The sequence below is a fragment of the Erwinia sp. PME.40.26/001 genome, assembly GCF_055556675.1.
The window spans coordinates 1-57,671 of sequence record NZ_JBVHNP010000007.1 but is presented as its reverse complement, the minus strand read 5'-3'; the positions used below and the strand labels follow the sequence as shown (position 1 = coordinate 57,671).

Here is a 57,671-nt window from a genome sequence, read left to right as displayed (position 1 = left end):
TTCAGGAGCCGTACCAATGACCAAGCAGCCCGACGACTGGCTCGATGATGTACCCGATAACGAAGAAGAAGAAGATGATGAGATTATCTGGGTCAGTAAAAGTGAAATAAAACGTGATGCCGAGGAGCTTAAGCGCCTTGGGGGTGAACTGGTGGAACTGGGGAAAAACTCCCTGGACAAGATCCCACTGGATGAAGATCTGCGTGCCGCGATTGAGCTGGCGCAGAAGATTAAGAAAGAAGGCCGCCGTCGCCAGATGCAGCTGATCGGTAAAATGCTGCGTTCGCGTGATGAAGAGCCGATCCGTACGGCACTGGATAAGCTGAAAAACCGTCACAACCAGCAGGTTGCGCTGTTCCACAAGCTGGAAGTGTTGCGTGACCGCCTGGTTGAACAGGGTGATGACGCGATCCCTGAGGTGCTGAACCTCTATCCGGATGCCGACCGCCAGCAGCTGCGTGCCATGATCCGTAACGCACAGAAAGAGAAAGCCACCAACAAGCCACCGAAAGCGTACCGCCAGATTTTCCAGTATCTGCGTGAGCTGGCCACCGCGTTGTAATGACGCACGATCAGGGCAGCCCGAAAAAACGGGTCTGCCCCTGCGCTCAGGGGCCAGTCGTTTTCCGGTCGGCCCTTTCAATCACGCTACAACACGTCTTACGCCAGGCGATCTAACAGCTTCTGATGTATCCCACCAAAACCGCCGTTGCTCATCACCAGGATAGAATCCCCCGGCTGGGCTTTTTTGGCGATCATTTCTACCAGCGTATCAATATCCGCACTCCACTGTGCTGGCTGGATGCAGGCATCAGCCACTTCGGCAACCTGCCAGGGAATATGATGCGGCTGATAGAGGAACACTTCATCTGCACGTCCCAGTGCCGGTGCCAGATCGTCCTTACTGACCCCCATTTTCATGGTGTTCGAGCGAGGCTCCAGCACGGCAAGAATACGTGCCGTACCGCCGACTTTTCCGCGAAGCGCCGCAAGCGTGGCAAGAATAGCCGTCGGGTGATGGGCAAAGTCATCGTACACCTTGATGCCATTGCTCTCCCCACGCAGTTCCAGGCGACGCCGGGCATTAATAAAGTCGTTCAGCGCCCGGCCCGCGTCCTCAGGCTTCACGCCCACGTGACGCGCCGCGGCAATCGCCATCATGCCGTTATGCATGTTGTGTTCACCGACCAGCGACCAGTTCACTTCGGCCACACGCTCACCGTCCAGTAAAACTTCCCAGTGGGAGGCATCCGGTGACAGTTTCTTTGCCAGCCAGTGACCGTTCTCGCCGACGGTTTCCTGCTCGCTCCAGCAGCCCATCGCCATCACCTGCTTAATGTTCGCGTCGTGCTCAGGCAGGATAATTTTGCCCTGCCCCGGTACGATGCGCACCAGATGGTGGAACTGCTTCTGCACGGCGCGCAGATCATCAAAAATATCCGCGTGATCAAATTCGAGATTGTTGAGGATCAGTGTGCGCGGGCAGTAATGTACAAACTTGGAACGTTTGTCGAAGAACGCACAGTCATACTCATCGGCCTCAATAACGAAGAATGGGCTTTTTCCTAAAGTTGCCGATACCTCGAAATTTCCCGGTACGCCACCGATCACATAGCCCGGCTCATAGCCGCAGGCCTGTAAAATCCACGCTGCCATGCCTGCCGTCGTGGTTTTTCCGTGGGTGCCCGCCACCGCCAGCACCCAACGGTCGCGCAGCACAAAATCGTGCAGCCACTGGGGGCCGGACAGATAGGGAATGTTGCGCTCCAGCACGGCTTCCACGCACGGGTTACCCCGGGTCATCGCATTGCCAATGATCACCAAATCCGGGGCGGGGTCGAGCTGTGAAGCGTCATAACCCTGAATTAAATCAATACCCTGCTTTTCAAGCAGCGTACTCATTGGCGGATAAACGTTAGCATCTGAGCCGGTCACTTCATGGCCAAGCTCACGGGCCAGCATCGCCAGTCCACCCATAAAGGTGCCGCAGATACCGAGGATATGAATACGCATAAAAGGTCCGTTTCGTAAAAGTTCTGCCCTAGTGTACCGCCCCCAACGTGCGGAAGAAACGGATTTGCCCTATGTTCTTTCGCGTTCAATCGGCTAAACTGCGTACGCATACGTTGGCAGTTTGTGAATCAAGCTGCTGCTCAACCGCAGATTCAGGGATTGTGTTATGAAAACGTTAGGCGAATTTATCGTCGAGAAACAGCACGACTTTCCGCACGCCACAGGTGAACTGACCGCATTGATCTCCGCGATCAAGCTGGGTGCCAAGATCATCCACCGCGATATCAACAAGGCTGGCCTGGTCGATATTCTGGGTGCCAGCGGCGCTGAGAACATTCAGGGCGAAGAGCAGATGAAGCTCGATCTCTTCGCCAATGAAAAGCTGAAAGCCGCACTGAAGGCACGTGGCATTGTCGCGGGTATCGCGTCTGAAGAAGAAGATGAGATCGTCATCTTCGAAGGCGTAGAAAACGGCAAGTACGTGGTGCTGATGGACCCTCTCGACGGCTCCTCAAACATTGATGTAAACGTTTCTGTCGGAACTATTTTCTCTATCTACCGCCGTATTACCCCACCAGGTACGCCGGTCACGGAAGAAGACTTCCTGCAGCCAGGCAGCCAGCAGGTTGCTGCGGGTTATGTGGTGTATGGTTCATCGACCATGCTGGTTTATACCACCGGCTGTGGCGTACATGCCTTCACCTATGATCCGTCGCTGGGCGTTTTCTGCCTGAGTGCGGAACGTATGACCTTCCCGGAAAAGGGTTACACCTACTCCATCAACGAAGGTAACTACATTCGCTTCCCACAGGGGGTGAAAAAGTACCTGAAATTCTGTCAGGAAGAGGATGCCGCCACGCGCCGTCCTTATACCTCACGCTATATCGGATCGCTGGTGGCTGACTTCCACCGCAACCTGCTGAAAGGCGGGATCTACCTCTATCCAAGCACGGCCAGCCACCCTAAGGGCAAACTGCGCCTGCTGTATGAGTGCAACCCGATGGCATTCCTGGCGGAGCAGGCAGGCGGTAAAGCCTCTGACGGTAAAAACCGTATTCTGGACCTGGTGCCGCAAAGCCTGCATGAGCGCTCGCCGTTCTTTGTCGGCAACGACCACATGGTGGAAGATACCGAACGCTTCCTGCGTGAGTTCCCGGATAACTGATAGCCACGCGCGCGGAGGCCCATCGGCTGTTCAGATGGGCCTTTGAGCAGAACTCGCTGAAAAAAGACGTCATTCCGCAGAACGGGGAGTGACATTTATCACTTTCAGCGCCGCACCCATGGCGAAATTGCTCAACCGCTTAAAATCGTCCTGCTGGTAGCCGAAGATCTTGCCGTCGGTCCGTGCGGCTTGCAGATCAATCAGCACCACGCCCAGCGTGGGTACCACCTTTTCCTGCCAGATAAACAGATACAGACGGTCGTCTATTTTCACGGTCTGACAGCGATCAACATCGGCCAGTCCTTGTTCCCCCCCCTGCAGACAGTGCCAGGCGTAACAGTCAGCGTTCAGATAAAGATGCTCGTAACACTCGTTCGGACTGTAACGATACTGGTTGCGCATCCCGGTCAGTTCATCGCTAAAGGTGTGGCGCACGTTCATATCGCTCCCTCCCTTAAACCAGCCAAAACGCACCTCCGCCTTGACTCCGGTTAGCGGCAAACCCAGTTTGATGCGCTGGAGTGCAGACAGGTGCGCCTGCTGCTGCGTGGGTAACTGACCGCGAACTTCGGTAAAACAGCCGCGATGATGGTCGCAGATCAGCGTCAGCGTCGATGCCGCCCGGCGGTGGTCGATAAAGTCGATAAACTCAATACCGTCACGTAATGAAGTCAGCCGGAACGCGACCGCTGGCTGACTTCCCCACGTCAGCGTTCCGTCCGGATAAAACTGGCACAGCACTTCTTCATCATGATGAAAACAGAACGTCAGTTTGCTCTGCCCGGGCGATGCCGCTGGCAACGTATCGCCGTCCGGGGCGAAGCAGGTGGCCAACTCGCCTACCGGAATATATTTCGCGTTATGACTCATGGGGTACTCCCTGTGCGTGATCAGATCCCCTGAGTGTTAACCGCAGCCGTTGCTGACGCCATCGTTCTTCCGGACGAGGCCATCGGCCGCCCGGAGGAATACAGTAGTCGGATGATCTGCGGTGAGGATGAGGGAGAGAACACAATGAACACTACGGGCTTTTTTTATGATGAACGCTGCTTCTGGCACAGCACCGGGCTTCACGCCACCACGTTACCGGTGGGCGGATGGGTTCAGCCCCCTGCGGGCAGCGGCCACGCGGAGTCACCGGAAAGTAAACGACGCCTGAAGAACCTGCTGGATGTCTCCGGGCTGTCAGCACAGCTGCTGCTGCGTTCAGCGCCGGCAGCCAGTGAAGAGGATTTACTGCGTATCCATCCGGCGCACTACCTGCAACATTTCAGGCAGGTCAGCGACAGCGGCGGCGGGATGCTCGGATTCGATGCGCCAATGGGACCGGGTAGCTATGACTATGCCGCCCTCTCTGCGGGTCTGGTCTGTGCCGCAGTCGGGGCCGTACTGACCGGAGAAATGGACAATGCCTACGCCCTGTCGCGTCCGCCGGGGCATCACTGTCTGCCGGATCAGTCGATGGGCTTCTGCTTTCTGGCCAACATCCCGATTGCCATTGAACACGCCAGAACCCGTTTTGGCTTGCAGCGCGTGGCGGTGGTTGACTGGGATGTGCACCACGGCAACGGTACGCAGCATATCTACTGGCAGCGTAATGATGTTCTGACCTTCTCCCTGCATCAGGACCGCTGTTTTCCGCCGGGGTATTCCGGTGAGAGCGATCGCGGTGCAGGGGCCGGTCTGGGTTATAACATCAATATTCCGCTGCTGGCGGGCAGCGGTCATGATGCGTATCTGTATGCCCTGGATCGGATTGTTATCCCCCAGCTTGAGCAGTTCCAGCCTGAGCTGATCATTATCGCCTGCGGATATGACGCCAATGCGCTGGATCCGCTGGCCCGCATGCAGCTTCACAGCGACAGTTTTCGCGCCATGACGGAGCGCATGATGGCTGCTGCCGCGCAGCTGTGCGGCGGCAGGCTGGTGATGGTCCATGAGGGCGGCTATGCGGAAGCTTACGTGCCCTTCTGCGGGCTGGCAGTTATGGAAACATTAAGCGGGATCCGCACGGCGGTAGAAGACCCGCTGCTGTCGTTTATCTGCCAGCAGCAGCCGCGCGAAGCGTTTATACAGTTCCAGCGCGACGCCCTTGACCAGCTGAGCGCCGAGTGCAGCAGCAGCAGGCGGCCCGGATAAAGCGGGTCCGCCCTCGGCTTTATGCGGTCTGTGCCACCTTAAACACGGCCATGGTGTGAACCAGCTGCTGAGACTGCTCTTCCAGCGACTGAGTCGCCGCAGCGGCCTCTTCCACCAGGGCCGCATTCTGCTGAGCGACTTCGTCCATCTGGGTCACGGCCTGATTTACCTGTTCAATACCGTGGCTCTGTTCCTGGGATGCGCTGGAAATCTCCTTCATCAACGTGGTCACCCGCATCACTTCCGTTGAGATTTCGTCCATGGTTTCACCGGCTTTGGTGGCCATATCTGAACCTTCACTGACGCGGATTTGTGACTCGCTGATCAGGGTTCGGATTTCTTTCGCCGCTGTTGCGCTTCGCTGGGCAAGGTTGCGCACTTCGGTCGCGACGACGGCAAAGCCACGCCCCTGCTCTCCGGCGCGTGCCGCTTCGACTGACGCATTCAGGGCCAAAATATTGGTCTGGAAGGCAATACCATCAATCACACCGAGAATGTCGCCAATACGCTGCGAACTGTTGGAAATCTCTGTCATCTTCTCCATGACATAGCAGACCACTTCCGCACCACGATCGGCCGTATCCGATACGGCCCTGGCCAGTAAATGCGCCTGCTGGGCGTTATCGGCGTTCTGCTTAACCGTGGCGGTGAGCTGTTCCATGCTGGCCGCCGTCTGTTCCAGAGAGGCAGCAGACTCTTCGGTACGCTGTGAGAGGTTGAGATTGCCGGAGGCCAGTTCACGGCTGCCAATGTCGATCTGAATGCTGGCATCCCGCACCAGGCCCACCGAATGCTGAAGAGACGTTTGCATTGCTCCCAGCGCCGCATTCAGACGCCCCAGTTCATTATCACCGCTTTCCGGCACAGGCTGAGTCAGATCCCCACCGGCAACATGTTCAAGGTGTTTAATCGCACTATCAAGAGGCTTCAGCAGCATGACGCGCAGGATCATCCATGCCAGCGCCACCAGCAACAACGTCAGTACCCCGCTGACGAGGATCAGCACTGTCATCAGCGTTTGGTTATGAGCTGCCTGGGCCATCTGCTGTTCGCTGACCTCATCGGCATACTGGCCGAATGCGCCTACCGCCGTAGAGAATTGCCCCGCGAGATGAGAAAGATCCCCTTCCAGAACGGTGTAGTAATCGTCAGCATTCTGTTTTTTCAGTGCGTCCATGAGAGGGGTAATCCCCCTGGCAACGTAGTCCCGGTGAGTCGTTACTACCGCTTCGGCCAGTACCCTCCCATGCTCTGTCACCGTACCGGCATCAATGAATCGTTTCAGCTCGTTTTCGGACAATGCCACGTAGCTGGCAGAGCGCGTGGCAATGCTACCTGCTTCATCGGGCAGACCCACTTCGAGTTTACGTATCGCCAGCGCCGCGGTAGCACGGGCACGCAGCAGATTGCCGTTACTCATATATAACGCATTTAATTCAATGCCCTGAATGCGATTGATAACATCCAGTGAGCGATTTCCTTTCTGAATGGCGATAATCCCCATCACGCTGACAACCAACAGCAGCATGGTCATCAGGGCGAGTAACGCCAGCAAACCCGTACGTATTGAGATTCTTTTCAACATGATTATTTCCCGATAATGTGAAGTCCGGTCATTTCCTGTGCCTGAAACGACAAGGTTATCGGCAATAACATTACCCAGCTTTAACCATAACAATGATTAAATTGATCCAAAACAGGAAACCCGTAAGCGTGAATTAGGGGCATTTCAACGCTTTTGTTGTGGACAAACGTCAGAAGGGAAATGCACCTGAAGGAAAATACAGACGATGAGGAATTAGAACCCTGTAAAAAAAGAGAAATGATTTAACAATGATCAATAAACCAAATTAATCTCCTGACAGCCCTCGTCTTGTTCGGTGGCGAAAAGAGACTCCTGACAAGTGTCATGTCATCGCACTAAGAAAATCACAGATTGTAGAATTTTTAGCAAAACAGACATTTGCTATGCTGCACGAGAAATAACCACAAATACACCAGGGGATTTGTATGTTTGATCATGATACTAAGAGCGGCAGTCTGCCGCCTGATGACATTGGGCGAGATTGAGATGGCGAAGGAAATTTTTCGCGACACGATCATCTCCCCGTAAGTGTGGATCCATAAAGGCAGTGACTTGCCTTTTGGTCTGCAACTCAAGGGGGTGTCTATGTCACCCAATGGAGAAATGTACTTTCGGGTTGAATACAGCCCTGATTTTTCTATAGCCGATATAAGAAGGCAGAACTCAGGTGCCAGGCGGGTTGATATCGCTTTACGCTCACCCACTAAGAAGATGAGACGCCGTTATATTGTCTCTGAATTCAACATGGTCAACGGTGAGCCACCCCCCTTTGCACCGAGTGAATATTCCATACCCCAGCCCGACGTGGAGGATTAGCCATCATCGTGAGCCGGGCATCGCATAGCGCAGCATTTCACTGTCATTGATGCCCCGGCACGGAGCAATCTGAAAGGCGGAAAAAGGAAGGTACTTTGAAGATGACCTGGCTATAATACCCGGCACTCAACCTAAGATGATTGAAGGAATTCATAATGAGCTTGAACCTGGTACCAGCGGGTAAAGACCTGCCAGACGATATCTATGTCGTCATCGAGATCCCGGCAAATGCCTCTCCAATCAAATACGAAGTCGACAAAGAGACTGGCGCACTGTTCGTTGACCGTTTCATGGCGACAGCGATGTTCTATCCGTGCAACTACGGCTACATCAACCACACCCTGTCTCTGGATGGTGACCCGGTTGACGTCCTGGTGCCAACACCGTACCCGTTACAGCCTGGCTCTGTGATCCGCTGCCGTCCGGTTGGCGTGCTGAAAATGACCGACGAATCTGGCGAAGATGCCAAAGTTGTTGCGGTTCCACACAGCAAACTGAGCAAAGAGTACGAGCACATCCAGGATGTGAACGACCTGCCAGAACTGCTGCGCGGCCAGATCACCCACTTCTTCGAGCAGTACAAGGCGCTGGAAAAAGGCAAATGGGTTAAGGTTGATGGCTGGGAAGGCGTTGAAGCCGCGAAAGCAGAGATCGTCTCTTCCTTCGAGCGCGCAGCGAAGAAGTAATTCTTCAGCACGGCCGATGAGACAACGCTTTACAGCCTCTGGCCGTGATTGCGCTATTAAAAAACACCGCAGTGCGGTGTTTTTTTTCGCCTGTACCTGCCGCTAGTCGACGAGGGATACCGTAATGTCATTGCCGGGCTGATAATCATCCTGGATGGCAAAAAGCCGGTCTGTAAACACAGGCCTGACCGACAGAACAAAGTTTAAATGCTGTCCAGTGCCTGTCGTCTCGATCTCACTGCCCGGCAGCAGCGCCCCCGACGTCAGTTCACCCTCCCGCGTCTGCTTCCCCCCTGCGGAAATCTCACGGTAAGCAGTGACGTTATTGTCCAGTACCAGCGCGGAGAGGTTTATTTCCAGGTCTCCGTCACGGCCAAAGGCGAACTTTCGCTGAGGGCCACTGTGGCCGTTAAAAGCCAGGCGGATTTGACGGGGCTCATCGCACTCCACACGAAATGCGGCGGAACGCGACGCCAGCTGATTTTTACCCCCCTCCCCGCCCGATATCTGGGAGTTTATCCTGCCATAATCCAGCATTCCGGTTCCCGAACTAATACGGCACCCGGCCTGAGCCAGCCCGGAACACAGCAGCACACTGGCGACCAGCAGCCACAGCGGCCGTTGGCCGCGCAGTCGCGAACATTTTTTACCGTCCATTTTCCGTTCCTTCATTTTTCCCGTGTCATACCAGCAGTGCCGTGAAGAAATTAGCCATGATGACCGAGGGGTTGTGTAAACAGACCTGCGACATAGCCGTACTTAGACAGGCTCTGGATCTGAATCTGATTGCTGTTTTTCAGCGTAGCGGCATCCGGTGCCTTAACGGTCAGCGTTTCACCAGGAAGAATGTAGCTCTTACTCAGAGTGATATTTTTCATTGAGGGCAGCAGCGCGAGGGTCTGTGACAGCCGTACGACATAAAGGCTCGGGTTAACGATGGTTAAAATGCCATGATTTTCCGTAAACGTCAGCGCCTGCCAGGGATCAGACTTCACCGGCAGACTGGCCGGATGAATAATGATCGGCAGATCCTGACGGAGGCTTAAGCCCACGGAATGAGAACCCGCCAGTACCTGCGTGGGGATCCCTTCCAGAATCACCCGCTTCATGTGTTCCGTTTTCAGCGGGCCACGAGTATGCAGCAGGAAGCGCAGCCGCTGGGTCTGTCCTGCCGCGAGGCGCGTCACCGGCTGGGTCACCAGCAGCTGCGGCTGTGGGTCATCCGGCAGGTTATAAACCTTCACATACAGCAGCGCCTCGTGATCGGCTGTGTTGGTGACATTCAGGCTGCCGCCCTCTGCCGCCTCATTGATCATCAGCATCGAGGTTTCAGGCTTCATCACCGCAGATGCAGGCAGTGTGATAAGCAGAATCACCCCCCCATACAGCACACAGTAACGGCGGAAGAGATCGGTAAAACGCTCTGACAACCGGGCCATCAGAGGTACACAATATCAAAGGTGGCGCTGCCTGCAATCGTCACTTCATCTGCCGTCCCCAGGGCATCGCGCGCCACGATCCAGGGGGTGACCTTCATATCAAAAACCACGTTTTTTGCCGGGATGGGTACGCGCAGCATATCCGAAGTAAAGGAGACCAGCTCTTCGCCCTTATACTTCCACAGCACACTGCTTTTTGCCTCTGACCAGTTTTTTCCTTCGTCGGCGGAGACCGTAAGCCTCTGCATCGGATGCCCGTCCACCATGGATCTGTCGGCCAGCGTCATAATGCTGTAAGCACCAATATTTTTTCCGGCGGTGGTGGCTCCCAGGCTAAAACTGGTCTCAGCGGTTTTTCCGTCTATTCTCGCGTCCCCGGCTTTTTCTGCAATATCTCTGGCACGCACCGCAAACAGCGTTGGCGTTTCACAGCTGATATTCAGCTTAATACCCTTCGGCGGCAGTGACGTTGATTTGGACGATGAGAGGCTGGCGGCGCTGATCATCTGCCAGTCCAGCACGCCTCCGCCATCAAAGCGAATATCACAGGAAGCGGGCTGAATGGCACCCCGCACCTGCAAAGTCACCTGATTGCTGGCATGGGCTGTCGCACTGAGCCCCCCTGCCGCCAGCAGCGTGATGCCGTAAAAGCTATTTTTAAGTTCCATGGCCCAATTCCTTTCTGTGGCACAGGTTATGCCTTATGGCGGCACAGGTTAAATGCAGACACCGCTAATTTTCTGATAAGGGCTGTCGCTATCAGGCTGTTCTTTCAGTTGGTAGGTGAAGCTGCAACGTTTATCGCCCCCTGCCACATCAATCAACAGCGTGGCGCTTACTGCTGAATTATTCAAATAAATCAGTCCATTATCTATAGCGATTGTCAGCATCTCCCCCCTTTCATCCATTACCTTACTGCCGCGGGGTAATGCCGTACCATCACTCAGGGTAAGATCGAGCAGTACGCGTCGGCTGGTCAGCACCGTGTAGTTAATACGCTTAACGCTTCCCCGCGCCAGCGTGACGCTATAGTGACCGTTATTCACGTCCGCTTTTTTCGGCAGTGTTTCCGTATCCAGGTCCAGGTTAGCGGGCTTCCATGCGGGCAGCTGAGGGGCGAGCGCCAGGCCGCGCCAGTCCGTCCAGGTGGTGCCCCCCGGCGTACTGATCGCCACGTTTGCCAGCCTTTCATTCATGGCGATCATGCCAAACGTCTGGCCAACGGGAATGGTGGAGAAAAGCACATTTTTACCGACGACGCCGATACCACCGCTGCCACTAACGGAGTAGTTGCTGGAATGATCATTACTGCTGCCTGCCGCGAGAGACAAATTGGTATAATGCAGATTGGCGCTAAGGCCCCCCTGAACCGACTGGTTATGATGCTTAACATCCCGCTCCGCAGACAGGTTATAACCCACGTCAGGGGTGACCGGTCCGCTGATTTGCGCCCCCAGATGGCTCCGCTCGCGTGAAGTCCGGTAATAGCTGTTCACGTACTGTTGGCCTAATGGAAGACTGGCGTTAACTGCCAGCTGTTTATTGCTTTTATTCAAGCCCGTGCTGTGGGAATAACTGACCGTCAGCATCATCTTTTTAATGTTGGTGCCCCAGCTCACCATATTGTAACGGTTTGTCGACTGGCTTCGGTCAAAGCTGGTGCTTTCCGCGTGGCTAAGGGAAAACGTGCCCAGCCAGGGGGTCGCCCAGCTGGCTGATAGCGTATATTGCGTATTATCTTTATCGTAATAGTCCTGGGTTGGCATACTGGCCTGATTAAGTGAGGCATAAGAAGGCGTGCTTTTACTGACACTGCCCCCAATCGATAACCCTTCGGCGATCAGATAATCTGCAGACATTGACAGCTGCGCACTGCGTGTACCGTGATAGCGGTCATAGGCCGCCGTGATCTGCGCGGCAAGTTGTAACCCCTGGGACACCTGTCGCCCCAGCGACAGCGCTAACGCCTGATATTTCTCTGACAGCAGAAGCCCGCTCTGCGCCAGTAACCGCTCCATGGGTCGCCAGTTCTGATTCATGGTAAGCAACAGCGGAGCCCCCGATCCCCCGCCGCCAATTGAGCGAAGCGTACCGGTTGCCAGAGAGAAACCCTGTCTGCCGCGAGGATTAACGTTGACCATTCGGTTGGCGGGCACGGTAAACTGCTGGCGCTGACCGTTGGTTTCCAGCACGGTAACATCCAGATCGCTGTTCAGATTTTTCAAAGGAATGTGGTTCAGGCGAAAAGGCCCGGCGGGCACCAGCGTGTTGTAAATCAGCACGCCGTACTGGCGTACCTCGACCCGCGCCTGCGGGGTGCCAGCGATCCCCTCCACCACGCCCTCAGCGTCACCATTTTGCTGAAATCCCTCATCAGGTATCAGCTGGATTCCGTTAATATCGCCCAGAGCAAACAGCGTATTACTGACGCCTATTTGCCCAACCTGAAAACGTTTCTGCCAGCGTTCAAAGGCACGTTCAGCGTACAGTGAGTTCATATCAGTACTGAGACTTCCCTCCTGCAGGCTTAGCTGCTGCAAGCTGCGCACCATCCAGTTGGAGACATTGAAACCGTCTTCCAGCGTGAGAAAACTGTAACGATTATTGCTACCTTTGCTTCGGTTTACCGAACTGAAATAGTTATAGTTCAGCAACGCCCCCACCCCCCCAGGTTCACCGGTGATCGCCTCATCCTTCGGGAGTAAGCGTTCCTCCGGTACAACGAGACTGGCGGAAAGGTTTTGCGTATCAAAACGGATGCTGATGGCAGGGTCCTGCGCCACCCAGTCGAAGCATTCCGTATCGGATAACGGTTTACTTGTGGGTAGCCTTAAACCCAACTGGTTTAGCAGTACAGGAGTAAAGCACAGCCCGCCTTTTTGATTAAATATCACATCAAAAGCGCCACGAAACTCGCCGTTGACGCTCATATCGACCAGCGCGGGCCCGGGGGGGAAATGAGTCTGGTTGTCGAGTTGGGTCAGTAAAGCAGGATCAATCCCCCTCGCCTTGAAGATCCTTTCAGTGAGAGACTCCCGGGTAGCAGCGGATACTGGGGCATCAGAGGACAGCGATATTTTCTGTATTCGAAGGGGATCTTCGGTTTTTTCCTGTGCGCAGAGATAGGCGGGCGTCAATGCACCTGCCGTGAGCAGCACACAGTGGCATAATTTGTGTGAGTTATTGCGGTATGCGCAGAACACAATTCACTCCCCGTGACTTACGGGTAGCTCGACATCACCAATCTTGTAACCGTACTGCGAAACCGTATCAATGCGTACATTCGTGGTTTGCGCCAGTGCGTGTTTATCCGGGGACGCGACAAAGACCGTCTCTCCCGGCAGAATATAGTTTTTAGCCAGCACGAGGTTTTTTCTGCCGGGTATCAGGGTAATATTGGGTGCCATTCTGACCACCCATTCACCGGTATTGCTTACCGTCAGCGTTCCCTGTTTAACCGACCATTGTAACTTTTTCCAGGGTTCATTATTTTTTGCCAGTCTGGCTGGATGAATGATCACTGGCAAATTCTGTCGCAAGCTGATTTCTACACTGTTGTTTTCTCTCGTCTTGAGCGGAATGCCTTCAAATGTTACCCGTTTGATATGTTCAGTGGTGAGCGGACGGTCACTGGTCAGGACAAAACGCACCCGCTGAGTCTGGCCTGCCGGCACACGCACTACCGGTTGGGTCACGATCAGCTGCGGATGTTTGTCATCGGGCAGATCAATCACCTTAACGTACAGTAACGCATCCTCATTATCGGTATTCGTGACGTTAATACTGCCGCCTCCGGCCTCTTCTTTGATTAACACTAACGATGATTTCGGCTGCATCACTGCACTGGCAGGAAGGATAGCGAGCAAAGAGAGCAATGACAGAGATAAGCGCAGAAGCTTAAAGAACATAGTATTCATCCATGAATCTATTATATAAAAAAGCCACCGGCAAAGCGTGCTATTACGGGTGGACGCAAGCAGCGCTGCCGGCAGCAACTTCAATTAAATATAAATGACTTCAAATGTAGTACTGCCGCTGTACTCAATAGCGCTTCCCAGCGTTCCTTCAGGAGACGGGGCAATCCACGGCTGAACTTCGATGGCATAGGTTTTATTCGTTGCGCTGCTACGCAGATACTTATTTTCACCTTCGCTGGTCGTCATATCCAGCGCATAATCTTTACCAATGATTGATGTATGAAAGTACGCGTAGTCCGCATTGTCAGGTTGTTCACTCCAGATACCATTTGTGAAGGTAACCATACCCGATGCTTTGGCTTGATCAGCAGAGCTTCCCGCCGTCAGCGCTTTGATGCTATAGCCAGCAGTCGGGGAAATTCCCTCAGAAAGAGACTTCATTCTAAAGTAGTTGCCTGTCATTGACGGTAATGGGCCGGCCAACGCTAGCCCCGTGGTGTTATTATCAACGGCTTTGACGGCGAACATCATTTTTCCCGGACAATTCACATTAATGGTTAACAGCTGAGCGGGTAAATCTGTGTACAGGTGGTTTTTAATTGAATCAGGGTCCACATCCCAGCCCAGTGAGGCAGTAGGAAGGGTGACATCACAGCTACCAGGCGCGATGGTGGCTTTCAGTTCCATCTTTGCGCTTCCGCTCGCCAGTGCCTGACCGGAGGCCATTACACCGACGATAAGAGCTGCAAGCGTGGTTATCTTTTTCATTTCAATAATCCTTTATTTACTATAAATTTAAGTCAATAACCAAGCCAATATTGGCAGGCATGACCTCCTTTATAAACATTGGCAAATATTCTTTACCACGTTTATTTCTGGGTGCTCCTTTCCTGAAAAAGGACAATGGAACAACTCAATTAATAATGGATAAATGAGGCATACTCTGAGAATATAAAAACCCAAGAGAACCCAAACCATAAACCATTCAACTAACGCGACCAGATAAAATTAAAAAAACTAAACTCAAAAATCTGAGGTGGGAGTTTTAAACAAAAAGAAATAAATGACAATAATAAAAACCACAAAAAAACCACAAAAAAAACCCAAACAACATTTCATTTCATGCACCGGCAGTAATTCAGTAAAAAGAATCGCAGAAAACGACTGAGGCCTCAGACATTAAGAAAACCCATAAAATAAGAAATAACTTAGATTAACACGGAGGTATTCTTTAATAACGCGATGACCCCATCATGCTGAGGGCTCAGCCTGCCCACGCTATTCATTTAGCTATGGCAGCCTGAATAAAGAGAAAAGCCGCCTTCAGAGAAGGCGGCTTGCTTGAAAAATAAACAACGGCAGGATTGACGACTACTCTGCGTCTCTCAACAACCAGTCGCCGCTGGAGATGCGCTTTTTACCGGTGACCGAACGCTGATACACGTACAGCCAGGCACTACCGTAAGGGGTGGATAACAGCTCACGCTTATACTCACCGCCTTTGGTCCTGAGCGCATCCAGTTCGCCCAGCGTGGAGGCATCAATTCGGTACACTTCACAATAAACCTGGCCCTCACCCGCTACAACGCCCGGGTAATGACCAAGATTGTAGAGCACGTAGCCGTCGATCTGATGATCGCCCAACCACTGCCCGTTCGTCATCCAGTGACTGTTACCTTGCTTACGCCGCAGGCTACCATAGACAATTATTCGCATTGCTAAAACTCAAACTGATAGAGCACATCCAGTGCCTGATCGATACCAGACACGGCTTCCAAATAGAGTTTGGGCATCAGGCGGTAACGCAGCGTTAACGTCGCCAGTGAATCAAATATGCCAACACCGTATTTTACCTGTAGACCCGGCAGTACATAGCCACTGACCTGCACCTGCTGACTATCGCCAACCCCTGCAGTATCCAGCGCCAGATTACTGACCCCGAAGGTCTCACCGATTTTACCCACAACCTGACCACTTTGTGCAACCCCCAATCCTACCAGAGCGGAAGTTAATGCATCACTATCGCTACCAGAAGCGCCTAATCCCTGTCCGCGAAGCAGATAGGATAGCGCTTCCTGTTGCGATTTCGCCGGGTCAGAGAAGATCTCCACCTTGGGTTCATCCGCCAGTCCAGTCACGCGCACACCTGCGGTGACATCATCTTCAGTGGCTTCCGGGTTTCGTATCGCTTCGATATTAACGTAGGGTTGATCGGGCGGGCCGGAGAATTGCAGCTCACCTTTACGCACAATCAGGTCCTGACCGTAAGCGTGGAAACGACCCGACGGGATATTAATCTGGCCATTCAGTCCCAACCCTCGTTTATCCTGAGCCAGCTTCAGGTCGCCGTTCAGCTTCGCTTTCAGACCGAAGGCGCTCAGACGGACATCATTACCGACGTGAATAATCAGGTTGCTGTTAATGGGAATACCGCTGGTTTTGGGTGCCACCGGCTTCAGATCTTTATCAAGCATCACCTCGTCAGAAGAGACACCCACCGCACTTTCCGGGACCTCCTGCACCGTAATACGGGCCCACGGGATATCCACACGTCCGTCCAGATTAAACAGCTCTGGCGTCGCTTCAAATACCAGGTCTGGCGAAACATCCATCCTGACCATCGGTGGTACCGTGACGCGGACCCTGCTCCCTTTCGCCGCAATACGGGCACGCCATGCTTCCAGCTGGTTCCAGTCTGCATCGCCGTTTAAGGCAATCTGCCCCTGTGATGTCTGGATGGCGCCCTCCAGGGTAGAACTCATACCGTTAAACACCATCGACAGGTTAGCGGCTGTCAGGTCCACCGGCATGAAGCTACCGTCAACGTCAACATTGCGCAACCCAAGCTGACCGTACACCTGCGGCCGTTGCAGATCGCCCCCCAGACGCAGATTGCTGTTGAGCATCCCGGTGATTTTCTCTCCTTTCATCAGCGCAGGGTTCAGCATTGCCAGCGACAGGCTGGTGATGTTGACGTTACCGGACAATGTCCGCCGCCCTTCGGGATCGGCAATCTGCACGTTACCATCAAGCTGACCGTTGTTGGCAATGCGGATCAGCCAGTCAAGTTGCGCCCGGCCATTTTTCAGGGCAGCGTTCAGGTTGAGCGTGCTGAACGCGATCGGCAGGGTATTGCCCTGCACATCCTGCTCCACTTTTACACCGTTGCCTTTCAGGGAAACCCGTCCGGTCGGCAGCGCGCCATCGGCAGTCCAGCTGACGTCCGCATCGCCGCTGAACACGCCGGTCAGTTGGGTAGCTTCCGGCATAAACGGCTTGATCATCGCCAGATTGAAGCGGCTGAGGACGACGCGCGCACGGCCCGATGGCCCGGCTTCGATGGTCTGCGGCACGCAAAGTTCTGCGTCAGGATTCTGCCAGCAGTGAGGTCCGATGCTGACCGTCTGTTTCGCATTCAGGTAGTCCAGCGCGATGGCGCGGGTTAAGCGCCACTCCCCCACCGGCGTATCAAAGCGGGTGTTGTTAAGATTACCCTGCCAGCGCTGTGTCGCACGATCAAAGCTGCCGTTTAGCGCTAACTGCCCTGAGACCGGTTCCCCCTGGACGACGAGCTTCATCTGATGCTGCTTTTCAGTGCCGCTGGCATCCAGCGTCAGCAGATTGACCGCCAGTGCGTCCTGCTTAAGCTGTTCAACGCGCAGTTTAAGCTTGCCCTGGATCTGCTCGCCCGAGCTGACGTCACCATCGAGTTTAATACGCCCAATGCGCATTGCCTGCCAGCGCAGTCCGGTCGCCGTCAGGTCGGCCAGCAGCTGCGGGGTTGTCAGGTCGCCACGGGCGCGGATGGTGCCTTTCGCTACACCGCCGAGGCCCGGCAGTGCATTGTCCAGGTGCTGAGCATCAATATCAGCATCCAGGTTCAGCTTATCACCCAGCGATCCTTTCAGATTGACGTTGTTACGCCCCAGCACCAGCTTAATCCCGGGGATATCCCACTGATTGTAACTGTTACCGTACAGCGTACCGTCAGCGCTGACCGCATTATTCCGCACGTTACCCTTAAGTTTCAGCTCCGGGACGCGCATCTGCCAGCTACCGCCGTACAGGCTGCCACGCGTGGAGATTTTGCCATCCAGCTTCGCCGGCCAGTCAGGATACTGTTTCGCGGTGTTAATGCCCGACAGCGTAAGCTCGCTGCGCCAACTTATCGCTTTCCGCCAGTCCACCAGCGCCGTCAGATCGGTATTGCCCTGCAGGGCCGCCAGCCGCAGTTTATCCAGCGAAAACTGTTCAACGTTGCCTTTACCGTCCAGTGTCAGCGTCGCTGGTGGCAGATCCTGTCCTTTCAGCGCGGCTTTCAGGGACATCACGTAGTCTGTCGCCTGACCTTTGAACGTAAAGTTAACATTGTCGGCCTGATACTGTGCCTGCCCATCTAACGGCCAGCGCAACTGAGGGCTTTGTAAGGTCATATTCAGCGGTAAGCCCACTTCAGCCAGCCTCGTATCCGCATCAAGCTGTGCGCGCACCGGACCGGAAAGGTTCAGTCCCAGCGTCAGCGTATCGCGCAGCCCACCGCCCAGCGTCATTTTGATCTTCTCACCTTTGATCGGATCAACGTTGATCTGGCTGTAAAGCGTGAAACTCACCGGCCAGTCACCGCTGAGTGTCGCCTGCCCCTGAGCGTTAAGCTGTCCCTGCGGTGAGTCGACATCCAGCGTCTGCAACTGCAGCTGATTATTTTCGGTTTTGGCCTTCACCAGCAGTCGCTGTACAGCGATATCGGTATCCCCCGTAATCCGCAGCTGCTCGCCGAGGATCTCCTGCACGTCGACATCCAGCGGCAGGGTAAACGCCGGCAGATCCGGCAGCACAGGTTTAGCAAACATCGCCGTGAGTGTTTCACCCAGCGAGGGTTCACCAGCAGCAGGCCGCTGCACTTTCGGCTGAACAACCTGCTCATCGGCGACTTTCGCCGCCTTCGGCAGCGCAATCAGTAAACCCTGAATATGCGTCGGCGTCAGCGTCATAGAACGCCCCTGCCAGTGCAGCCCGCTGGTGAAGTCGGCCAGCGAAATGGCCGTATCATCAATTTTTATATTGATGTTATGCAGCGCCAGCCGGCTGAGGGTGAGGGGATAAGGGGTGCTGATGTCACCGCCGCTGCTCTCTTCCTCTACCGGCGGGTTGGCGGGTGGCGGCATCTTTTTGCTGTCCACAACCACGTTGACGTCTTTCAGCGCCAGGTCATTGACGCAGAACGCGCTCTGCTTCAGGCAGCCGAGCTTCAGGGAAAGATGAAGCTCACCCGCATTGACGGTAACGCCCGGCATTTCATACTTCACGCCAGCGATCGTCAGGTCACGCCAGCCGCCTTTGACCTGCTGGATATCCAGCCCCGGAACCCAGCGGGCCGCTCCGTTCAGTACCATATGCAGGCCGCTGGTCGTGCCAATGAGAAATGCGATGCCGCCAAACAACAGCACAATAAAAATCAAAATGCCAATCAGGCCCTTTTTCCACCACTTCATAGTTCAGGCCCCAGTCCAATGTAAAACTGAATATCGCGATCGTCCCGATCGCCAATCGGCCGGGCTATGTCCAGCTTGATCGGCCCGACGGGGGACTGCCAGCGCACGCCAAAACCGGCACCGGTTTTAAAATTACTCTGCTTGATATCATTGACCGCCTCACCGGAATCAACAAACACCGCCCCCCACCACTTTCCGGTGACGTTATATTGATACTCCAGCGATCCGGTGGCCAGCTTGGAGGCACCGGTCAGCTTTCCTTCGTCATCCCGGGGGGAAATACCTTTGTACTTATAGCCGCGGATGCTGCGGTCCCCCCCGGCAAAGAAACGCAGATCGGGTGGCACTTTTTCAAAATTATTGGTTTCAATCCAGCCGAGGTTGCCCCGCACCACAAACCGGTGTTTGTCTTCCAGCGTGCGGATCCAGACGTTTTGTGCCTGCATCACCGCAAAGTCGATATCTGAGCCCCAGGTGGTGTCAGAAACATCGACTGAGTAGCGCTGCGAGTCACCCCACGTCGGCATCAGACCGCCGCGCGAGCGCGTACGGTTAACGCTGACACCCGGGTAGATCAGCATCGTGGTGTTGGTGACACTGCCCTGAGTAAAGTGGTCAAGACTCCAGCGCAGATTGACGGCGCGTTGCCAGCCGCTGGAGCTGTCCCAGTAGCGTGACGCGGCCAGCGTGGTGGAGTCGGCCTTGGTGTCATTAAGATCGGTACGTTTGAGTCCCCCCTGCAGCAGGTAATACTGCTCCAGCGGGCTTTTGCGCAATGGCATCTTATAGCTGAAATCTAACTGCTGTTCCGGTGCCGAAATATTGGCACTGGTACTGAAGCTGTGCCCACGGTCATTGACCCAGGGCTTCTTCCAGGTGGCCTTGACGCGCGGGCCGACGTCCGTCGAGTAACCGACACCGGTTTCAATCGTGTTCTCGGTGCGCGGCGAAACGACGCCATGCAGCGGCAGCACCTTGCTGTCACGTCCTTTATCAAATTCGGGGGCAATCACCACCGAATTAAACCAGCCGGTTGCGGATAAGCGGCGGTTAAGCTCTGCCAGATCGCGGGAAGTGTAGTAATCCCCCTTTTTGAAGGGCACCAGATTTTGCAGATAATCATCACGGATTTGTGAACCTTCGAAGCTGACATCGCCAAAGCGATAGCGCTGGCCGCTGTCATAATCGAGATCCCAGAACGCCTCACGACGTTCCACCGACACGCCCAGCTGACTTTTGCGGTAGTCACCGTCAAAGTAGCCTTTACGTAACGCCATATTGCTCAGCGAACTTTTGAACTTCTCGTAATCACCGTGGTTAAGTATCGTACCCAGCTTGGGTTTTCCGTTACGCACCAGTGCCTGATAATCTTCATCCGTGCGGGCTCCGCCGCGCAGGATCACCGTTTCTCCGGCGATTTTCACCGGCTTCCCCGGCGTGACCCGGGCCAGCAGCACCTGGCGTTTGCCGCCCTCAGGCGGTGGCAGCAGCTCGAAATCGATCTGCGGTTCATAGTAACCGAGCGCTTTAAGCCCTTCTTTTACGGCATCGCTGACGCGCGAACGAAACCGCCCGTCGGAGGTGACTTCATCATTGGTGATGGTGGATAAACGTGCCCTGACGTTCTTTTGTAATTCCCCGGATAACCCTGTTACCTGCAAACGAACATTCGCAGCCTGGGCGACAGGCGCGACGATCAGCAGGCAAGACATGCAGTACACATGAATTCGTGGCACGCTTACTCCCGTTTTTATTGCCAGCCCGCAATCCAAAGGGCTTAATCTGGTAAAAAATAATTTGCCTGGCGTTTAAAAAACGTGCAATGAGTATCACCCTACCCACTCTTCCGCTTCGGTCAATCGGAACCTAAGGCAAATTTTGTGCTTATTCTCTGCAAAGTCACGCCACGTTACAACCCGACATCGCAATTAGGTTTAAATGGAGTGTAACGTGCTATCAGTATGAGACAAGTCACAAACCCTCACACTGGCATAAACGCCCCCCTTTTGGTCAGACATGCAGGCTGTCAGGCGGCGTCGGGTAATAAAAAAGAGCAGTCAGTGCCCCCGTCGATAAACCCGATGTTTTTTGTGCCTTTATAATGAATCCACGTCTGATCACTGCCGCAATTGTAAGCGCCCGACACCACAGCTATAATCACCCCACAGGACGCACCGCGACCTGATTACCCTTCTGCCCCGGCACACGGCCGAACCGCAGACATTTTTGGCACGGATAGCCCTGAATCGCTGAACTCCCTGATGTGATGTACGCAGAACCAAAACGCTGCGCGCTGCCCAGGCCAAAAATGACAAGTGATTAACCCGGCCTTCTCTTTTCGCGCGATTGCTTTCCTGATTGCCCACTGAGCCGAGCCAAATAATGGATGTTTTATGTTAGACAGCTTCCTTGTCATCGTACTGCTGATCGCCATCAGCTCATTTTTTTCTCTTTCAGAAATCTCGCTGGCGGCCGCTCGCAAAATAAAACTTAAGCTGCTGGCCGACGAAGGCAATATCAACGCACAACGCGTACTGAAGATGCAGGAAACGCCTGGCATGTTCTTTACTGTGGTGCAGATTGGCCTGAATGCCGTGGCGATCCTCGGGGGTATTGTCGGTGATTCCGCGTTTTCCCCCGCCTTCCGAACGCTATTCGAACGTGTGACAACACCGGAAATGGCGGAGAGCATCAGCTTTGTCTGTTCTTTCACGCTGGTCACCAGCTTGTTTATCCTGTTTGCCGATCTGTTCCCCAAGCGTCTGGGCATGATCGCGCCGGAAACCATGGCGCTCAAAATCATCAACCCGATGCGCTTCTGTCTGTTCCTGTTCCGCCCGCTGGTGTGGTTCTTTAACGGTGGGGCCAACATCCTTTTCCGCCTGTTTAAAATCCCGCTGGTGCGTAAAGACGACATCACCTCTGACGATATCTATGCGGTAGTCGAAGCCGGTGCGCTGGCCGGGGTACTGCGTAAGCAAGAGCATGAGTTGATTGAAAACGTCTTTGAGCTGGAATCACGAACCGTGCCCTCTTCCATGACCTCCCGTGAGAACGTGGTGTGGTTCGATCTGCACGAAGATGAGAGCAGCCTGAAAGAAAAGATTGCCCGCCATCCGCACTCGAAGTTCCTGGTCTGTAATGAAGATATTGACCATATCGTGGGCTACGTCGACTCTAAAGAGCTGCTGCTGCGCGTGCTGGGTAACCAGAGCATGACGCTGAACAGCGGCCTGCAGATCCGTTCGGCGCTGATCGTTCCCGATACGCTGACGCTGTCCGAAGCGCTGGAGAGCTTTAAAGCCGCCGGAGAAGACTTCGCGGTGATCATGAACGAATATGCCCTGGTGGTCGGTATCATTACCCTTAACGACGTGATGACGACGCTGATGGGCGATCTGGTCGGTCAGGGAATGGAAGAGCAGATTGTGGCCCGTGATGAAAACTCATGGCTGGTGGAGGGCGGCACGCCAATTGATGATGTCATGCGCGTACTGCATATCGATGAATTCCCGCAGTCCGGTAACTACGAAACGATTGGCGGCTTTATGATGTTTATGCTGCGCAAGATCCCGAAACGTACCGACTTCGTAAAATTCCACGGCTTTAAGTTTGAAGTGGTGGATATCGACAGTTACCGCATCGACCAGCTGCTGGTGACCCGCATTGATGCGCGTCCGACCACGCCGGTATTGCCGAAAGATCCTGAAGAACAGCCGTAAGGTCTCTGGCGTCCCGGCTGGCTAATCTCACCCACAAAAAAGGCGCTAAAAGCGCCTTTTTTTTCAGTTAAATTCGGTCTGTAACCGCAGAACCTGCCGGTTCACTTCCGACATTACACTGTAATGCTGCTTATCTTTAACGCGCGGGATGAGGATTTTACCCTTATCAAACTCAAACGCGCCGACATCCTTGATATACAACCTCCCGCGAAACAACGTCTTAACGTATTTCGCAACCTGCAACGGGTTATATTTTTGGAAGATTTTCATTCTGAATCCACTCCTGAAACATTAACTACGCCTCGTCGTGGCCAAGCCGGACACGAACCGGTGAAACGCAAAGTGCCATAACTATAGAACATCGTTTGCTTCCAATGTTCCTAAAATTGAATTTTTTTACTGTGTTTACACATCATGACAGAACTCTCTGTTACCTGACCGTACTCACGCAGTATAAACCTTCAATATGCAGGGATTTGTGCGATGTGTTGCAAAGATGTTATTTCGATGCGACAGCAGCATCATCCGCGCTTATTATTTCAGTAGCATGACTAACTGATCAGACCACTTACACTACTGGAGCCACCATGAAACTCGCCCGTCATCTCGCGATAATGATTTCCCTGCTGCTGCCCTTCAGCGTCGCCGCCAGTAACATCCGGGTTGACCAGCGCCTGGCCCCCGTCGGCGTGGAAGATAAGGGAGAACTTGTCTATCAGAAGGATCAGTTTAGCTATAAAAACTGGAACAGTGCCCGGCTGAGCGGAAAAGTGCGGGTCATCCAGCACATTGCCGGCCGCTCATCCGCGAAAGAGCAAAATGCCGCGTTGATTGAAGTGATTAAAGCGGCGAAGCTGCCGCACGATCGCTATCAGACCACCACTATTGTGAACACCGACGATGCGATCCCGGGCACCGGCATGTTTGTGCGCAGCAGTATCGAAACGAATAAACAGCAGTTCCCATGGTCGCAGTTTATTGTCGACAGTCAGGGGGCAGTGCATCGGGCATGGCAGCTGGAAAGCGGCGGCTCGGCGATTATTGTGCTGGATAAAGAGGGGCGGGTGCGCTTTATCAAAGAAGGTGCATTGACGCAGGATGAGGTGAAGAAGGTGATGGCGCTGTTAACGACATTACTTCAGCGGTAAGCGTTAGCGGCCGACCCGTGCTTCGATCGGCCCTGCGGTCGCTATGTTTAACCTATCCGGGCCGATCCGCTTTTCCGGCCGGCCCCTGAAGATCAATAAATGGACACGCGGAAGCCCGGGTTAAGGAAGGACTCACGCGGCGTATAGTCAAGGGTTTTACCCTGCCAGTCATGCACATGAGCGCCAGCCGCCAGGGCTACCGCATGACCTGCGCCGGTATCCCAGATATTGGTTGGCCCAAAGCGTGGATAGAGCTGCGCCTTTCCTTCCGCCACGAGGCAGAACTTCAGCGATGAGCCTATTGCGGTCGTCTGGTGCTCACCCATCTGCGCCAGATACTCTTTCAGTTCTTCATCTGAGCTGGCATGCGAACGGCTGATCACCACCAACGGCGGACGCGCGTCCTGCACCTGGATCGGCACCTTATGTCCGCCCTCGTCCTTCCAGGCTTTGCCTCCGGCCGCAGAGTACATGACGGCCAGCACCGGGGCATAAACCACCCCCAGCACGGGTTTTCCCTCACGGATCAGCGCAATATTCACGGTGAATTCACCGTTACGCTTAATAAACTCTTTTGTGCCGTCCAGCGGGTCAACCAGCCAGTACTCCTGCCAGTGCTGGCGGACGTTCCAGTCAGCCGGATCTTCTTCGGACAGCACCGGGATATCGGGAGTGAGCGCCGTCAGACCGGCAACAATCACCTTATGTGCGGCAATATCAGCCGCAGTGACGGGAGAATCATCTGCTTTATGCGCCACATCCAGCGGTGCCTGGCCGTCGTATACCTGCATAATGGCATCACCGGCTTCACGGGCTATCTGGCAAATTTGATCTAACACTGTCCACCTCCTGAAAGTCGGGCGTAATTATGGCCCCAGCCTGTATCCTGAAGTCTCTGTAATGAGGATAGCAGCTTGCCGCGTGGGGCGATTTATCCTGATCGATGCGCCAGGCAGCTATTACATTTCAACAGCATAACGTACCCGCCGCTGACGGACACGGTTTCCTGTTATTTTCTGCCTTTTTCCCCTCGTTCCTTACCCCGGAGTAGCACTCAGGCAACGGACAGGGTTAAATCCGCGACTTTCATCACAATTTCCTGTAATGACACGACACAATTTCACACTATTCTGAGATGGTGACGAAAGTTTAAACCGGAACATAAAGGGAGCACGCATGTTCAAGTCTTGCCTTACGCTGACCGCACTGCTGGTCAGCCATTCACTGGCCGCCGCCACGGTGGATTTCCGTCTGCTGGAAACCACCGACCTGCACAGTAATATGATGGATTTTGATTACTACAAAGATCAGCCCACCGAAAAGTATGGGCTGGTGCGTACCGCCTCGCTGATCGCCAGCGCCCGTCAGCAGGCGACGAACAGCGTACTGGTCGACAACGGGGATGTGATACAGGGCAGCCCGCTGGGTGACTACATGGCGGCGAAAGGACTCAGCGAGGGCGATATTCATCCGGTCTACAAAGCGATGAACACCCTTGATTACACCGTGGGCAATCTGGGTAATCACGAGTTCAACTATGGCCTGGATTATCTGAAAAAAGCCCTTCACGGAGCGCGCTTCCCCTATATTAATGCCAATGTCATTGACGCAGGTACCGGCAAACCGCTGTTTACGCCCTATCTGATTAAAGCCGTTGAGGTACGTGACCGTGACGGCAAAACGCACAGCCTGAAGGTCGGCTACATCGGCTTTGTCCCACCGCAGATTATGACCTGGGATAAAACTAATCTGACCGGCAAAGTGACCGTTGACGATATCACTGCCACCGCGAAAAAGTGGGTTCCTCAGATGCGAAAAGAGGGGGCTGACCTGATTGTGGCTATTCCTCACTCCGGGCTCTCCAGTGAGCCTTACCACGCGATGGCCGAGAACTCCGTGTATTACTTAAGCCAGGTACCGGGCATTGATGCGATTATGTTCGGCCATGCTCACGCGGTCTTCCCCAGTGCCGATTTTGCTGACATCCCGGGCGCGGATATTAAACAGGGTACGTTGAACGGTATTCCGGCGGTCATGCCGGGCATGTGGGGCGACCATCTGGGGGTGATTGATCTGGTGCTGAATAATGACAGCGGAGGCTGGCAGGTAGGCAGCGCCCGTGCGGAAGCCCGTCCGGTGTATGACAAAGCAGGCAAAAAATCGCTGGCGGCAGAGGACCCAGCTCTGGTGAAGGTGCTGGCGGACGATCATGCCGCCACGCGTGAGTTTGTCAGCCAGCCGATTGGCAAATCAGCGGATGTGATGGCCAGCTATCTGTCGCTGGTGCAGGATGACCCGACGGTACAAATCGTTAATAACGCCCAGCGTGCCTACACCAGGCACTTTATTCAGGGCGATCCTGATCTTTCCCGCCTGCCCGTGCTGGCAGCCGCGGCCCCGTTTAAAGCCGGTGGCCGTAAAAACGATCCGGCAAGCTATGTCGAAGTGGAGAAAGGACAGCTGACCTTCCGCAATGCAGCCGATCTTTATCTCTATCCTAATACCCTGGTGGTGGTCAAAGCCAGCGGTGAGCAGGTTAAACAGTGGCTGGAGTGTTCCGCCGGGCAGTTTAATCAGATTGATGTCCACAGCAGCAAACCGCAGTCGCTGATCAACTGGGATTTCCGTACCTATAACTTTGACGTGATTGATGGCGTTGACTATCAGATCGACGTCACTCAGCCTGCCCGCTATGACGCGGAGTGCGGACTGATCAATGAAAAGGCCTCGCGCATCCGCCATCTGACCTTTAACGGCAAGCCGATTGACCCGAACGCCCTTTTCCTGGTCGCCACCAATAACTATCGCGCCTATGGCGGTAAATTTGCCGGAACCGGGGATAAGCAGATTGCCTTTGCTTCACCGGACGAAAACCGGTCAGTGCTGGCCGCCTATATTGGCGCGCAGACAAAGGAACAAGGCGAGGTGAAACCGCAGGCAGATAATAACTGGCGGCTGGCACCAATCCACAGCAGCACGCCGCTGGATATTCGCTTCGAAACTGCACCGGGAGAAAAGGCCGCCGCATTTATTCGCAGCCACGCGCAGTACCCGATGAAACAGGTGGGAACGGATGAGATTGGATTTGCTATCTATCAGTTAAAACCGTAACGGTAAAAGACGCCCGGCCGCATTAAGCACCGGGCGTGTGCAGGGCGTTACAGGATTTCCAGCAGTTCCACTTCAAACACCAGAGTGCTGAAAGGAGGAATGGATGCACCGGCACCACGCTCGCCGTAAGCGAGGTTGTGAGGGATCACCAGTTCCCATTTGGAACCCACCGGCATCAGGGTCAGGGCTTCGATCCAGCCAGGGATCACACCGCTGACCGGGAACTCGGCCGGTTCGCCGCGCTGTACGGAGCTGTCGAACACGCTGCCGTCAATCAGCTTACCGGTATAGTGGACGCGTACGCGATCCTGACGGGACGGGATAGCCCCTTCACCCTGCGTCAGGACGCTGAACTGCAGACCGGTCTCGGTGCTGCTGACGCCTTCACGCTGTGCGTAATCTTCCAGGAACTTCTGACCTTCAACTGCCATGGCCTTCTGACGCTCCTGACGCACCGCTTCAGCACGCTCGTGAACTTCACGCAGGGCGCGATGAACGACATCAACAGGAACGGACGGGGCATTCCCTTCCAGCGCATCGCGCAGACCTGACAGCAGTGCTTCCGGCAGCAGACCCTGCAAGCCAGATTCCTGCAACTGTTGACCGACCTGTAAACCGATACCGTAACTTGCTTGCGCTTCAACGCTGTCAAAAGAAGGGGTTGTCATGGATTTTCCTTTCATCATTGATAAAACCGAAGACGAAGCATAACAGCGCAGACAACGGGCGTAAAATCCCATCTTCCCCTGGTGACTTTTCCCCGGGAAACGGAAACAATAACGCCACTCACTATTAGCACCTGACAGGGTGCTTAAGCCTATACTGGGTAACATTCGGGCACAAAGACAGCCCGGAGGGATAACCCGTATTGGCTCAGCCAGATGTATTCAGAGGTTTAAATGGGCCAGATTGCCCGCAGGCGAAGGAATAAGCCGCTTTTTGTTGCCAGAATCAAACAGTGGTTGATGAAAAGCTCACCGTTCGCGCGAGTATCGCGCCAGGAGGAAGAGACCATGCCAAACGCATCGCTCACATCACGCTTATCGCCGTGGTTCAGCCGCCTCTGGCACCTGCCAGATGAGGTTCGCTGGATGGACCCGCTTCCCCCGCGCCACCGTCGTGGGATTATCGCTGCAGTACTGGTGATTCTGCTGGCCTTCCTGTGGCCCGCCCCCCAGCGCAGCGTGGCCCCGGTAACGCCAATCCAAAGTGGTTCCGGTACTGAGGTACCGCTCCAGGCGGAGATCAGCGAAACTCCCGCACCGACGCCTGCTCCGGTCGAAACCACACCGCAGCCGGACGCCCAGGGCGAGTGGCGTGATTTCACCATTGCATCCGGGCAGACGCTGGCCCAGCTGTTCCGCGATAATAATCTGCCGGTCAATGATGTCTTTGCCATGGCGCAGGTAGAGGGCGACGATAAACCGCTCAGCACCTTACATGCGGGGCAGGCGGTGAAAATCCGACAGAATGCACAGGGCGTGGTGACGGGATTAACGCTGGAAGGGACGAACGGAGAGATTCTGTTTACCCGACAGGCGGACGGGACATTCTTAAAAGCACAGTAAAATCGATTGCCGGATATCCGGCGACGAAAACAGTAACATTTCAGGCTATAAACAAAAACGCCGCCCCGAGGGGCGGCGTTCTTTCATCTGAAACGTCAGCGATTAAGCTTCAGCAACGATGTTTACAGTCAGTTTAGCGAAGACTTCGCTGTGAACCTGGAAGTCCACTTCGTGCTCACCGGTAGTGCGCAGAACGCCGTTCGGCAGACGAACTTCGCTCTTAGACACTTCAACGCCAGCTGCAGTAACTGCATCAGCGATGTCGCGGGTACCGATGGAACCGAACAGTTTACCTTCGTCGCCTGATTTAGACGCGATGGTAACGGTGCCCAGTGCATTGATTTTCTCAGCACGTGCATTAGCTGCAGACAGAACGTCAGCCAGTTTGGCTTCCAGTTCTGCACGGCGCGCTTCGAAGAATTCAACGTTTTTCTTGGTAGCAGGAACAGCTTTGCCCTGTGGTACCAGGAAGTTACGAGCGTAGCCCGCTTTAACGTTGACCTGATCACCCAGGCTGCCCAGGTTTGCTACTTTATCAAGCAGAATAACTTGCATTACCTTATCCTCTTAAAGTCGTTAATGGACAGTTGCCGTTACTGATGACGATCAGTGTACGGCAGCAGGGACAGGTAACGCGCGCGCTTGATAGCACGAGCCAGCTGACGCTGGTATTTTGCGCGAGTACCGGTGATACGGCTCGGTACGATCTTACCGCTTTCAGTGACATAATTTTTCAGCGTTGCGATATCTTTATAATCGATCTCTTGAACGCCTTCCGCTGTGAAACGGCAGAACTTGCGACGACGGAAATAACGTGCCATTTGGCTAGTCTCCAGAATCTATCAATTCAATCTGCTCGGCATGCAGTACGAGTTTGTTCAGACCGTTGCGCCCTTGATGGCTGCAAATAAAACCCTGAACAGTAAGCTGCGTGCCGACCGTTATACTTTGAGTAATGGCCTGATGGGCTTTGCCGCTGATAATCACCGGCATCCGACACCAGGCTTGCCGGTTAAAACCGGCTTCCACCTGCTCTGAACGATGCTCAAGCACGAACTGGCAGTGTGGAATTCCTGACGGGCTGACTTTTCGCGTTGGTGCCTTGCACACAGTGCCAGACAGCGTCAGTCGGTTAGCCGTCACGGAAATTACTCTTCAGAATCCCCAGCATCTGCATCATCAGAGGTTTCGTTAGCAAAATCTTCACGACGCTCACGGCGCTCGTCTTTCGCTTTAACCATCGGAGATGCTTCAGTTACCGCGTGCTTAACGCGCATAACCATGCTGCGGATAACGGCGTCGTTGAAGCGGAAGTTAGTTTCCAGCTCATCGATCGCTTCCTGCGGAGCTTCAACGTTCAGCAGAACGTAGTGGGCTTTGTGCAGTTTGTTGATCGGGTAAGCCAGCTGACGGCGGCCCCAGTCTTCCAGGCGGTGGATCGTACCTTCTGCACCAGTGATGGTCGCAGAGTAGCGCTCGATCATGCCAGGAACCTGTTCGCTCTGGTCAGGGTGAACCATAAATACGATTTCGTAATGACGCATCGAATTTGCTCCTTACGGATTATTCAGCCTCCTGTCGGGGTCAACCGCGGCCCATGGAAGCAAGGAACGTTATAAGCCATGACCTGATAACTATCGGGTCACAACCTGAGAATGCGGCTGAAAAATTGACGCGTAATCATACTTGCGAGGGGTGACGAACACAAGGTAAAGATCGGTCTTTAGCCCACTATTTTGGGCAGCACGAAAAATGACCGACCTCCCGGGCCGATCGTCTTTCCCACCGATTACAGATGCTGTTTAAAAAACGTCGTCATCGCCGTTAATGCCGGGGGGGTGATACGGTGCCCGACACCTTTTTCAGTCAGAAAGGTCAGGTTACTATCCTGACCGCTGTCACGCAGCGCTTTTTCCAGCCGCACGCTTTCTGCTGCCGGAACCACCTCATCGGCTTCCCCGTGCCACACCAGCAGCGGCCGGCTGGCGAGCTTGTCTAACTGATGGCTGACTTCGTACTCCGCCAGCGGTGCCAGCCGGGCGGCCAGCGCGTGACGCTCGTCAGGCGTCTGTGCCACCAGCGGCGGAAACAGCGTCTGCGCCAGCTGGCTGAAATAACCGGAACCCATCATGCAGGCGGCACTGTGTAGCTGGGGATAGCGTGCCAGCGAGCCCAGCGCCGTCATCCCCCCCATGGATGCCCCGGCCACCGCCAGCCGCGAACCGTCTACCCACTGCCGTTCACGCAGCGCCTGTTCAATCGCCGGCAGTTCATCGATATTGCTGCGCAGGATCTCCCAGAAGTGGGTTAACCGCCGTTCAGCGTCACCATCATAACGGGCACCGTGCATAGCGGCGTCGGGCAGTATGGCCCGTAATCCCGCCTGTGCCAGCGCGACCGCAAAATACGCGTAGACCTCTTTTGAAGAGGTATAGCCATGCCAGAACAGCACGGTGGGTAACGGCGTGTCCCGCAGTCCCGCCGGGGACGCATGTAAGCATTCAATGCCGGCGAAACACTCTGTGTTCACTTCAATCATTCCCTCTCCTTGCCATTGTCAGTGGGCGTACGCTCCATAACGAGCGACAGTTAAGCGGGTGAAGGTCAATTTATCCCCTAAGTTTATGGGGTAAATTTTCCCGATGTGCTGCCGTTAACCCGTACCAGACCCTAACGATTAAAGGCACAACAATGAAACGTCTCTCTCTCAAGACATGGAGTCTGGGCGTAAAACTTTCGGTACTGACCTCGGCGAGCGTCGCGGTACTGTTTATCATTTTAACTCTGACACTGAGCCACAATGCAGCAAAACAGGTGCATACACTGACGCAGGCAGATATGGAAAACCAGGTGAACGGCATTGGCGATATGGCCAGCATGTTTAACACCACCCTCAGTGAAGAAGTCAGCAATTACACGGCTCTCTTCCAGAGCTTCCTGCCGAAGCGCTTCACACTGGATTCATCCCAGCAGATTACCGTGGGCGATCAGCAGACGCCAACGCTGCGTGCCGGACTGCGCACGCTAAACCTCGACCAGGTGCTGGTCGATGATTTTAAAGATCGCACCGGGGCCATTGCCACGATTTTTGTCCGTACCCAGGGCGATAAGTTTGTCCGTGTTTCCACCTCGCTGCGTAAAGAGGATGGCGAACGGGCCATCGGCACCCAGCTTGACCCTCACAGCCCCGCCTGGCAGCCGGTACAGAAAGGTGAGATTTATCGCGGCGTTGCGCTGCTGTTTGGCAAACGTTACATCACCCAGTATCAACCGGTGCGTGATGAGACAGGACAGGTCATTGCCATTCTGTTTGTTGGGGTGGATATCAGTAAACAGTATGCGGTGATCCGGGAAAAAGTGCTGGCGAAGCATCTGGGCGACAGCGGGGACTTCTACGTCCTGAACCGTACAGCGGGCAAGCAGCACGGCCACTACCTGTTCCATCGCAATCTGGAGGGCAAGCTCCCCGGGTTGCCCCAGGCGGTGCTACAGCAGCTGCTGACGCAGCCACAGGGCAAGCTGGAGGTCACTGACGATAAAGGGACGGAGAAAATCCTCGCCTGGCAGTACCTGCCGGAGTGGAACTGGGTAGTGGTCGGTGACGTCGACAAAGCCAGCCTGCTGGCCCCGGTACAGCAAACCCGCAACCTGTTCCTGCTGATTGGCGCGGCCCTGGTCGCTGTTTTCGCCGTGATGTTCGTCTGGATCACCCGTCGCTGGCTGAGTCAGCCCCTGCAGCAGGTCATTACCCTGGCGCGGCAGTATGCGGCGGGCAACCTGCTGGCAACGCTGGAGACACGGCGTCAGGATGAAGTGGGCCAGCTGATTGTGGCGATTAACGGCATCGGCGACGGGCTGGAGCGCGTCGTTGCCCAAGTGCGTCACGCCGCCGATGAGATTGCCAGCGGCACGGAGGCGATTGTCACCAGCAGCGGTAATATCAGCGAGCAGATTACCCGTCAGGCCAGCAGCGTGGAAGAGACATCGGCCAGTATGGAGCAACTGGGGGCAACGGTAGAGCAGAACGCTGGCAACGTCACGCAGGCGCTGCGGCTGGTGAGTGAAGCGGCAGACGCGGTCAGTCACGGCGCAACGACCGTGGGCCAGTCGGTGCTGACCATGTCCGATATCAGGACCGCCTCAAAAGCGATTGCCGATATCACCCAGGTGATCGAATCCATCGCCTTCCAGACCAATATTCTGGCTCTGAATGCCGCGGTGGAAGCTGCACGTGCTGGTGAAAACGGTAAAGGCTTTGCGGTGGTCGCCGCCGAAGTGCGGGCGCTGGCGCAGCGCAGTGCACACGCCGCGAAAGAGATCGACCACCTGATTGCCGACTCGCTGCAGAAAGTGGTGCAAGGACACGATCTCTCAGAGCAGACCCGCCAGGCAATGGATAACATCACCGGGCGCATAGACCAGGTTAAGGCGCTAATGAGTGAAATTAACGTGGCATCACACGAGCAGTCGACCGGCATCAGCCACGTCAACCTTGCCATGGCGCAAATTGGCCAGGCCACGCATCAGAACAGTGAACTGGTCGTGCATTCTGAGCAGACCGCTCAGGAACTGAGCCGTAAAGGGCATCACCTCAGCGAGCTGGTACAGGTGTTTAGCGTCAAGTCATAAACTGGCTTACACTGGATATCAGCGTTTTTTGAGGTGATGACCATGCGCCCACTGATTGCCCTGCTGACCGTCCTGCTGTTGAGCAGCTGTGGTGTGCTGAACAGCACGCCACAGCCTCCCCCACCACCCGCCTCTCAGGCGGTGGAAATTAACCGCGCACAGAGCGCGAATCTGCCGCGTCTGGGAACCGCCAGCGTTACCGTGCGTGGTTCCCCGGACGATGCCGGGCGCGCACTGGCAGCGAAAGCCAATGCTGCCGGGGCCCGCTACTATCAAATTGTGATGATCAGTGAGACTGTCGCCCCGGGCCTGTGGTATGCCTCAGCGATCTTCTACGGCGCTTCAGCCACTGGCGCGCAGTAGCCTTCGCTGATCTGTATTTCCAGAGGGGATAAAGCCCGCATCCGACGCCAGCAACACCAGACATCGTGGGGGTGGGGAATGACGGGGCGCAGGTCACGCCCCGGGAGATTTACTTCGCGCTGCGCTGGCGTACCGCTTCAAACAGACAGACACCGGTCGCCACCGAGACGTTAAGCGAAGAAACGCTTCCTGCCATCGGAATGCTGATCAGCTCATCACAGTGCTCACGGGTCAGGCGACGCATCCCCTCCCCTTCAGCCCCCATCACCAGCGCCATCGGGCCGGTCATTTTGCTCTGGTACAGAGTATGGTCAGCTTCACCAGCCGTGCCGACAATCCATACGTTAGCCTCCTGCAGTACGCGCATGGTGCGTGCCAGGTTAGTGACGCGGATCAGCGGGATATGCTCGGCCGCCCCGCTGGCCACTTTTTTGGCCGTCGCATTCAGCTGGGCTGAACGGTCTTTAGGCAAGATAATCGCGTGGACCCCGGCGGCATCGGCGCTGCGCATGCAGGCACCAAGATTGTGCGGGTCGGTCACGCCGTCCAGAATCAGCAGGAACGGACTGTCCAGGCTGGCCAGCAGGTCCGGCAGGTCGCCTTCCTGATACTGACGGCCCGGTTTCACCCGGGCGATAATGCCCTGATGCACAGCACCTTCTGATTTGCTATCCAGCACCTGCTTGCTCGCCACCTGAATGACAATGCCCTGCGCTTCCAGCGCTTTAACCAGCGTTTGCAGACGACGATCGTCACGCCCTTTCAGGATAAACACTTCCTGGAAACGCTGGGGATCGCTGTCAAGCAGCGCCTGCACGGCGTGGATACCAAAAACAATTTCACTCATGATTCAGTTACTCAACTTTCATATTCAGTAAGCGGGCTGACCGGAAAAGAAGGTCAGCCCCTAAGCTAATGATGACGAATATTACAGGCTGACCGAAGGCCAGCCTCTACGAGAAACAGGTTGCCCTGAACCGCAGGAGTCGACCCTTTTTCGGGTCGACCCGTATCGACAATGTGCTGTTGCCGTTATTGTGCGGCGTCGGTTTTTTTCGCCCGCTTCGCGCGGGTGGCAGCCCCGATTTTACGGGTCTTGTCCGACGGTTTGCGGGGTTTTTTCTCTTTCGCTGCAGCAGGCGCCGCGCCGTCAGCGGCTTTCGCCGGGCGGAAAGCACTGTCCGGCTCAAAGTTGGCGCCTTTGCGCGGAGCTCGACGGCGGCTGCCGCTGTTCTTCGGCGCTGCACGCTTTTCGCGTTCGCGTTCGGTTTTCCCTTCACCACGCGGCTTACGGCTGCTTGAGATCAGCGCGAAGTCTATCTTGCGCTCGTCCATATGCACTGCGTCAACGCGTACTTCCACCGTATCGCCAAGGCGATAGGTGCGGCCACCGGATTCACCAATCAGGCGCTGACCCACGGCATCAAAGCGGTAGTAGTCATTATCCAGCGTCGACACGTGTACCAGCCCGTCGATAAACAGATCGGTCAGACGCACGAAGAAGCCAAAGCCGGTGACGCTGGAGATCACGCCGGTAAAGGTTTCGCCAACCTGATCCTGCATGAAGTCACACTTCAGCCAGTCGGCCACATCTCGTGTGGCTTCGTCCGCACGGCGTTCCGTCAGGGAACAGTGCTGACCCAGCTGCAGCATCTGCGGCATCTCATAATGGTAACCACCGTTTGGCGTGGTGTTACCCTGCAACGTCCCCGCCTCCTTCGCCAGCAGGTACTTAATTGCACGATGCAGTAACAGGTCAGGGTAACGACGGATCGGCGAGGTAAAGTGTGCGTATGACGCCAGCGCCAGGCCGAAGTGGCCCCGGTTTTCCGGGTCGTAAACCGCCTGCTTCATGGAACGCAGCAGCATGGTTTGCAGCATTTCGTGATCCTGACGGCCCGCGATCTGACTCAGCAGTGCTGAATAATCCACCGGCTGCGGCTTATCACCACCCGGAAGGGTCAGGCCCAGCTCGTTCAGCACCGAGCGGAAGCTCTTAATGCTCTCATCACCCGGACGGTCATGATCGCGGAACAGCGCAGGCTCGTTGTTTTTCTCAACGTAGCGCGCTGAAGCGATGTTCGCGAGGATCATGCACTCTTCGATCAGCTTGTGGGCATCGTTACGGGAAACCTGCTCCACGCGCTCAATGCGGCGATCGGCGTTGAAGATAAACTTCGCTTCATCCGTTTCAAACGAAATGCCACCGCGCTGCTCACGCGCTTTTTCCAGCGCCAGATACATGCGGTGCAGCTCTTCCAGATCCTTCACCAGCGGCTCGTACTGCTGACGCAGTTCCTGATGCCCCTGCAGAATGTTCCACACTTTGTTGTAAGTCAGACGCGCGAAGGAGTTCATCACCGCTTCGTAGTGCTTGTAACCTGTCAGTTTACCGGTCGAGGAGATGGTCATCTCACACACCATACACAGGCGGTCCACTTCCGGGTTCAGGGAACACAGACCGTTAGACAGCACTTCCGGCAGCATCGGGATCACCTGGGACGGGAAGTAAACCGATGTACCACGGTTAACCGCCTCATCATCCAGCGGCGTGCCCGGGCGCACGTAATAGCTTACGTCAGCAATGGCTACCCACAGGCGCCAGCCGCCGCCGCGTTTGCGTTCACAGAACACGGCGTCATCGAAGTCACGGGCATCTTCGCCATCAATGGTGACCAGCGGCAGATCGCGCAGGTCGACGCGGCCCTGTTTCGCCTCTTCCGGAACTTCTTCGCTCAGATGGGCAATCTGTTTTTCCAGCGCTTCTGGCCACTCGTGCGGAATATCATGCGTACGCAGCGCCATATCAACGGCCATGCTGGTCCCCATGTTATCGCCCAGCACTTCAACGACTTTACCCACGGCCTTGCTGCGGCGGGTCGGACGCTGAGTCAGCTCCACCACCACCACATAGCCCATACGCGCGCCCATCAGCTCGTCAGCCGGGATAAGAATGTCAAAGCTCAGACGGCTGTCATCCGGCACCACAAAGCCGACGCCGGAGTCGGTGAAATAGCGGCCAACGATCTGGGCATTACGTGGCTCAACCACGCGTACCACGCGTGCCTCACGGCGGCCTTTACGATCGGCACCCATTGCCTGCGCGAGGATCATGTCCCCGTGCATGCACATTTTCATCTGTTCCGCAGAAAGATAGAGATCGTCCTTGCTGCCTTCAATGCGCAGGAAGCCAAAGCCGTCGCGATGGCCGATCACTTTGCCTTTCAGCAGGTCCAGACGCTCCGGCAGCGCATAGCACTGGCGGCGGGTGAACACTAACTGCCCGTCACGCTCCATGGCGCGCAGACGGCGGCGCAGCGCTTCAGTCTGCTCTTCTCCACTGATGGAGAGTTCTTCTGCCAGCTCTTCACGGCTGGCCGGTTTTTCACGTTTATCCAGGTGGGCAAGAATGAACTCGCGGCTGGGAATAGGGTTTTCGTACTTTTCAGCTTCTCGTTCCTGAAAGGGATCGTGTGACATCGAGGTTCCTCCGTTGTCAGCTGCTCAGTGAAGGTCGTTCACTCAGCAAAATTTGGTAGAGCGGATTGTTGTCTTCAACCAGGTCGGCCAGGGTGTATTGGTCAAGCTCATGCAGAAAACTCTGCAGAGCATCATGCAGCGCTTTCTTCAGGCGGCAGGCTGAGGTGATGTGACAAAAGTCACTGTGGCAGTTCACCAACTGCAGCGGTTCCAGCGCGCGAACCACCTGACCAATCACAATGTCTCCGGCGGGTTGCCCCAGACGGATGCCACCATTTTTACCTCGTACGGCAGCAATGTACCCGGCACGACTAAGGTGATTGATAATTTTGACCATATGATTACGTGACACACCATAAGTGTCTGTCACTTCACTGATACTGGTCATCTGGCCTGCCGGTAGCGAAGCGAGATAGATCAGCGCGCGTAAGCCGTAATCGGTAAAACTGGTTAGCTGCACGATAACCTCAAAGATACAACCGCAGGTGAAGTTGTGATCCGCTCAAGAATTTGTATGGTTAACAATGATAATAAACCAGCCGGGGCTAGCCGGGCCATTTTATTTAAGGTGAGAACGGCAGAAGGGAACGGCAGGAAACCGGTACTGACTAAGAGCTGGCCGGGCAACGCCCGGCCTGAAACGACATTATGCGTCAAACGGGTCGCGCAGAATCATGGTTTCACTACGGTCCGGGCCGGTAGAAATAATATCAATCGGCACACCGGTTACGTCTTCAACGCGCTTGATATAGTCAAGCGCTGCCTGCGGCAGACCGTCCAGCGTTTTCACACCAAACGTGGTCTCAGACCAGCCTGGCATGGTTTCATAAATCGGTTCAATACCTTCCCAGCCTTCTGCTGCCAGCGGGGTAGTGGTCACTTCGCGGCCGTCTGGCATGCGGTAAGCAACGCAGATTTTCACCTCTTTCAGGCCATCCAGCACGTCCAGTTTGGTCATGCAGAAGCCGGAAAGGGAGTTAATCTGAACGGCACGGCGCACGGCAACCGCATCCAGCCAGCCGGTACGACGACGACGACCCGTGGTGGCTCCGAACTCGTTCCCCTGCTTGCACAGGAATTCACCGGTTTCATCAAACAGTTCGGTCGGGAACGGACCTGCACCCACACGAGTGGAGTACGCTTTGACGATCCCCAGCACGTAGTCAACATAACGGGGACCAATGCCTGACCCCGTTGCTACGCCACCGGCGGTGGTGTTGGACGAGGTGACATACGGATAAGTACCGTGGTCGATATCCAGCAGTGTGCCCTGTGCGCCTTCGAACATAATCAGGTCGCCACGCTTGCGCGCGCCGTCCAGCAGTTCGGAAACGTCAACCACCATCCCGGTGAGGATGTCGGCAATCGCCAGAGTATCCGCCAGCACTTTGTCGTAGTCTACTGCGTCAACTTTGTAATAATTCACCAGCTGGAAGTTATGGAATTCCATCACTTCTTTCAGCTTCGCCGCGAAGGTTTCTTTGTTGAACAGATCGCCCACACGCAGGCCACGACGGGCTACTTTATCTTCATAAGCCGGCCCGATACCACGACCGGTGGTGCCGATGGCTTTTGCGCCGCGCGCTTTTTCACGTGCCACGTCCAGCGCGACATGATACTCAAGGATCAGCGGGCAGGCTTCGGAAATGAACAGACGCTCGCGTACCGGGAAGCCGCGATCTTCCAGACCCTTCATCTCTTTCATCAGCGCAGCAGGAGACAGCACAACACCGTTGCCGATGATGCTGGTCACGTTCTCACGCAGGATGCCAGAGGGAATTAAGTGGAGGACGGTTTTCTCACCGTTGATGACTAGCGTATGGCCAGCGTTATGGCCTCCCTGGTAGCGCACTACGTATTTAGCACGTTCAGTCAGGAGGTCAACTATCTTACCTTTACCTTCGTCACCCCATTGGGTGCCCAGTACGACGACGTTCTTACCCATTTTTCAAAATCACCGATTGCTTAAAAAAGGATTCTACCATCGTCATTTCCCTCTTTCAGCAGTTTTAGCATACGATTGCGTACTTTTTTGCCAGCGAGGGAGATGTACACCCCGGTTTGCCGGGTATTTTTGATTCAACCCGCGCCACCACGATTAAGCATGTAGTAGATCACCGCACCGGCAACGACCAGCCCACCCCCTACCCGGCGCAGCAGGCCATCCGGCATCTGCGCCATCGAAAGAATCATCCGCCGCCAGAGCTTCGGATAGAGCATCGGGCCTAGCCCTTCGAATACCAGCACTAAGCCCAACGCCATCCACACCGTTCCATTCATCTCTTTCACTCACTGTCTGGTTTTAACAGAAACATAAAAAAAGGGCCGGAAGCAATCCGGCCCTTTCGATCTTTTTACAACGGGTTAGCGCGTCGTGGTTGACGGACTCTTCATAAAGCGGAAGAAGTCGCTGTCCGGACTTAACACCATGACATCCTGATTGCTCTTGAAGCTGTTTTCATAAGCACGCAGGCTACGGATAAAGGCATAGAAGTCGGGATCCTGGCTGAAGGCATTCGCAAACAGTTTTGCCACTTCCGCATCACCTTCACCCTGAGTAATCAGCGCCTGACGGCGCGCTTCTGCCAGGGTACGTTCCACTTCATAATCGGCCTGAGCTCTGACTTTTGCTGCTTCTTCCGCACCCTGAGCACGCTGGCTACGGGCAACGGATTCACGCTCTGCACGCATACGTGCATAGATAGCGTCAGACACTTCTGTTGGCAGGTTAATCTGCTTAATACGCACATCCACTACCTGGATACCCAGCGCCGCCATACTGTTCGGGTTGATAGGCGGTTCATTACTGTTGGTCTCGCTCTCTACGCGCTTGGCAACAGAGGCAATGGCATCATCGGCAGCTGGCGTAGCAACTTCATCATCCTGGCCTGCACTACCGGTGTTCAGGGCATCGCGGACGTCTGTGGTCAGACGACCACGCGAGTCTGTCACGATATCTTTCACATCCAGGCGGCCAATCTCAGAACGCAGACGGTCACTGAACTTACGTTTCAGCAGCACTTCCGCCTGAGAAATATCCCCCCCGCCAGTGGCAAGGTAGTAACGGCTGAAGTCGCTTACACGCCATTTGATATAGGAATCAACGATCAGGTCTTTCTTCTCTTTGGTGACGAAGCGGTCGGCCTGGTTGTCCATGGTCTGGATACGCGCATCAAGTGACTTTACCGACTCCAGGAACGGGATCTTAAAGTGCAGACCTGGCGCATAGACCAGCGGTTTATTATCTGAATCACGCAGAACCTTGCCAAAGCGCATCACAATGCCACGCTGGCCTTCCTGCACAACAAACAGTGACGCGTACAGCACCACCAGCACAACAATCAATACTACGATTAATGGCTTACGCATCGCTTATTCTCTCCCTTCGCGCTGGGTATCGTTACGCTGAGCATTCACCCGGCGCTGATCCATAATGTCGTCCGGACTGAACGACGAACTGCCGCTGGCGCGTTCGTTACTGCCTGATGCCGGTGGCAGACGCAGCAGCCCACCGCTGGCATCCTGGCTGTTGGCAGAAGCCCCCTGGCCACGCATCAGCTGGTCCAGTGGCAGTACCATCAGGTTGCTGCCTTTATCGTTAACCAGCACCTTGCGGGTATGACCCAGCACGCGCTCCATGGTTTCGATATACAGACGCTCACGGGTGATCTGCGGTGCTGCTTTGTATTCCGGCAGGATACGCGCAAAGCTATCCACTTCACCCTGTGCTTCCAGGGTCACGCGGGACTTGTAGGCACGCGCTTTTTCCAGAATGCCCTGCGCATCACCACGGGCACGTGGCAGTTTGTCATTGGCATAGGCTTCAGCTTCACGCACTGCCTGCTCACGGTTTTCACGCGCGGCGATCGCATCATCGAAGGAGGCTTTCACATCTTCCGGTGGGCGTGCCGTCTGGAAGTTGACGTCAAGCAGGGTGATGCCCATGTCGTACGGACGAATGGTTTCTTCCAGCTCACGCTGCGTTTCGCTACGCACGACGGTACGGCCTTCGGTCAGGATACGATCCATGGTCGAACGGCCAATAACGCCACGCAGCGCGCTGTCGGTTGCCTGACGCAGGCTGTCATCAGCACTGGTCACCGCAAACAGATAGCGCTCTGGGTTTGTCACGCGGTACTGCACGTTCATTTCAACACGCACAACGTTCTCATCCGAGGTCAGCATGGTGCCTGAAGCAGACAGCTCACGAACGGCCTCCACGTTCACCGCGCGAACCTGATCAACGAAAGTCGGCTTCCAGTTCAGACCCGGTTCAACCAGATGGCTGAATTTACCGAAGCGTGTTACCACGCCGCGTTCGGCCTCTTTGATGGTGTAGAAGCCGCTGGCCGCCCAGATCACGACCGCAGCCACGGCCACGATACCTACCAGACGCCCGGCATTGCCCGGCTTACGCTGCGCGCCGCCGTTGCCGCTACCTGACCCGTCACCGCCGCTTTTTTTACCACCGCCCAGTCCGCCGAGCTTATTGCTCAGTTTACGGAAGATATCATCTAAATCAGGAGGCCCTTTATCGCGCCCTCCTTTATTTCCCCCAGAGTTGCCGCCTTGATTATTGCTGCTTCCCCACGGGTCGCGGTCCTGTCCGTTATTCCCGGGCTGATTCCACGCCATGTTTATACTCCATTAATTGTGTGTGCGGTGGTATCCCAGGCCGGGATACACGTGTCAGGCAACTATGTAATCGACCAGCGAAGGTTCCTGCTTGCACAGGCGTCGCCAGTCAACGATCGGCATACGCACCTGTAACCCTACGCTGCCATCGTCTTCATTCCACTCTTTCTCTATCGCCTGCAATTGGTAAAAGCGGCTGCGTAGCCGCCCGGCTGCTGCTGGCAAACGCAGATCGTACTGAGCAATTTCACCAGCCAGACGCTCGGTCAGCGCCTGAAACAGCAGCGGAATCCCCTCACCGGTCTGCGCTGAAAGCCAGACGCGGATGGGCAGATTCTCTTCATCACGATCGATACGCGGAACGAAATCGTCCAGCATATCGATTTTATTCATCACCAGCAGGCTGGGAATATCATCGGACTCAATTTCTTCCAGCACGACATTGACAGCATTGATGTTGTCCTCGATGCGCGCATCGGCAGCATCAATCACATGCAGCAGCAGTGCGGCCTCGCGGGTTTCCTGCAGCGTCGCTTTAAACGCCGCCACCAGGTCATGAGGCAGGTGGCGGATAAAACCGACGGTATCGGCCAGTACCACCTCCCCCACATCCACCACGTCGACACGACGTAACGTCGGGTCAAGAGTGGCGAACAGCTGGTCAGCCACATAGACCTCAGAAGTGGTAAGGCGGTTAAACAGCGTAGACTTGCCGGCGTTGGTATACCCCACCAGCGACACGGTAGGCACATCGGCCTTGTTACGCGCCTGCCTGCCCTGTTCACGCTGTTTCGACACGCGCTCCAGGCGCGAGAGGATCAGCGTGATACGGTTACGCAGAAGACGACGGTCCGTCTCCAGCTGGGTTTCACCCGGGCCGCGCAGGCCGATCCCGCCTTTCTGGCGCTCAAGGTGCGTCCAGCCGCGAACGAGGCGCGTGGCAAGGTGGCGGAGCTGGGCCAGCTCAACCTGCAGTTTACCTTCATGGGTACGGGCGCGTTGGGCGAAGATATCCAGAATCAGTCCGGTGCGGTCAATGACCCGGCACTCGCAGAGCGCTTCAAGATTGCGCTCCTGCGCCGGACTGAGGGCATGATCGAACAGTACCACGCTGGCACCGCTCTCTTTTACCGCTTCGGCTATTTCAACAGCTTTTCCTTCACCGACAAAATATTTGGGGTGTGGCGATTTGCGGCTGCCAGTAACAACACGCAGCGCTTCTACGCCAGCAGAAGACACCAGGGTTTCAAACTCCTGTAAGTCTTCAGTATCTCTGTCTTGCGAGAAATAGATGTGCACCAGTACGGCCTGCTCACCGGCATCATAACGGTCAAACAAACTTTAGACCTCTCAATACTTTGTTAAACCTGCTGCGCGTTGGCCATACTGCGTCAAAACCAGATTCAAAATGCGCGTTCAGCTCACTAAACGGCGTTTTTTGCATGGATTCTCTTAATGACTTAAGCGCAATAAGGAAGCCAGGCGATAAATTCGTTGCCATAAAAACATTGCCAGGACGGGGAACCGGTAACAAAAGACCCCCGTCCAGGAGGGACAGTCACGCTACTTATTCTGCGTCATCACTGTCTTGCTGAGGCTGAGAAGACGCCCCCTGGTTACTGCCGCTATGATGATAGTTGCTGCTTCCGCCACCCGCATTGTTGCTGTGGTGGGAGACCGGACGGGACGGAACAACGGTAGAGATCGCGTGCTTATACACCATCTGGCTAACCGTGTTCTTTAAAAGAATAACAAATTGATCAAACGACTCGATCTGGCCCTGAAGTTTGATGCCGTTTACCAAATAAATCGAAACCGGAACACGTTCGCGACGCAGTGCGTTCAAGAACGGATCTTGCAATGATTGCCCCTTAGCCATTCTATCTTTTCCTTATATGCTTGTTGTTTGTAACTTAAGAACCATACGGTTCGAAATATGACGTAAAAAATTTGCGCAAGATAACGCACCAATTGTACACAATCACCCAGGCTTCGCACTAAGAACCTGTAACACGCGGGCATAGGCCGCATCAGGCTGTTCACTGTCAAGCCAGTGAACATCTTTCCAGCCACGTAACCATGTTATCTGGCGTTTAGCCAACTGCCGGGTTGCGCAAATTCCCCGATAAACCATGTCATCGTAATCAATTTCACCGGATAAAAATGACCACATCTGGCGATAACCAACACAACGAATGGAAGGCATATCCGTATGCAAATCACCTCGTGCAAAGAGCGCCCGAGCCTCCGCTTCAAACCCTGACGTTAACATCTGATGAAACCGCTGCTCAATACGCTGATGAATTAATTCGCGATTCGCGGGTGCGATGGCGAACTGTGCAACATCGTACGGCAGTGGGTCGCCCGAGGTTTTAGTCAGTTCCGTTAAAGTTTTACCCGAAATGAAAAAAACTTCCAGTGCTCGCGAGAGTCTCTGGGGATCATTCGGATGAATACGACGTCCAGCAACGGGATCAACATCACATAACTGACGGTGAAGCGCTTCCCAGCCCTCTTCACGCGCCATCTGCTCTATACGCTGACGTACCTCTGGATCCGCCGAGGGCAACGGCGATAATCCTTCCAGTAATGCCTTGTAATAAAGCATGGTGCCACCAACAAGCAACGGAATTTTACCCTGTCGGGTAATTTCCGCCATTTCAGCCAGTGCATCGCGCCGAAACTCCGCGGCCGAATAGGCCTCAGCAGGATCGCGAATGTCCAGCAAACGATGGGGCGCAAGACGCCTTTCTTCCGCGGTAGGTTTGGCAGTACCAATATCCATTCCGCGATAGATCAGCGCCGAATCAACACTGATCAGCTCTACCGGTAACGCCTGGCGCAGGGCAATTGCCAGGGCGGTTTTACCGGAGGCCGTCGGCCCCATCAAAAATATTGCCTTAGGCAGGCCAGCCGTGGATTGTTCACTCATGCTTCAGGGCGTTCATCGCCGTTTCAATATCGATGTATTGCAGTAATCCAGAAGGTGGCGATTTCACTAACTGCGGGCAAAGTCGTTCGACTTCTGCCAGCAAGGTAATCGCCTGCGAGTGATTCCAGTGCTGATATTCAGAAACTGACTGACGCGCTAACCACTGCGCCGTCTGGCTTGCTGAAACATCCTGCTGCCGGGCCAGATACCCTAACATTTCTGGAATCAAGTTTTGTAAATTTTGTTGGCGTAATGGTAAAGGCACGGCGCGTAACATCACATGATGGGCGTCAAACAGCAGGTCAATCCCCATCAGCGTTAGCAGGTCCGACTGCCGCTGACCCGCTTCACGCTCTGCTTTTTCCAGTTTAAGCCGGACCGGAATGAGCAATGGCTGGGGCTTCAACCCTTCACTACCGGGTTCCAGCTGCATCTGCTTCAACCAGCGTTCTGCCACCGCCAGTGCGATCAATGCCACACCCGAACTGCCGTCAACCAGCGCATACTGCTCGTGTACGACGGTCAGCACGCGACCAAAACTGTGCACGTGCCCGGACAGCGGGGCAGGCTTTTCATCTTTTACCCGCCTTTCCGGGCGCGGATCATCACGAACAGCCGGTGCAGATGGCGCGGGCGGGGTAGTCAACAGCTGTTGATAGACCGTGCCCTCGCGTTTCTGATACTGCGGTTCCTGCCGCGGCCAGCTGTTTCCAGCACCACCGCGTTGCCCCTGGTCGGTGGAAGCAGATCGCGGCGCAGCAGCAGGGGCCGGTTCAGAGAAGTGATTGCCCCCCGCCGCCTGACGGTTCTCCGGCTGCCAGCGTTCAGCAGGCGCAGATGGCACATCCGGCAGCACTTCCGCTCCGGTCTCCTGTAAAACGCTGATCACGCCCTGATAAATAAAATCATGTACCAGCCGTGACTGATGGAAGCGCACCTCATGTTTTGCCGGGTGAACATTGACATCGACCTGGTAGGGATCAATATCCAGATACAGCACATACGCGGGCTGATGCTGATCACCCAGCTTATCCTGATACGCCTGACGGATAGCGTGGTTAATTAACCGGTCACGCATCATGCGGCCGTTAACGTAGCAGTACTGCAAATCGCTAAGCGCTTTCGACCCCACCGGGTCAGCCACCCAGCCGCGCAGGCTCAAATCACCGTGCTGCCACTCAATGTTCAGAGCATGAGCCATAAAGGCCGTGCCGCAGATGGCCGCCACGCGCCGCTCACGCTGGGTGTTGTCACTGACGCCACGATACTGACGCACCAGCTTGCCGTTATGACTGAGAGAGATAGCCACGTCAAATCGTGCCAGCGCGATGCGGCGGATGACTTCATCAATATGGGTAAATTCGGTTTTTTCGGTGCGCATAAACTTGCGCCGCGCCGGGGTATTGTAGAAAAGATCCAGCACTTCCAGCGTGGTACCAACCGGGTGTGCCGCCGGTTTGACGGTGACCGCCTGGTCGCGCCCTTCCGCATAGGCCTGCCAGGCTTCACTTTGTGCTTCAGTGCGGGACGTCAGGATCAAACGCGATACGGAACTGATGCTGGCCAGCGCCTCACCACGAAACCCGAGGCTGATAATCGCCTCCAGGTCATCCAGCGAGGCAATCTTACTGGTCGCATGGCGGGCCAGTGCCATCGCCAGTTCGTCTTTATTGATACCAGAGCCGTTATCTCGAATGCGGATCAGCTTTGCGCCGCCTTTCTCAATATCGATGTCAATGCGCGTAGCCCCCGCATCCAGACTATTCTCCACCAGCTCTTTTACCACCGATGCCGGGCGCTCAACCACTTCTCCTGCGGCAATCTGGTTAGCAAGCTGTGGCGGTAATACCTGAATGGGCATGATCTATCCTCTGGAACAGTTTGGCACGGCGCGACCGGGTATTTATCGGGGCGACTGCAAAAAATGATCGCCCCGATATTATCCGTCCATAGTTATGACGCCGGGATTTTTAACGTCTGCCCCAGCATCACATTCTGCGACTTCATCTTATTCGCCTGCTGGATAGCCTGCGGACTGACACCGTATTTCACGGCAATCGCCGTCAGCGAATCACCGCGTACGACTTTATGCCTGGCGGGCTTGCGGCTGCTCACCGCCGCCGCAGAAGCCGTTTTACTCCCGGCAGGAACCTTCAGTCGCTGCCCTACCCACACCACATCTTTTTTTAACGTGTTCATGGCGCGCAGTGTCGACATACTGACACCATAGCTTTCGGCGATACCGGAAAGTGTCTCTCCGCGTTTCACCACATGGCGCTGAACCGCACCGGTATATTCTGTGCTGGCAGGAGCCGGGTTAGCCTGGACTTCAACCGCCGTTGCGGCCTGCAACGGTCGGTTTTCCTCCTTTGGGATGGATTGTAGCGGGTGCGCCAGGAAGTAGTTGCGCAGGCCTTTATAAATCGACTCGGCAATCTTCTGCTGGTAAGCACTGCTGCCCAGCAGCCGCTCCTCCGAAGGGTTACTGATAAAGCCGGTTTCCACCAGCAGAGAAGGAATATCCGGCGAGCGGAGTACGCCCAGGCTGGCATGTTCCGGCCGGCGCTTGTGCAGCGCACCGACGCGCTGTAGCTGCGCAATCACTTTGACGGCAACATCATAGCCCACGCGCTGCGAATGCCCGAACTGCAGATCCAGCACCGCCTGACTCAGATAGGGATCCGCCTGGCTGTTGGCCAGCAAATCGCCCGCACCGCCTAACAGTTCTGACTGCTTCTCATGCTGCTCCAGCCAGCCCGCCATTTCACTGTTAGCACGGCGGTTCGACAGCACCCACACCGAAGCCCCGGAAGCACTGCGGTTAGGGGCAGCATCCGCGTGAATGGACACCAAAAGATTAGCGTTCTGCTTGCGTGCCACATCGGAGCGACCCATGACGGAGATAAAATAGTCGCCATCACGGGTCATTACACCTTTAAACATCGGGTCGGCGTTCAGCAGCGCTTTCAGCTTCCGCGCTATGGCAATGGTGACGTTTTTCTCTTTCAGACCGCCACCGCCAATCGCACCCGGATCCTGTCCGCCGTGACCGGCATCGATCGCCACAATCACGGTATCATTACTGCTGCGGGCACTGCGTGGACGCGCCACCTCGTTGCCGCTGCTGACCGAAGTCACCGGATTGGCATCAAACGGACTTTTGGGTGGAGGGCTGACCGGACGGGAAGGAGACACAGTGCTCACCGCGGCCTGTCGGCTTGCCTGGGCTGGCTGCGTGCCGGAAATGGTGAACACCACATTGTAGCTACTGCCGTTACGCTGCGTGACCGCCCGGGTCTTACCCCGCTGAGTCAGCTCAAACACCAGCCGGATACTCTGACTGTCTTTGGCGGTACTGGACCGGATGCGCTTCACTATGTTCTCACCGCTGAAGGTCAGCGGCAGCCCCTGCACGATACCGCTCTGGCGAATATCCAGTACCACGCGGTCCGGGTTATGTAACGGAAAGAACGCGTAAACCGGTTGCCCGGCAAAGCTCAGCGTGACCTGGGCTTCATTACTGCCGTTAGAGACTTTAATATCGGATAAGTTGGCTGCCGCTGCACTGAAGGTGCAGCAGAACAGGGCCAGCAGGCACCAGGCTTTCAATCGCAGCATCATGCTCCATCCTGTTCAGCGGTCAGGCGTTGTAACATCGTTTCACCGCGAGGCGAGCAGGCGCAAAGTCGCGCTTCTCGCGCGTGTCCCTGATAAGAGAGATGCAGCTCAACATCCGGCTCCGGCAGGACGCCAGCCCCCTGCTGAGGCCACTCGACCAGGCACAGGCTGTCCGGGCCGAAATAATCACGGATCCCCATAAATTCCAGTTCTTCCGGGTCAGAAAGGCGGTAAAGGTCAAAGTGATACACCCGGCGATTTGGCAGGACATAAGGCTCAACCAGCGTATAAGTGGGACTTTTTACATTTCCCTGATGGCCAAGCGCCTGTAAGAAGCCACGGCTAAAGGTGGTTTTACCTGCACCGAGGTCGCCATAAAGATAGAGTATCGCCGCGCCATCACAGGCGCGGGCCAGGCGGGCACCCAAATCGAGGGTTGCTGCCTCATCGGGCAGTGCAATTACACAGGTCATCATTCTTTTGTATTCGAGATCTCAGGATTGACAAACGGATACAGCATCAGGAGCAGGTCGCTGGCTAACATACCGCGCGTACCGCGCTGCTGTGCCACTGCGTCAGCCGCCGCTCCGTGCACTACGCATCCTGCGCAGGCAGCATCGTACAGTGAGAGCTTTTGCCCTGCCAGACTGCCGATAATACCAGATAACACATCTCCCATTCCCCCGCTGGCCATACCGGCGTTACCAACATCAGCAATCGCCAGTTCGCCCTGTTCGCGGGAAATTAACGTCCCGGCACCTTTGAGCACGACAATGCCACCATAACGCGTTGCCAGACGGCGTACAGCCAGTAAGCGGTCACTCTCAATCTCACTGACTTTACAGTTCAGCAGCCTTGCGGCTTCACCGGGGTGCGGCGTAATAATTCGATTTTGACGTTTATCGGGGCTGATTGCCAGCAGGTTAAGCGCATCGGCGTCCCAAAGCATCGTTTTCTGAGAGTTTTCTACCTTTTTCAAGGCGTTCTTACCCCAGGCCCCCTGGCCCAGGCCGGGGCCGATAACGATCGCGTCGGCCCATTCCAGCCCGGCATCCAGCGTTTTCTCGGTCATCTCATGCACCATCAACTCCGGACGTGCCGTCAGTAAGGGGCCTGTATTTTCAATGTGAGTAAGTACTCGCACCAATCCTGATCCGCTGCGTAATGCGGCTTCTGCTGTCATACGAATCGCCCCGGCAGTTCCATGATCGCCGCCAATCACCAGCAGGCGGCCGTGATCGCCTTTGTGTGAGGTCGGCCGTCTTGGCGGCAGCCAGGTGGCGAGATGGCTGGCATCGTAGCGGGCAATCGGCGCGACCTGACCTCGCAACCACGGATCAAGATTCAGGCTGTGATAATGCAGCTGTCCGACATGGTCACGCGCTTTACCGGTCAGTAACCCCGGTTTCAGAGCGATAAATGCCAGCGTCTGACACGCATTAACAGCCATTCCGGGAACAGTACCGTTAGCAGCCACTAACCCTGAGGGCACATCCAGCGCAAACACCGGGGCTGGATGGTCATTCATCCGCTCAATCAGCGCATCATAAGGCGCTTCAGGCGCGCGTTTAAGCCCGGTGCCGAGCAGTGCATCAACAATCACGTCAACAGAATCAGGCCAGGAAAGGCGCGCATCGTGGATCACGCCACCGGCCGCCAGCCAGTTTTCACGCGCCTCACGGGCTTCCTCTGGCGGGGTTTTATTCCCTTCCACTGCAATCAGCGTTACCTTCAGCCCGGCAGCCTGTGCCAGACGCGCCACGACAAAGCCGTCACCACCATTGTTGCCGTGCCCGCACAGGACCAGCCAGTGGTGCGCCTGCGGCCAGTGCTGCCGTAGTAAACTGAACGCCGCTTCCCCCGCGCGCTGCATCAGTTCAAACAGGGTGATACCCAGACTGTCTGCCCCCTCACGCTCCAGCCCGGCGACCGCCTCCACAGGCCAGACAGAATAGGGTAAACTGATACGGTCTTTTTGCTGGTTCAGGTTATTCATGTCACATCCTCTCGATTATCATCAGCTCGCCCGGGATATTAAACAGTGGGGGCTGGCGCTCGGCTTTCAGCAGGTCGGTATCTGTGATACCGACTTAACCCTGGAAGAGCCCCGTCTTCAGGCCTGGCTGGACAAACAATACCACGGTGAAATGGACTGGATGGCGCGCCACGGGATGATGCGCGCCCGCCCCCATGAACTGCTGCCCGGTACGCTGCGCGTCATCAGCGTGCGGATGAATTATCTGCCAGCAAAAGCCGCCTTCGCCAGCACGCTAAAAAATCCCCGGCTGGGCTATGTCAGCCGTTACGCTCTCGGCCGCGATTATCACAAAGTATTACGCAATCGCCTGAAAAAGCTCGGCGATATGATCCGCGAACACTGTAGCGACGCCCAGTTCCGCCCCTTTGTCGATTCAGCACCGCTGCTGGAACGTCCGCTGGCCGCGAAGGCGGGTCTGGGCTGGACGGGTAAGCATTCGCTGATCCTTAATCGCGAAGCCGGATCCTGGTTTTTTCTCGGCGAACTGCTGATTGATCTACCGCTGCCGGTCGACAGTCCGGTCGAAGAGAACTGTGGACGCTGCGTTGCCTGCATCACTACCTGCCCGACAGGGGCCATCGTAGAGCCTTACACCGTCGATGCCCGCCGCTGTATCTCTTATCTCACCATCGAGTTAGAAGGTGCGATTCCCGAAGCGTTTCGTCCCTTGATCGGTAACCGCATTTACGGCTGCGATGACTGCCAGCTGATTTGCCCGTGGAACCGTTACGGGCAGCTCACGGATGAAGATGATTTCAGCCCGCGCGCCGTCCTGCACGCCCCACCGCTGACGGAGCTTTTCGCCTGGGATGAGGCTAAATTTTTACGGATTACGGAAGGATCAGCCATCCGGCGTATTGGCCATTTGCGCTGGCTGCGCAATATAGCGGTAGCGCTCGGCAATGCCCCCTGGGATGAAAGCCATCTGAAAGCACTGGAAGCGCGTCGCGGTGAGCATGCCATGCTGGATGAACATATTGACTGGGCGATTGCCTGCCAGCTGGCACGACGCGATGAACATACCATTGAAGTACAGAGCAGCCAGCAGAAACGCCTGGTGCGTACGATCGAGAAGGGATTACCACGTGATGCTTAAATGCACAACCAAGTGAGATTTTCCCCTGCGAAATGTTTTCCACATGCTGTGAATAAAAATAAAAAATCGTTGTCATTCAATCGTCACAGAAACAGCAAGCGATCCAGATAACAATTTGAAATATTAATAATTGATTTAAAAACAGCGAGTTACGAAAGATATGGAATAAGCAGCTGTTTCTTCGCGCGCGAAGATCAATAACATAACCTGTGGATAAGTCTGTTTAAAAGATTTTTATGATGGCAGAATGCAGGCTGTCTCACGGCGTCAGGCGCTGTGGATAAATCTGAAGGCAATTGAGAAATATTTTTATCTGGAGCGGGAAACGAGACTCGAACTCGCGACCCCGACCTTGGCAAGGTCGTGCTCTACCAACTGAGCTATTCCCGCTGAGGAGTGATGCTGCTTTAATACACTAAAAAGCATGTAACTTATTGATTAAACTGCTTTTTATCTCTCTGTTTCACAGGAGAGGTCGCTATTATGGACCTGTTTACGGGTGCTGGCAAGCCTTGCGGCAAAAAAAATTCAACCGGCTAAAAAAAACCCGCACTGAGTTACCACACTCGCCTGACACGAGACGCTCCTTATCCCCACCACGTGCTAACGCGCCAGTAAATCAATATGGAACTGGCGTATTAAAATGTGCAAATCAGTATCAACCTCATTAATACTAATACCGAAAAAAAACCATTGGTAATAAAACGATTATTTTACTAAAAATACTGAAAACAAAATAATAAAATCATTAAAAACCTATAGACAATAATAAAATTAACCTATTAGTTAACATCAATGAATAACAATATCGATAATCACACGCCCTGATTGACATAAAGCCGTTTACATCGCTACCATTATTCTGTTAAATCCCACACTGAATGACTGTATTACCAGGAAAAAACAAGGCCCTTTTAAATCAATAAAAAAAGTCAAACCTCCTCTCGTTAGGAAATTACTTAAATTAACGGACTATTATCGATATGAATAAGATATTCAAAGTAATTTGGAATAAAAGCGCCCAGTGTTTCGTGGTGTCTTCTGAGCTGGCAAAAAGTACCGTAAAAAGCGGACGAAAAAAATTAACACCGGCAAGCCAGGGAAGCTCCACGATGTTAAGCTCTTCGCTGCTGGTCTCCTCGTTACTGATGGCCATGTCCGGGTCGGCCTATGCGGCTAACGCAGAACCACCAGCAAACAGTATTAACCCGGAATATCAGACAGCAAATGGGTTGATCAGCATCGCAGGCGGTGGAAAAGGCGACGCCCACGCGACAGACAATAAAAATGGCCAGAATGATGAGTACAGCAATGACTACGGTATTGCTATCGGTGCACAGTCTAAAGGATTCTGGGCCAGCGTGGCCATGGGGGATACCGCTGAAGCACGGTCGCTCTACGGCACCGCCATTGGCCCTAAGGCCTCTATAGACGATGCCTCGGACTATGCCGTTGCACTGGGTAATAAGGCCAGTATAACGGCCAGTAACAACGGGGTGGTATTGGGCTCCAATGCCAGTCTTATCGGTGCCGAGAACTCGGTCGCTATAGGAAATGCAGCGTCCGTTAGTGGGGTTAAAAACGCCGTTGCCATAGGCGCAAACTCTACAGCAACCGAGGAAAATACCGTCTCCATTGGTTCTAAAGGGCAGGAGCGAAAACTGGTTAACCTGGCTGACGGAGAGATTTCTGCTGCGTCTAAAGAAGCGGTCAACGGCCGTCAGCTGAATAAAACGAATGAGCAGATTACTGCGTTCGAAACACGTATTAGCAAAAACTCCGCAGGCGTTAACAGCCTTATTGATGGCAGCGATGGCCTGATACAATTAAGCAAAAATAAAAAAACGCTACTCGTTGGTGGAGCCGCAGCCGGGACAACCACGTTTGACCTCGGTGCTCGAAAAATCACTGGCCTGCAGGAGGGCGAAGTCAATACAGGTTCCACCGATGCCGTCAACGGCAGCCAGCTGGCTGTAGTCAGAGATAGCGTTGCAGGTTTTGATGATAAAATCAGTGCTAACGAAAAAAATATCACCATCAACACCAGCGATATTGATGCACTGAATCAGGGACAGGCCGGCCTGGTTCAGTTGAGCAATGATGGAAGAGTCTTCATTAGCGACATTGCTCAAGAGGCGAAGATCTTTGACCTTGGCGACCGCAAAATCACTGGCCTGCAAAAGGGCGAACTCAGTGAAAGCTCCACCGACGCCATCAACGGTGCGCAGCTGTTTGAAACGAATGCGAATGTCGAAAAAAACACCAGCAATATTACCGACCTGACGCAAAATATCTCTAATATTTCGACTGGCAAAGCCGGTCTGGTGCAGTTAGCTGACGGCGGCAAGAGCCTGGTCTTTAGCGATGCGGCAAAAGAGGCGGATAAGTTTGAGGTCAACCGCACGTTGTCTGGTGTCACTGATGGCAATATCGCAGAAGGCTCAACGGAGGCCGTCAACGGCAGCCAGCTGTTTAAAACTGAGCAGGAAGTAAAGCAAAACACCGGTGATATTGCCAATCTGAACACCGGTAAGGCCGGACTGGTGCAGCTGGACGGGGAAAATCTGATTTTCAGCAGCGCGGCCGCCAGCGCGATGGTCTTTAATGTCGGAAACCGCACGATCAGCGGAGTGAAAGCAGCCACACTCAGTGCAGACTCAACCGAAGCCGTTAACGGCAGTCAGCTGCATGCAACCAATGAGCGCGTTGAAAAAAACTCCGATGATATTGCCAAACTGGCCGGTAACAGCGGCGGTGGTGGGGCTGGCGGTATGCTGGAAATGAGTGGTGACGGGCAGTCCCTTGTCGTCAGTGAGGCAGGAAAAGGGGCATCCTCGCTCAATTTAGACGGCCGCACCATTAACGGAATTGGCGCAGGTGAGCTGAGTGCCACCTCTACCGAGGCGGTTAATGGCTCTCAACTGTTTGAAACCAATCAACAGGTTTTTAAAAACACTACCGATATCAGTAAATTAAGCAGTGACATCAGCAGTGGTAAGGCAGGCGTCACGCAGATTGATGGCGATAAAATCGTCTTCAACGATGGGGGAAAAGGCACAACAACCCTGGATGTCGGCGGGCGTAACGTCGCTAATATCAAAGAGGGTGAGCTGTCTAAGAACTCGAAAGATGCGGTTAACGGTTCTCAGCTTTTTGAGACGAATACTCACGTTGAGCAGAACACGGCAAACATTGAAATTAACCGTACAGATATTAATAAAAATAAGACAGATATTGCCAATAACTCATCAAAAATCACCAACCTTGAAAACGCCTTCTCAGGCATGAATCACTCATTCAGAAGCCTGGCGAAAGAAGTTAACAAGAATAAAAAACGGGCTGATGCCGGGATTGCAGGGGCGATGGCGATGACGGCCATTCCCCATGTGTATTCCGACGATTTCTCTTTCGGTATGTCGATGTCAGGCTACCGGGATCAGGGAGCGTTAGCCGCCGGGGTGACGTTCAAAACCAGTGAACATACGGCCATGAAAGTGAACTCTTCCTGGGATACTCAAAATGGCGCTGGCGTTGCCGCAGGTTTTGCCTGGGGCTGGTAAGGCCGATTGAATAATGGCCACCGGGGGAATTCCCGCTGGCCATAATAAGGTGAGTATTTCAATGAAGACTATTCTCAACGGCCTGATTATTATTATCGTTAGCTCAATCATTTCCACACTGTGTGCGCTCTACTTATCGGATAATAACAACAGCCTTTTTAAACGTTATGACCCCCCTGAAGTTAATAATCAGCACGAAGATGTTATCGAATCACTTAAAAAATCTGCTATTGCCGGTAATATTGAGTCGCAGTTTACACTGGGGACAATCTACTACCTGGGACGTCAGGTTCCCAAAGATGATGTGGCATCACGCTTCTGGTTTAACAACGCCTATAGCAATGGCAGCCTGGAAGCCCAGGTCAACCTTGCATCAATGTATCAATACGGTGAGGGTGGGAATAAGGACCTGAAAAAAGCACTTTCACTCTATGCCGATGCCGCACAAAAAGGTTCCCCCGTTGCTTTTTACAGTCTGGGAAAAATGTATCTGACGGGCGACGTTCTGGAGAAAAATGAGCGCTATGGCCTCTCTTTATTACAGGATTCCTGCACGGCAGGTTACGGCAAAAGCTGTCTTCTGCTGCGACAGCTTGCTCATGCTAATCCTGCGACGCAGCAATAGCGACGCAGCAATAATGCCCCTCAGGTGCATTATTGCTGCCGGTGAACGGCCAGCCTCGCCAGCGTTAAGGGTTCAGCTGCTGCCAGCGCTGATAAACTTTGATCGCATTGCTGCTTTTCTGCTGGATCATCGGCAGGCGACGTTGTTCTATCGGCTTGCTGTACTCTGCATAGAAGGTATTCAGTTCAAAGTACTTGCGGTTATCCTGATAAAAGGGTGCATAGTCTTCACGCGTTGTGAGGTAAATCACCTGCTTCGGACTGCAATAGTAGAGTGAGCCAAGGCACATCGGGCACGGACTGGCGAGAATATAAATATCGCAGTCACTAAGATTTTCCGTGCCGAGCCGCGTACAAGCCTGGCGGATAGCCAGAATTTCAGCGTGTGCGGTAGGATCGCTGGTTTGTGCTACCAGATTCGGACTCTCTGCAATAATCTCACCGTCACGCACGATCACCGTCGCAAACGGCCTTCCGCCCTCTTCCACGTTTTTCATCGCCAGATCGATAGTACGCTGTACAAAATCCATTATCATCTCCATGTCTGCTCAGAGTAGGGTTAACACAGATAAGGCTATGGTCTGTAAGCTATAATGTAAAAGACCCATTTATAATTGATGCCATAAGCTGTTCTTATAGGGAAGCCCATGCTGTTACGTCATATCCACTATTTTTTGGCGGTTGCCGAGCATCGTAGCTTTACCCGCGCCGCCACGGCCCTGCATGTCTCTCAGCCGGCGCTCTCTCAGCAAATTAAACAGCTGGAGGAGACGCTGGGCAGCCCACTATTCGATCGCAGCGGCCGGAATATGCGCCTGACTGATGCCGGAGAAACATACAGCCATTATGCAAAGCGGGCTCTGCGCGACCTGGCTGAGGGGCAGCGTGCGCTGCATGACGTGGAAAATTTACAACGAGGGGCGTTACGTGTGGCCATTAACCCCACCTTCACCCACTATCTGATGGGACCGCTAATCCAGGCCTTTCACCAGCGCTACCCCGCCATAACGCTGGAAATACGAGAGATGCCTCAGGAACCCATGGAGCAAAGCCTGCTGGATGACCGGTTAGATGTCGGCATAGGGTTTGACGTGCCGGGGCTGACCGGTATCACTGCTCAGGCGCTGTTTACCGAAACGCTGGCACTGGTCGTCGCCAGCCATCATCCCGGGGCCCTGCATCGGCGTATGGCGCTTGCGGCGCTGGATAAGGAGGAGCTGGTGCTGCTCACCGCTGAATTTTCCACCCGGGAACAGATTGATCGCTGCTGCCGGAAAAATAGCCTGAATCCGCAGGTATTGATGGAAGCAAATTCACTGAGCGCGGTGATTGAGATCGTCCGGCGAACCGGGCTTGCCAGCCTGCTGCCGGCAATGACGACCTTTGCGCATCCTGACCTGGTGGCCGTGGAACTCACGCCCCCGCTGCTGGAAAGGACGGCAGTGCTTTTACAGAGAAAGGGGGGATACCAGACTGCTGCGGCAAGAGCCTTTGTCGATCTTGCGCAGGAACAGGGGCACTACTTTGCGCAATTGCAGGCATAAAAAAAGAGCCTTTCGGCTCTTTTTTTACTGGTCCACAGAAATAGTGATTTCTCTGCGAACAAAATTTTGGAGCGGGAAACGAGACTCGAACTCGCGACCCCGACCTTGGCAAGGTCGTGCTCTACCAACTGAGCTATTCCCGCTTGGGTGGTGCTTTACTACGTAAAAAATTGGAGCGGGAAACGAGACTCGAACTCGCGACCCCGACCTTGGCAAGGTCGTGCTCTACCAACTGAGCTATTCCCGCTTGGGTGGTGCTTTACTACGTAAAAAATTGGAGCGGGAAACGAGACTCGAACTCGCGACCCCGACCTTGGCAAGGTCGTGCTCTACCAACTGAGCTATTCCCGC

Annotated in this window: 49 protein-coding genes, 4 tRNA genes and 1 pseudogene; 15 read left to right on the top strand and 39 right to left on the bottom strand. The window is 54.6% G+C overall.

All coding sequences use genetic code 11. From position 1 onward, the window contains the following. Positions 1–16: 16 nt before the first annotated feature. On the top strand, positions 17–562 hold the full coding sequence (yjgA, locus tag ACZ3HG_RS17910) for a ribosome biogenesis factor YjgA (RefSeq protein ID WP_191934312.1): 546 nt from the start codon (positions 17–19) through the stop codon (positions 560–562). A 98-nt stretch (positions 563–660) separates the two neighbouring features. Here yjgA and mpl read toward each other — a convergent pair whose 3' ends face one another. Then, complete coding sequence (gene mpl, locus ACZ3HG_RS17905; RefSeq protein ID WP_187509348.1) at positions 661–2,013, bottom strand: UDP-N-acetylmuramate:L-alanyl-gamma-D-glutamyl-meso-diaminopimelate ligase; 1,353 nt, start codon at positions 2,011–2,013, stop codon at positions 661–663. 166 nt (positions 2,014–2,179) lie between these two features. On the opposite strand from mpl, the gene fbp reads away from it, so the two are divergent. After that, positions 2,180–3,178, top strand: coding sequence for a class 1 fructose-bisphosphatase (fbp, locus tag ACZ3HG_RS17900; RefSeq protein WP_062745606.1), 999 nt, complete (start codon positions 2,180–2,182; stop codon positions 3,176–3,178). Positions 3,179–3,247: 69 nt separating this feature from the next. Here the strand turns inward: fbp and ACZ3HG_RS17895 are convergent, their stop codons facing one another. Continuing rightward, the gene (locus ACZ3HG_RS17895) at positions 3,248–4,048 is read right to left on the bottom strand and encodes a MoaF C-terminal domain-containing protein (protein ID WP_191934313.1); all 801 of its coding nucleotides are present in this window, start codon (positions 4,046–4,048) and stop codon (positions 3,248–3,250) included. A 144-nt stretch (positions 4,049–4,192) separates the two neighbouring features. Here ACZ3HG_RS17895 and ACZ3HG_RS17890 point away from each other — a divergent pair, with 144 nt between their 5' ends. Continuing rightward, a complete protein-coding gene (locus ACZ3HG_RS17890) occupies positions 4,193–5,317 on the top strand; it encodes a class II histone deacetylase (protein WP_191934314.1) in 1,125 nt (374 codons plus the stop codon). 19 nt (positions 5,318–5,336) lie between these two features. Here the strand turns inward: ACZ3HG_RS17890 and ACZ3HG_RS17885 are convergent, their stop codons facing one another. Beyond that, the gene (locus ACZ3HG_RS17885) at positions 5,337–6,902 is read right to left on the bottom strand and encodes a methyl-accepting chemotaxis protein (RefSeq protein WP_191934315.1); all 1,566 of its coding nucleotides are present in this window, start codon (positions 6,900–6,902) and stop codon (positions 5,337–5,339) included. 971 nt (positions 6,903–7,873) lie between these two features. Between ACZ3HG_RS17885 and ppa the strand changes: the two genes are divergently transcribed. Beyond that, entirely contained in the window at positions 7,874–8,404 is a 531-nt protein-coding gene (gene ppa / locus ACZ3HG_RS17880; protein ID WP_133842529.1) for an inorganic diphosphatase, read from the top strand. A gap of 102 nt (positions 8,405–8,506) precedes the next feature. On the opposite strand, the gene ACZ3HG_RS17875 is transcribed toward ppa, so the two are convergent. From ACZ3HG_RS17875 to tamA, 9 genes are all read right to left on the bottom strand, one after another. Then, entirely contained in the window at positions 8,507–9,061 is a 555-nt protein-coding gene (locus ACZ3HG_RS17875) for a DUF1120 domain-containing protein (protein ID WP_465333661.1), read from the bottom strand. 50 nt (positions 9,062–9,111) lie between these two features. Then, positions 9,112–9,843 carry a fimbria/pilus chaperone family protein gene (locus ACZ3HG_RS17870; protein ID WP_465333659.1) on the bottom strand — a complete coding sequence of 244 codons (732 nt, stop codon included), beginning with the start codon at positions 9,841–9,843 and terminating at the stop codon, positions 9,112–9,114. Then, entirely contained in the window at positions 9,843–10,511 is a 669-nt protein-coding gene (locus ACZ3HG_RS17865) for a DUF1120 domain-containing protein (protein WP_465333657.1), read from the bottom strand. Before ACZ3HG_RS17865 ends, ACZ3HG_RS17870 begins: the two co-directional genes overlap by 1 nt. A 48-nt stretch (positions 10,512–10,559) precedes the next feature. Continuing rightward, positions 10,560–13,001 (bottom strand): fimbria/pilus outer membrane usher protein, encoded by a 2,442-nt coding sequence (locus ACZ3HG_RS17860; protein ID WP_465333756.1) that lies wholly within the window; start codon positions 12,999–13,001, stop codon positions 10,560–10,562. Positions 13,002–13,049: 48 nt separating this feature from the next. After that, positions 13,050–13,751: a fimbria/pilus chaperone family protein gene (locus ACZ3HG_RS17855; protein ID WP_465333655.1), complete on the bottom strand. Its 702-nt coding sequence runs from the start codon at positions 13,749–13,751 to the stop codon at positions 13,050–13,052. Between the two features lie 93 nt (positions 13,752–13,844). Further along, positions 13,845–14,528, bottom strand: a complete 684-nt coding sequence (locus ACZ3HG_RS17850) for a hypothetical protein (RefSeq protein ID WP_465333653.1) — start codon at positions 14,526–14,528, stop codon at positions 13,845–13,847. Between the two features lie 603 nt (positions 14,529–15,131). Beyond that, a complete protein-coding gene (locus ACZ3HG_RS17845) occupies positions 15,132–15,476 on the bottom strand; it encodes a gamma-glutamylcyclotransferase family protein (protein ID WP_191934322.1) in 345 nt (114 codons plus the stop codon). 2 nt (positions 15,477–15,478) lie between these two features. Next, a complete protein-coding gene (tamB, locus tag ACZ3HG_RS17840) occupies positions 15,479–19,252 on the bottom strand; it encodes an autotransporter assembly complex protein TamB (protein ID WP_465333651.1) in 3,774 nt (1,257 codons plus the stop codon). Next, on the bottom strand, positions 19,249–20,964 hold the full coding sequence (gene tamA, locus ACZ3HG_RS17835; RefSeq protein WP_191934382.1) for an autotransporter assembly complex protein TamA: 1,716 nt from the start codon (positions 20,962–20,964) through the stop codon (positions 19,249–19,251). The genes tamB and tamA overlap by 4 nt, the downstream gene beginning before the upstream one ends. A gap of 681 nt (positions 20,965–21,645) precedes the next feature. Between tamA and paeA the strand changes: the two genes are divergently transcribed. After that, the gene (gene paeA, locus ACZ3HG_RS17830; protein ID WP_191934324.1) at positions 21,646–22,974 is read left to right on the top strand and encodes a polyamine export protein PaeA; all 1,329 of its coding nucleotides are present in this window, start codon (positions 21,646–21,648) and stop codon (positions 22,972–22,974) included. 63 nt (positions 22,975–23,037) lie between these two features. Here the strand turns inward: paeA and ACZ3HG_RS17825 are convergent, their stop codons facing one another. Next, positions 23,038–23,244 (bottom strand): DUF1107 domain-containing protein, encoded by a 207-nt coding sequence (locus ACZ3HG_RS17825; protein ID WP_062745632.1) that lies wholly within the window; start codon positions 23,242–23,244, stop codon positions 23,038–23,040. Between the two features lie 317 nt (positions 23,245–23,561). Here ACZ3HG_RS17825 and ACZ3HG_RS17820 point away from each other — a divergent pair, with 317 nt between their 5' ends. Beyond that, complete coding sequence (locus ACZ3HG_RS17820) at positions 23,562–24,122, top strand: YtfJ family protein (RefSeq protein WP_191934325.1); 561 nt, start codon at positions 23,562–23,564, stop codon at positions 24,120–24,122. Between the two features lie 92 nt (positions 24,123–24,214). On the opposite strand, the gene cysQ is transcribed toward ACZ3HG_RS17820, so the two are convergent. After that, on the bottom strand, positions 24,215–24,961 hold the full coding sequence (cysQ, locus tag ACZ3HG_RS17815) for a 3'(2'),5'-bisphosphate nucleotidase CysQ (protein WP_191934326.1): 747 nt from the start codon (positions 24,959–24,961) through the stop codon (positions 24,215–24,217). Positions 24,962–25,298: 337 nt separating this feature from the next. Between cysQ and ACZ3HG_RS17810 the strand changes: the two genes are divergently transcribed. Continuing rightward, entirely contained in the window at positions 25,299–27,233 is a 1,935-nt protein-coding gene (locus ACZ3HG_RS17810; RefSeq protein ID WP_465333648.1) for a bifunctional 2',3'-cyclic-nucleotide 2'-phosphodiesterase/3'-nucleotidase, read from the top strand. 47 nt (positions 27,234–27,280) lie between these two features. On the opposite strand, the gene fklB is transcribed toward ACZ3HG_RS17810, so the two are convergent. After that, positions 27,281–27,901: an FKBP-type peptidyl-prolyl cis-trans isomerase gene (gene fklB / locus ACZ3HG_RS17805; RefSeq protein WP_465333646.1), complete on the bottom strand. Its 621-nt coding sequence runs from the start codon at positions 27,899–27,901 to the stop codon at positions 27,281–27,283. 345 nt (positions 27,902–28,246) lie between these two features. Between fklB and ACZ3HG_RS17800 the strand changes: the two genes are divergently transcribed. After that, a complete protein-coding gene (locus ACZ3HG_RS17800; RefSeq protein WP_244633690.1) occupies positions 28,247–28,801 on the top strand; it encodes an OapA family protein in 555 nt (184 codons plus the stop codon). Positions 28,802–28,903: 102 nt separating this feature from the next. Here ACZ3HG_RS17800 and rplI read toward each other — a convergent pair whose 3' ends face one another. From rplI to yjfP, 5 genes are all read right to left on the bottom strand, one after another. Continuing rightward, positions 28,904–29,356, bottom strand: a complete 453-nt coding sequence (gene rplI, locus ACZ3HG_RS17795) for a 50S ribosomal protein L9 (RefSeq protein ID WP_191934330.1) — start codon at positions 29,354–29,356, stop codon at positions 28,904–28,906. A gap of 38 nt (positions 29,357–29,394) precedes the next feature. Continuing rightward, a complete protein-coding gene (rpsR, locus tag ACZ3HG_RS17790) occupies positions 29,395–29,622 on the bottom strand; it encodes a 30S ribosomal protein S18 (RefSeq protein ID WP_062745644.1) in 228 nt (75 codons plus the stop codon). Positions 29,623–29,626: 4 nt separating this feature from the next. After that, positions 29,627–29,944: a primosomal replication protein N gene (priB, locus tag ACZ3HG_RS17785; RefSeq protein WP_072277455.1), complete on the bottom strand. Its 318-nt coding sequence runs from the start codon at positions 29,942–29,944 to the stop codon at positions 29,627–29,629. Positions 29,945–29,949: 5 nt separating this feature from the next. Then, positions 29,950–30,345, bottom strand: a complete 396-nt coding sequence (rpsF, locus tag ACZ3HG_RS17780) for a 30S ribosomal protein S6 (RefSeq protein WP_004160104.1) — start codon at positions 30,343–30,345, stop codon at positions 29,950–29,952. Between the two features lie 245 nt (positions 30,346–30,590). Further along, positions 30,591–31,340, bottom strand: a complete 750-nt coding sequence (gene yjfP, locus ACZ3HG_RS17775) for an esterase (protein WP_191934331.1) — start codon at positions 31,338–31,340, stop codon at positions 30,591–30,593. A 152-nt stretch (positions 31,341–31,492) separates the two neighbouring features. Between yjfP and ACZ3HG_RS17770 the strand changes: the two genes are divergently transcribed. Both ACZ3HG_RS17770 and bsmA read left to right on the top strand, forming a co-directional pair. Next, positions 31,493–33,430 (top strand): methyl-accepting chemotaxis protein, encoded by a 1,938-nt coding sequence (locus ACZ3HG_RS17770; protein ID WP_465333642.1) that lies wholly within the window; start codon positions 31,493–31,495, stop codon positions 33,428–33,430. A gap of 42 nt (positions 33,431–33,472) precedes the next feature. Continuing rightward, a complete protein-coding gene (bsmA, locus tag ACZ3HG_RS17765) occupies positions 33,473–33,793 on the top strand; it encodes a biofilm peroxide resistance protein BsmA (protein ID WP_191934333.1) in 321 nt (106 codons plus the stop codon). A 109-nt stretch (positions 33,794–33,902) separates the two neighbouring features. Here the strand turns inward: bsmA and rlmB are convergent, their stop codons facing one another. The 14 genes from rlmB to nnr all read right to left on the bottom strand — a co-directional run bounded on the left by rlmB (position 33,903) and on the right by nnr (position 50,454). Then, positions 33,903–34,640, bottom strand: coding sequence for a 23S rRNA (guanosine(2251)-2'-O)-methyltransferase RlmB (rlmB, locus tag ACZ3HG_RS17760; protein WP_062745656.1), 738 nt, complete (start codon positions 34,638–34,640; stop codon positions 33,903–33,905). Positions 34,641–34,825: 185 nt separating this feature from the next. Further along, complete coding sequence (gene rnr / locus ACZ3HG_RS17755; protein WP_191936076.1) at positions 34,826–37,273, bottom strand: ribonuclease R; 2,448 nt, start codon at positions 37,271–37,273, stop codon at positions 34,826–34,828. A 16-nt stretch (positions 37,274–37,289) separates the two neighbouring features. Then, positions 37,290–37,733, bottom strand: a complete 444-nt coding sequence (gene nsrR, locus ACZ3HG_RS17750) for a nitric oxide-sensing transcriptional repressor NsrR (RefSeq protein WP_191927710.1) — start codon at positions 37,731–37,733, stop codon at positions 37,290–37,292. Between the two features lie 186 nt (positions 37,734–37,919). Then, positions 37,920–39,218, bottom strand: coding sequence for an adenylosuccinate synthase (locus tag ACZ3HG_RS17745; protein WP_191934335.1), 1,299 nt, complete (start codon positions 39,216–39,218; stop codon positions 37,920–37,922). Between the two features lie 134 nt (positions 39,219–39,352). Continuing rightward, positions 39,353–39,553: a DUF2065 domain-containing protein gene (locus ACZ3HG_RS17740; RefSeq protein WP_062745790.1), complete on the bottom strand. Its 201-nt coding sequence runs from the start codon at positions 39,551–39,553 to the stop codon at positions 39,353–39,355. Positions 39,554–39,637: 84 nt separating this feature from the next. Continuing rightward, on the bottom strand, positions 39,638–40,642 hold the full coding sequence (hflC, locus tag ACZ3HG_RS17735) for a protease modulator HflC (RefSeq protein WP_062745665.1): 1,005 nt from the start codon (positions 40,640–40,642) through the stop codon (positions 39,638–39,640). 3 nt (positions 40,643–40,645) lie between these two features. Continuing rightward, positions 40,646–41,908, bottom strand: a complete 1,263-nt coding sequence (gene hflK, locus ACZ3HG_RS17730; RefSeq protein ID WP_191934336.1) for an FtsH protease activity modulator HflK — start codon at positions 41,906–41,908, stop codon at positions 40,646–40,648. Between the two features lie 54 nt (positions 41,909–41,962). Then, positions 41,963–43,246 (bottom strand): ribosome rescue GTPase HflX, encoded by a 1,284-nt coding sequence (gene hflX / locus ACZ3HG_RS17725; protein WP_191934337.1) that lies wholly within the window; start codon positions 43,244–43,246, stop codon positions 41,963–41,965. 229 nt (positions 43,247–43,475) lie between these two features. Further along, positions 43,476–43,787, bottom strand: a complete 312-nt coding sequence (gene hfq, locus ACZ3HG_RS17720) for an RNA chaperone Hfq (protein WP_191934338.1) — start codon at positions 43,785–43,787, stop codon at positions 43,476–43,478. Between the two features lie 102 nt (positions 43,788–43,889). Beyond that, positions 43,890–44,840 carry a tRNA (adenosine(37)-N6)-dimethylallyltransferase MiaA gene (gene miaA, locus ACZ3HG_RS17715; protein ID WP_191934339.1) on the bottom strand — a complete coding sequence of 317 codons (951 nt, stop codon included), beginning with the start codon at positions 44,838–44,840 and terminating at the stop codon, positions 43,890–43,892. Then, complete coding sequence (mutL, locus tag ACZ3HG_RS17710) at positions 44,833–46,701, bottom strand: DNA mismatch repair endonuclease MutL (protein WP_465333637.1); 1,869 nt, start codon at positions 46,699–46,701, stop codon at positions 44,833–44,835. Before mutL ends, miaA begins: the two co-directional genes overlap by 8 nt. Positions 46,702–46,793: 92 nt before the next feature. Then, entirely contained in the window at positions 46,794–48,461 is a 1,668-nt protein-coding gene (gene amiB / locus ACZ3HG_RS17705; RefSeq protein WP_465333635.1) for an N-acetylmuramoyl-L-alanine amidase AmiB, read from the bottom strand. Beyond that, positions 48,458–48,934 carry a tRNA (adenosine(37)-N6)-threonylcarbamoyltransferase complex ATPase subunit type 1 TsaE gene (tsaE, locus tag ACZ3HG_RS17700; RefSeq protein WP_465333633.1) on the bottom strand — a complete coding sequence of 159 codons (477 nt, stop codon included), beginning with the start codon at positions 48,932–48,934 and terminating at the stop codon, positions 48,458–48,460. Before tsaE ends, amiB begins: the two co-directional genes overlap by 4 nt. Next, positions 48,931–50,454 (bottom strand): bifunctional ADP-dependent NAD(P)H-hydrate dehydratase/NAD(P)H-hydrate epimerase, encoded by a 1,524-nt coding sequence (nnr, locus tag ACZ3HG_RS17695; protein ID WP_465333631.1) that lies wholly within the window; start codon positions 50,452–50,454, stop codon positions 48,931–48,933. Before nnr ends, tsaE begins: the two co-directional genes overlap by 4 nt. Here nnr and queG point away from each other — a divergent pair. Continuing rightward, positions 50,453–51,592 (top strand): tRNA epoxyqueuosine(34) reductase QueG, encoded by a 1,140-nt coding sequence (queG, locus tag ACZ3HG_RS17690; protein WP_465333629.1) that lies wholly within the window; start codon positions 50,453–50,455, stop codon positions 51,590–51,592. The two genes, nnr and queG, sit on opposite strands and share 2 nt — an antisense overlap. 314 nt (positions 51,593–51,906) lie before the next feature. Here queG and ACZ3HG_RS17685 read toward each other — a convergent pair. After that, positions 51,907–51,982 (bottom strand) — tRNA-Gly (locus ACZ3HG_RS17685). Between the two features lie 593 nt (positions 51,983–52,575). On the opposite strand from ACZ3HG_RS17685, the pseudogene ACZ3HG_RS17680 reads away from it, so the two are divergent. The 3 genes and pseudogenes from ACZ3HG_RS17680 to ACZ3HG_RS17670 form a co-directional block, all read left to right on the top strand. Continuing rightward, a pseudogene (locus tag ACZ3HG_RS17680) lies at positions 52,576–52,704 on the top strand (ESPR domain-containing protein); the annotation flags it as partial. Then, a complete protein-coding gene (locus ACZ3HG_RS17675) occupies positions 52,705–55,152 on the top strand; it encodes a YadA-like family protein (RefSeq protein WP_465333754.1) in 2,448 nt (815 codons plus the stop codon). A 61-nt stretch (positions 55,153–55,213) separates the two neighbouring features. Next, positions 55,214–55,777, top strand: coding sequence for a tetratricopeptide repeat protein (locus ACZ3HG_RS17670; RefSeq protein ID WP_465333627.1), 564 nt, complete (start codon positions 55,214–55,216; stop codon positions 55,775–55,777). A 64-nt stretch (positions 55,778–55,841) separates the two neighbouring features. On the opposite strand, the gene ACZ3HG_RS17665 is transcribed toward ACZ3HG_RS17670, so the two are convergent. After that, entirely contained in the window at positions 55,842–56,306 is a 465-nt protein-coding gene (locus tag ACZ3HG_RS17665; protein WP_465333625.1) for a nucleoside deaminase, read from the bottom strand. 117 nt (positions 56,307–56,423) lie between these two features. On the opposite strand from ACZ3HG_RS17665, the gene cynR reads away from it, so the two are divergent. After that, positions 56,424–57,320, top strand: coding sequence for a transcriptional regulator CynR (cynR, locus tag ACZ3HG_RS17660; protein WP_465333623.1), 897 nt, complete (start codon positions 56,424–56,426; stop codon positions 57,318–57,320). 67 nt (positions 57,321–57,387) lie between these two features. Here cynR and ACZ3HG_RS17655 read toward each other — a convergent pair. From ACZ3HG_RS17655 to ACZ3HG_RS17645, 3 genes are all read right to left on the bottom strand, one after another. Next, a tRNA-Gly gene (locus tag ACZ3HG_RS17655) sits at positions 57,388–57,463 on the bottom strand. A gap of 28 nt (positions 57,464–57,491) precedes the next feature. Beyond that, positions 57,492–57,567, bottom strand: a tRNA-Gly gene (locus ACZ3HG_RS17650). A 28-nt stretch (positions 57,568–57,595) separates the two neighbouring features. Next, positions 57,596–57,671: transfer RNA gene (locus ACZ3HG_RS17645), tRNA-Gly, on the bottom strand.

Excerpts from the sequence above, each read along its gene's own strand:
- yjgA (WP_191934312.1), top strand. The coding sequence starts at position 17 with ATGACCAAGCAGCCCGACGACTGGCTCGATGATGTACCCGATAACGAA.
- mpl (WP_187509348.1), bottom strand. The coding sequence starts at position 2,013 with ATGCGTATTCATATCCTCGGTATCTGCGGCACCTTTATGGGTGGACTG.
- fbp (WP_062745606.1), top strand. The coding sequence starts at position 2,180 with ATGAAAACGTTAGGCGAATTTATCGTCGAGAAACAGCACGACTTTCCG.
- ACZ3HG_RS17895 (WP_191934313.1), bottom strand. The coding sequence starts at position 4,048 with ATGAGTCATAACGCGAAATATATTCCGGTAGGCGAGTTGGCCACCTGC.
- ACZ3HG_RS17890 (WP_191934314.1), top strand. The coding sequence starts at position 4,193 with ATGAACACTACGGGCTTTTTTTATGATGAACGCTGCTTCTGGCACAGC.
- ACZ3HG_RS17885 (WP_191934315.1), bottom strand. The coding sequence starts at position 6,902 with ATGTTGAAAAGAATCTCAATACGTACGGGTTTGCTGGCGTTACTCGCC.
- ppa (WP_133842529.1), top strand. The coding sequence starts at position 7,874 with ATGAGCTTGAACCTGGTACCAGCGGGTAAAGACCTGCCAGACGATATC.
- ACZ3HG_RS17875 (WP_465333661.1), bottom strand. The coding sequence starts at position 9,061 with ATGGACGGTAAAAAATGTTCGCGACTGCGCGGCCAACGGCCGCTGTGG.
- ACZ3HG_RS17870 (WP_465333659.1), bottom strand. The coding sequence starts at position 9,843 with ATGGCCCGGTTGTCAGAGCGTTTTACCGATCTCTTCCGCCGTTACTGT.
- ACZ3HG_RS17865 (WP_465333657.1), bottom strand. The coding sequence starts at position 10,511 with ATGGAACTTAAAAATAGCTTTTACGGCATCACGCTGCTGGCGGCAGGG.
- ACZ3HG_RS17855 (WP_465333655.1), bottom strand. The coding sequence starts at position 13,751 with ATGTTCTTTAAGCTTCTGCGCTTATCTCTGTCATTGCTCTCTTTGCTC.
- ACZ3HG_RS17850 (WP_465333653.1), bottom strand. The coding sequence starts at position 14,528 with ATGAAAAAGATAACCACGCTTGCAGCTCTTATCGTCGGTGTAATGGCC.
- ACZ3HG_RS17845 (WP_191934322.1), bottom strand. The coding sequence starts at position 15,476 with ATGCGAATAATTGTCTATGGTAGCCTGCGGCGTAAGCAAGGTAACAGT.
- tamB (WP_465333651.1), bottom strand. The coding sequence starts at position 19,252 with ATGAAGTGGTGGAAAAAGGGCCTGATTGGCATTTTGATTTTTATTGTG.
- tamA (WP_191934382.1), bottom strand. The coding sequence starts at position 20,964 with ATGTCTTGCCTGCTGATCGTCGCGCCTGTCGCCCAGGCTGCGAATGTT.
- paeA (WP_191934324.1), top strand. The coding sequence starts at position 21,646 with ATGTTAGACAGCTTCCTTGTCATCGTACTGCTGATCGCCATCAGCTCA.
- ACZ3HG_RS17825 (WP_062745632.1), bottom strand. The coding sequence starts at position 23,244 with ATGAAAATCTTCCAAAAATATAACCCGTTGCAGGTTGCGAAATACGTT.
- ACZ3HG_RS17820 (WP_191934325.1), top strand. The coding sequence starts at position 23,562 with ATGAAACTCGCCCGTCATCTCGCGATAATGATTTCCCTGCTGCTGCCC.
- ACZ3HG_RS17810 (WP_465333648.1), top strand. The coding sequence starts at position 25,299 with ATGTTCAAGTCTTGCCTTACGCTGACCGCACTGCTGGTCAGCCATTCA.
- fklB (WP_465333646.1), bottom strand. The coding sequence starts at position 27,901 with ATGACAACCCCTTCTTTTGACAGCGTTGAAGCGCAAGCAAGTTACGGT.
- ACZ3HG_RS17800 (WP_244633690.1), top strand. The coding sequence starts at position 28,247 with ATGCCAAACGCATCGCTCACATCACGCTTATCGCCGTGGTTCAGCCGC.
- rplI (WP_191934330.1), bottom strand. The coding sequence starts at position 29,356 with ATGCAAGTTATTCTGCTTGATAAAGTAGCAAACCTGGGCAGCCTGGGT.
- rpsR (WP_062745644.1), bottom strand. The coding sequence starts at position 29,622 with ATGGCACGTTATTTCCGTCGTCGCAAGTTCTGCCGTTTCACAGCGGAA.
- rpsF (WP_004160104.1), bottom strand. The coding sequence starts at position 30,345 with ATGCGTCATTACGAAATCGTATTTATGGTTCACCCTGACCAGAGCGAA.
- yjfP (WP_191934331.1), bottom strand. The coding sequence starts at position 31,340 with ATGATTGAAGTGAACACAGAGTGTTTCGCCGGCATTGAATGCTTACAT.
- ACZ3HG_RS17770 (WP_465333642.1), top strand. The coding sequence starts at position 31,493 with ATGAAACGTCTCTCTCTCAAGACATGGAGTCTGGGCGTAAAACTTTCG.
- bsmA (WP_191934333.1), top strand. The coding sequence starts at position 33,473 with ATGCGCCCACTGATTGCCCTGCTGACCGTCCTGCTGTTGAGCAGCTGT.
- rlmB (WP_062745656.1), bottom strand. The coding sequence starts at position 34,640 with ATGAGTGAAATTGTTTTTGGTATCCACGCCGTGCAGGCGCTGCTTGAC.
- rnr (WP_191936076.1), bottom strand. The coding sequence starts at position 37,273 with ATGTCACACGATCCCTTTCAGGAACGAGAAGCTGAAAAGTACGAAAAC.
- ACZ3HG_RS17745 (WP_191934335.1), bottom strand. The coding sequence starts at position 39,218 with ATGGGTAAGAACGTCGTCGTACTGGGCACCCAATGGGGTGACGAAGGT.
- ACZ3HG_RS17740 (WP_062745790.1), bottom strand. The coding sequence starts at position 39,553 with ATGAATGGAACGGTGTGGATGGCGTTGGGCTTAGTGCTGGTATTCGAA.
- hflC (WP_062745665.1), bottom strand. The coding sequence starts at position 40,642 with ATGCGTAAGCCATTAATCGTAGTATTGATTGTTGTGCTGGTGGTGCTG.
- hflK (WP_191934336.1), bottom strand. The coding sequence starts at position 41,908 with ATGGCGTGGAATCAGCCCGGGAATAACGGACAGGACCGCGACCCGTGG.
- hfq (WP_191934338.1), bottom strand. The coding sequence starts at position 43,787 with ATGGCTAAGGGGCAATCATTGCAAGATCCGTTCTTGAACGCACTGCGT.
- miaA (WP_191934339.1), bottom strand. The coding sequence starts at position 44,840 with ATGAGTGAACAATCCACGGCTGGCCTGCCTAAGGCAATATTTTTGATG.
- mutL (WP_465333637.1), bottom strand. The coding sequence starts at position 46,701 with ATGCCCATTCAGGTATTACCGCCACAGCTTGCTAACCAGATTGCCGCA.
- amiB (WP_465333635.1), bottom strand. The coding sequence starts at position 48,461 with ATGATGCTGCGATTGAAAGCCTGGTGCCTGCTGGCCCTGTTCTGCTGC.
- tsaE (WP_465333633.1), bottom strand. The coding sequence starts at position 48,934 with ATGATGACCTGTGTAATTGCACTGCCCGATGAGGCAGCAACCCTCGAT.
- queG (WP_465333629.1), top strand. The coding sequence starts at position 50,453 with ATGTCACATCCTCTCGATTATCATCAGCTCGCCCGGGATATTAAACAG.
- nnr (WP_465333631.1), bottom strand. The coding sequence starts at position 50,454 with ATGAATAACCTGAACCAGCAAAAAGACCGTATCAGTTTACCCTATTCT.
- ACZ3HG_RS17675 (WP_465333754.1), top strand. The coding sequence starts at position 52,705 with ATGTTAAGCTCTTCGCTGCTGGTCTCCTCGTTACTGATGGCCATGTCC.
- ACZ3HG_RS17670 (WP_465333627.1), top strand. The coding sequence starts at position 55,214 with ATGAAGACTATTCTCAACGGCCTGATTATTATTATCGTTAGCTCAATC.
- ACZ3HG_RS17665 (WP_465333625.1), bottom strand. The coding sequence starts at position 56,306 with ATGGATTTTGTACAGCGTACTATCGATCTGGCGATGAAAAACGTGGAA.
- cynR (WP_465333623.1), top strand. The coding sequence starts at position 56,424 with ATGCTGTTACGTCATATCCACTATTTTTTGGCGGTTGCCGAGCATCGT.